The organism is Streptomyces pimonensis (genome assembly GCF_041380215.1).
Lineage (GTDB): Bacteria > Actinomycetota > Actinomycetes > Streptomycetales > Streptomycetaceae > Streptomyces > Streptomyces pimonensis.
The window spans coordinates 57,672-114,585 of sequence record NZ_JAHWZY010000004.1; the positions used below are offsets into that span (position 1 = coordinate 57,672).

General features: G+C 72.3%; 48 protein-coding genes, 2 tRNA genes and 2 pseudogenes (2 of these 52 only partly in view). 37 read left to right on the top strand and 15 right to left on the bottom strand.

Going from position 1 to position 56,914, the window contains the following annotated elements; all coding sequences use genetic code 11:
* Positions 1 to 3,188 carry the 5' portion of an ABC transporter ATP-binding protein gene (locus KYY02_RS05760; RefSeq protein ID WP_371236333.1) on the bottom strand. Its footprint begins 520 nt before the window's first position, so only the first 3,188 of its 3,708 coding nucleotides appear in the window; it begins with the start codon at positions 3,186 to 3,188; the stop codon falls past the left edge of the window.
* A gap of 77 nt (positions 3,189 to 3,265) precedes the next feature.
* Positions 3,266 to 4,231, bottom strand: coding sequence for an esterase-like activity of phytase family protein (locus KYY02_RS05765; RefSeq protein WP_371236334.1), 966 nt, complete (start codon positions 4,229 to 4,231; stop codon positions 3,266 to 3,268).
* Between the two features lie 143 nt (positions 4,232 to 4,374).
* Here KYY02_RS05765 and KYY02_RS05770 point away from each other — a divergent pair, with 143 nt between their 5' ends.
* The 3 genes from KYY02_RS05770 (at position 4,375) to KYY02_RS05780 (ending at position 6,413) form a co-directional block, all read left to right on the top strand.
* A complete protein-coding gene (locus KYY02_RS05770) occupies positions 4,375 to 5,181 on the top strand; it encodes an endonuclease I family protein (RefSeq protein ID WP_371236335.1) in 807 nt (268 codons plus the stop codon).
* A gap of 307 nt (positions 5,182 to 5,488) precedes the next feature.
* A complete protein-coding gene (locus tag KYY02_RS05775; protein WP_371236337.1) occupies positions 5,489 to 5,638 on the top strand; it encodes a hypothetical protein in 150 nt (49 codons plus the stop codon).
* A gap of 589 nt (positions 5,639 to 6,227) precedes the next feature.
* Positions 6,228 to 6,413: a hypothetical protein gene (locus KYY02_RS05780; RefSeq protein ID WP_371236339.1), complete on the top strand. Its 186-nt coding sequence runs from the start codon at positions 6,228 to 6,230 to the stop codon at positions 6,411 to 6,413.
* Between the two features lie 46 nt (positions 6,414 to 6,459).
* On the opposite strand, the gene KYY02_RS05785 is transcribed toward KYY02_RS05780, so the two are convergent.
* A complete protein-coding gene (locus KYY02_RS05785) occupies positions 6,460 to 8,145 on the bottom strand; it encodes a thiamine pyrophosphate-binding protein (protein ID WP_371236340.1) in 1,686 nt (561 codons plus the stop codon).
* Positions 8,142 to 9,110: an agmatinase gene (gene speB, locus KYY02_RS05790; protein WP_371236341.1), complete on the bottom strand. Its 969-nt coding sequence runs from the start codon at positions 9,108 to 9,110 to the stop codon at positions 8,142 to 8,144. The genes KYY02_RS05785 and speB overlap by 4 nt, the downstream gene beginning before the upstream one ends.
* A gap of 152 nt (positions 9,111 to 9,262) precedes the next feature.
* Between speB and KYY02_RS05795 the strand changes: the two genes are divergently transcribed.
* Both KYY02_RS05795 and KYY02_RS05800 read left to right on the top strand, forming a co-directional pair.
* Complete coding sequence (locus tag KYY02_RS05795) at positions 9,263 to 10,924, top strand: PucR family transcriptional regulator ligand-binding domain-containing protein (protein WP_371236343.1); 1,662 nt, start codon at positions 9,263 to 9,265, stop codon at positions 10,922 to 10,924.
* A 143-nt stretch (positions 10,925 to 11,067) separates the two neighbouring features.
* Positions 11,068 to 11,859: a phosphatase gene (locus KYY02_RS05800; protein WP_371236344.1), complete on the top strand. Its 792-nt coding sequence runs from the start codon at positions 11,068 to 11,070 to the stop codon at positions 11,857 to 11,859.
* 64 nt (positions 11,860 to 11,923) lie between these two features.
* Here the strand turns inward: KYY02_RS05800 and KYY02_RS05805 are convergent, their stop codons facing one another.
* The 4 genes from KYY02_RS05805 to KYY02_RS05820 form a co-directional block, all read right to left on the bottom strand.
* Positions 11,924 to 12,445, bottom strand: coding sequence for a DUF4232 domain-containing protein (locus tag KYY02_RS05805; protein WP_371236346.1), 522 nt, complete (start codon positions 12,443 to 12,445; stop codon positions 11,924 to 11,926).
* A 260-nt stretch (positions 12,446 to 12,705) separates the two neighbouring features.
* Entirely contained in the window at positions 12,706 to 13,575 is an 870-nt protein-coding gene (locus tag KYY02_RS05810; protein WP_371236347.1) for an acyl-CoA thioesterase, read from the bottom strand.
* A gap of 34 nt (positions 13,576 to 13,609) precedes the next feature.
* A complete protein-coding gene (locus KYY02_RS05815; RefSeq protein WP_371236348.1) occupies positions 13,610 to 14,767 on the bottom strand; it encodes an acyl-CoA dehydrogenase family protein in 1,158 nt (385 codons plus the stop codon).
* A 116-nt stretch (positions 14,768 to 14,883) separates the two neighbouring features.
* On the bottom strand, positions 14,884 to 15,483 hold the full coding sequence (locus KYY02_RS05820; RefSeq protein ID WP_371236349.1) for an SACE_7040 family transcriptional regulator: 600 nt from the start codon (positions 15,481 to 15,483) through the stop codon (positions 14,884 to 14,886).
* Between the two features lie 87 nt (positions 15,484 to 15,570).
* Between KYY02_RS05820 and KYY02_RS05825 the strand changes: the two genes are divergently transcribed.
* The 14 genes from KYY02_RS05825 (at position 15,571) to glmS (ending at position 32,623) form a co-directional block, all read left to right on the top strand.
* The gene (locus tag KYY02_RS05825; RefSeq protein ID WP_371236350.1) at positions 15,571 to 17,223 is read left to right on the top strand and encodes a carboxyl transferase domain-containing protein; all 1,653 of its coding nucleotides are present in this window, start codon (positions 15,571 to 15,573) and stop codon (positions 17,221 to 17,223) included.
* A gap of 26 nt (positions 17,224 to 17,249) precedes the next feature.
* Complete coding sequence (locus tag KYY02_RS05830) at positions 17,250 to 19,259, top strand: acetyl-CoA carboxylase biotin carboxylase subunit (protein WP_371236542.1); 2,010 nt, start codon at positions 17,250 to 17,252, stop codon at positions 19,257 to 19,259.
* The gene (locus KYY02_RS05835) at positions 19,256 to 20,203 is read left to right on the top strand and encodes a hydroxymethylglutaryl-CoA lyase (RefSeq protein WP_371236352.1); all 948 of its coding nucleotides are present in this window, start codon (positions 19,256 to 19,258) and stop codon (positions 20,201 to 20,203) included. Before KYY02_RS05830 ends, KYY02_RS05835 begins: the two co-directional genes overlap by 4 nt.
* Before the next feature lie 5 nt (positions 20,204 to 20,208).
* Complete coding sequence (locus tag KYY02_RS05840; protein ID WP_371236353.1) at positions 20,209 to 21,369, top strand: acyl-CoA dehydrogenase family protein; 1,161 nt, start codon at positions 20,209 to 20,211, stop codon at positions 21,367 to 21,369.
* Positions 21,370 to 21,498: 129 nt separating this feature from the next.
* A complete protein-coding gene (locus tag KYY02_RS05845; protein ID WP_371236354.1) occupies positions 21,499 to 22,089 on the top strand; it encodes a Uma2 family endonuclease in 591 nt (196 codons plus the stop codon).
* A gap of 162 nt (positions 22,090 to 22,251) precedes the next feature.
* A complete protein-coding gene (locus tag KYY02_RS05850; RefSeq protein WP_371236356.1) occupies positions 22,252 to 23,301 on the top strand; it encodes an ABC transporter substrate-binding protein in 1,050 nt (349 codons plus the stop codon).
* Between the two features lie 42 nt (positions 23,302 to 23,343).
* On the top strand, positions 23,344 to 24,213 hold the full coding sequence (locus tag KYY02_RS05855) for a siderophore-interacting protein (RefSeq protein ID WP_371236357.1): 870 nt from the start codon (positions 23,344 to 23,346) through the stop codon (positions 24,211 to 24,213).
* 153 nt (positions 24,214 to 24,366) lie between these two features.
* On the top strand, positions 24,367 to 25,833 hold the full coding sequence (gene desA / locus KYY02_RS05860) for a lysine decarboxylase DesA (RefSeq protein ID WP_371236358.1): 1,467 nt from the start codon (positions 24,367 to 24,369) through the stop codon (positions 25,831 to 25,833).
* Entirely contained in the window at positions 25,817 to 27,121 is a 1,305-nt protein-coding gene (locus KYY02_RS05865; RefSeq protein ID WP_371236359.1) for a lysine N(6)-hydroxylase/L-ornithine N(5)-oxygenase family protein, read from the top strand. Before desA ends, KYY02_RS05865 begins: the two co-directional genes overlap by 17 nt.
* Positions 27,118 to 27,657: a GNAT family N-acetyltransferase gene (locus tag KYY02_RS05870; RefSeq protein ID WP_371236360.1), complete on the top strand. Its 540-nt coding sequence runs from the start codon at positions 27,118 to 27,120 to the stop codon at positions 27,655 to 27,657. Before KYY02_RS05865 ends, KYY02_RS05870 begins: the two co-directional genes overlap by 4 nt.
* The gene (locus KYY02_RS05875; RefSeq protein WP_371236361.1) at positions 27,654 to 29,426 is read left to right on the top strand and encodes an IucA/IucC family protein; all 1,773 of its coding nucleotides are present in this window, start codon (positions 27,654 to 27,656) and stop codon (positions 29,424 to 29,426) included. Before KYY02_RS05870 ends, KYY02_RS05875 begins: the two co-directional genes overlap by 4 nt.
* A 138-nt stretch (positions 29,427 to 29,564) precedes the next feature.
* Positions 29,565 to 30,449, top strand: a complete 885-nt coding sequence (locus KYY02_RS05880; RefSeq protein WP_371236362.1) for a DUF4429 domain-containing protein — start codon at positions 29,565 to 29,567, stop codon at positions 30,447 to 30,449.
* A gap of 85 nt (positions 30,450 to 30,534) precedes the next feature.
* A complete protein-coding gene (locus KYY02_RS05885; RefSeq protein WP_371236364.1) occupies positions 30,535 to 30,792 on the top strand; it encodes a hypothetical protein in 258 nt (85 codons plus the stop codon).
* A gap of 13 nt (positions 30,793 to 30,805) precedes the next feature.
* Positions 30,806 to 32,623, top strand: coding sequence for a glutamine--fructose-6-phosphate transaminase (isomerizing) (gene glmS / locus KYY02_RS05890; protein WP_371236366.1), 1,818 nt, complete (start codon positions 30,806 to 30,808; stop codon positions 32,621 to 32,623).
* Positions 32,624 to 32,864: 241 nt separating this feature from the next.
* Here glmS and KYY02_RS05895 read toward each other — a convergent pair whose 3' ends face one another.
* On the bottom strand, positions 32,865 to 33,392 hold the full coding sequence (locus KYY02_RS05895) for a universal stress protein (protein ID WP_030825127.1): 528 nt from the start codon (positions 33,390 to 33,392) through the stop codon (positions 32,865 to 32,867).
* Between the two features lie 810 nt (positions 33,393 to 34,202).
* Here KYY02_RS05895 and KYY02_RS05900 point away from each other — a divergent pair.
* The 4 genes from KYY02_RS05900 (at position 34,203) to KYY02_RS05915 (ending at position 37,326) form a co-directional block, all read left to right on the top strand.
* Positions 34,203 to 35,429: a helix-turn-helix domain-containing protein gene (locus tag KYY02_RS05900; RefSeq protein ID WP_371236368.1), complete on the top strand. Its 1,227-nt coding sequence runs from the start codon at positions 34,203 to 34,205 to the stop codon at positions 35,427 to 35,429.
* A 212-nt stretch (positions 35,430 to 35,641) separates the two neighbouring features.
* Positions 35,642 to 36,244 carry an oligoribonuclease gene (orn, locus tag KYY02_RS05905; protein ID WP_371236369.1) on the top strand — a complete coding sequence of 201 codons (603 nt, stop codon included), beginning with the start codon at positions 35,642 to 35,644 and terminating at the stop codon, positions 36,242 to 36,244.
* 119 nt (positions 36,245 to 36,363) lie between these two features.
* Positions 36,364 to 36,436: transfer RNA gene (locus KYY02_RS05910), tRNA-His, on the top strand.
* A 134-nt stretch (positions 36,437 to 36,570) separates the two neighbouring features.
* Complete coding sequence (locus KYY02_RS05915) at positions 36,571 to 37,326, top strand: hypothetical protein (RefSeq protein ID WP_371236371.1); 756 nt, start codon at positions 36,571 to 36,573, stop codon at positions 37,324 to 37,326.
* A gap of 50 nt (positions 37,327 to 37,376) precedes the next feature.
* On the opposite strand, the gene KYY02_RS05920 is transcribed toward KYY02_RS05915, so the two are convergent.
* Positions 37,377 to 38,432 carry a LacI family DNA-binding transcriptional regulator gene (locus KYY02_RS05920; RefSeq protein WP_371236372.1) on the bottom strand — a complete coding sequence of 352 codons (1,056 nt, stop codon included), beginning with the start codon at positions 38,430 to 38,432 and terminating at the stop codon, positions 37,377 to 37,379.
* A gap of 341 nt (positions 38,433 to 38,773) precedes the next feature.
* Between KYY02_RS05920 and KYY02_RS05925 the strand changes: the two genes are divergently transcribed.
* The 4 genes from KYY02_RS05925 to KYY02_RS05940 all read left to right on the top strand — a co-directional run bounded on the left by KYY02_RS05925 (position 38,774) and on the right by KYY02_RS05940 (position 43,618).
* Complete coding sequence (locus tag KYY02_RS05925; protein WP_371236374.1) at positions 38,774 to 40,132, top strand: ABC transporter substrate-binding protein; 1,359 nt, start codon at positions 38,774 to 38,776, stop codon at positions 40,130 to 40,132.
* A gap of 5 nt (positions 40,133 to 40,137) precedes the next feature.
* On the top strand, positions 40,138 to 41,151 hold the full coding sequence (locus tag KYY02_RS05930) for a carbohydrate ABC transporter permease (RefSeq protein WP_371236543.1): 1,014 nt from the start codon (positions 40,138 to 40,140) through the stop codon (positions 41,149 to 41,151).
* 12 nt (positions 41,152 to 41,163) lie between these two features.
* Positions 41,164 to 42,069 (top strand): carbohydrate ABC transporter permease, encoded by a 906-nt coding sequence (locus tag KYY02_RS05935; RefSeq protein WP_371236376.1) that lies wholly within the window; start codon positions 41,164 to 41,166, stop codon positions 42,067 to 42,069.
* Between the two features lie 109 nt (positions 42,070 to 42,178).
* The gene (locus KYY02_RS05940; RefSeq protein WP_371236378.1) at positions 42,179 to 43,618 is read left to right on the top strand and encodes a GH1 family beta-glucosidase; all 1,440 of its coding nucleotides are present in this window, start codon (positions 42,179 to 42,181) and stop codon (positions 43,616 to 43,618) included.
* Positions 43,619 to 43,800: 182 nt separating this feature from the next.
* Here the strand turns inward: KYY02_RS05940 and KYY02_RS05945 are convergent.
* Positions 43,801 to 44,454 (bottom strand): annotated as a pseudogene (locus KYY02_RS05945) (ATP-binding protein); the annotation flags it as partial.
* Here KYY02_RS05945 and KYY02_RS05950 point away from each other — a divergent pair.
* Positions 44,444 to 44,631, top strand: a pseudogene (locus KYY02_RS05950) (hypothetical protein); the annotation flags it as partial. The pseudogenes KYY02_RS05945 and KYY02_RS05950 overlap by 11 nt on opposite strands.
* 132 nt (positions 44,632 to 44,763) lie before the next feature.
* Here the strand turns inward: KYY02_RS05950 and KYY02_RS05955 are convergent.
* Both KYY02_RS05955 and KYY02_RS05960 read right to left on the bottom strand, forming a co-directional pair.
* Positions 44,764 to 45,633: a spermidine synthase gene (locus KYY02_RS05955; protein WP_371236380.1), complete on the bottom strand. Its 870-nt coding sequence runs from the start codon at positions 45,631 to 45,633 to the stop codon at positions 44,764 to 44,766.
* Between the two features lie 115 nt (positions 45,634 to 45,748).
* A complete protein-coding gene (locus KYY02_RS05960; RefSeq protein ID WP_371236381.1) occupies positions 45,749 to 46,135 on the bottom strand; it encodes a hypothetical protein in 387 nt (128 codons plus the stop codon).
* Between the two features lie 256 nt (positions 46,136 to 46,391).
* Here KYY02_RS05960 and KYY02_RS05965 point away from each other — a divergent pair, with 256 nt between their 5' ends.
* Positions 46,392 to 47,840, top strand: a complete 1,449-nt coding sequence (locus tag KYY02_RS05965; RefSeq protein WP_371236382.1) for an NsdA family TPR-like regulatory protein — start codon at positions 46,392 to 46,394, stop codon at positions 47,838 to 47,840.
* A gap of 242 nt (positions 47,841 to 48,082) precedes the next feature.
* Here KYY02_RS05965 and KYY02_RS05970 read toward each other — a convergent pair whose 3' ends face one another.
* Entirely contained in the window at positions 48,083 to 48,682 is a 600-nt protein-coding gene (locus KYY02_RS05970) for a histidine phosphatase family protein (RefSeq protein ID WP_371236383.1), read from the bottom strand.
* A gap of 188 nt (positions 48,683 to 48,870) precedes the next feature.
* Here KYY02_RS05970 and KYY02_RS05975 point away from each other — a divergent pair, with 188 nt between their 5' ends.
* The 8 genes from KYY02_RS05975 to KYY02_RS06010 all read left to right on the top strand — a co-directional run bounded on the left by KYY02_RS05975 (position 48,871) and on the right by KYY02_RS06010 (position 55,840).
* Entirely contained in the window at positions 48,871 to 49,830 is a 960-nt protein-coding gene (locus KYY02_RS05975; protein ID WP_371236384.1) for a phosphatase PAP2 family protein, read from the top strand.
* Positions 49,781 to 50,920: a hypothetical protein gene (locus tag KYY02_RS05980; RefSeq protein ID WP_371236385.1), complete on the top strand. Its 1,140-nt coding sequence runs from the start codon at positions 49,781 to 49,783 to the stop codon at positions 50,918 to 50,920. The genes KYY02_RS05975 and KYY02_RS05980 overlap by 50 nt, the downstream gene beginning before the upstream one ends.
* A complete protein-coding gene (locus KYY02_RS05985) occupies positions 50,911 to 52,512 on the top strand; it encodes a hypothetical protein (protein WP_371236386.1) in 1,602 nt (533 codons plus the stop codon). Before KYY02_RS05980 ends, KYY02_RS05985 begins: the two co-directional genes overlap by 10 nt.
* Positions 52,509 to 53,858, top strand: a complete 1,350-nt coding sequence (locus KYY02_RS05990) for an AAA family ATPase (RefSeq protein WP_371236387.1) — start codon at positions 52,509 to 52,511, stop codon at positions 53,856 to 53,858. The genes KYY02_RS05985 and KYY02_RS05990 overlap by 4 nt, the downstream gene beginning before the upstream one ends.
* A gap of 142 nt (positions 53,859 to 54,000) precedes the next feature.
* On the top strand, positions 54,001 to 54,426 hold the full coding sequence (locus KYY02_RS05995) for a hypothetical protein (RefSeq protein ID WP_371236388.1): 426 nt from the start codon (positions 54,001 to 54,003) through the stop codon (positions 54,424 to 54,426).
* A 302-nt stretch (positions 54,427 to 54,728) separates the two neighbouring features.
* Positions 54,729 to 55,094: a DUF8844 domain-containing protein gene (locus KYY02_RS06000; RefSeq protein ID WP_371236389.1), complete on the top strand. Its 366-nt coding sequence runs from the start codon at positions 54,729 to 54,731 to the stop codon at positions 55,092 to 55,094.
* A gap of 106 nt (positions 55,095 to 55,200) precedes the next feature.
* Entirely contained in the window at positions 55,201 to 55,776 is a 576-nt protein-coding gene (locus KYY02_RS06005) for a bifunctional DNA primase/polymerase (RefSeq protein ID WP_371236391.1), read from the top strand.
* Positions 55,767 to 55,840 (top strand) — tRNA-Lys (locus tag KYY02_RS06010). The genes KYY02_RS06005 and KYY02_RS06010 overlap by 10 nt, the downstream gene beginning before the upstream one ends.
* A gap of 46 nt (positions 55,841 to 55,886) precedes the next feature.
* On the opposite strand, the gene KYY02_RS06015 is transcribed toward KYY02_RS06010, so the two are convergent.
* Positions 55,887 to 56,914, bottom strand: partial view of a M6 family metalloprotease domain-containing protein gene (locus tag KYY02_RS06015; protein WP_371236544.1) — the 3' portion only. 325 nt of this gene lie beyond the right edge of the window; the window shows 1,028 of its 1,353 coding nt (coding positions 326-1,353); the start codon falls outside the window, past its right edge — the gene reads right to left on this strand; it ends in the stop codon at positions 55,887 to 55,889.

The window sequence follows — 56,914 nt, forward strand, 5'->3', positions numbered from 1 at the left end:
TACGCGGTGATGTCCAGGTCCCTCAGGTCCGTGCCGTCGACCGTGACCCGTCCGCCCGTCGGGTCGTAGAACCGGGCGACCAGCTTGACCAGTGTGGACTTCCCGGCGCCGGTCTCGCCGACGAAGGCGACGGTCTGCCCGGCCGGGATGGTGAGGTCGATGCCGTCGAGAGCCTCCTCGTCGTCGCCGTACGCGAAGCGCACGTCCTCGAAGGCGATCTCCCCGCGCAGGGACGGCACGTCGAGCGGCTCGGCGGCGGCCTTCGTGGAGGCCGGCTCCCGCAGCAGCTCCTGGATCCGGCCCAGCGAGACGGACGCCTGCTGGTAGCCGTCGAAGACCTGGGAGAGCTGCTGCACCGGCGCGAAGAACAGGTCGATGTAGAGCAGGTACGCCACCAGCGAGCCGATCGCCAGCGTCCCGTCGTCGACCCTGCCCCCGCCCACGACCAGCACGGCCACGGCCGCGACCGAGGACAGCAGCTGCACGAACGGGAAGTACACCGAGATCAGCCACTGGCCCCGTATGCGGGCGCTGCGGTAGTCGGCGCTGTGCTCGGCGAACCGGCGTCCGCCGTCCCGCTCGCGGCGGAACGCCTGCACGATCCGCAGCCCCGCCACCGACTCCTGCAGATCGGCGTTGACCACCGACACCCGTTCCCGCGCCAGCTCGTACGCCTTCACGCTGGCCCGGCGGAAGAAGTAGGTGGCGACGATCAGCGGGGGCAGGGTGGCGAAGACGACCAGGGCGAGTCCGACGTCGAGGGCCAGCAGGGCGACCATGATGCCGAAGAAGGTGACCACCGAGACGAACGCCGTGACCAGGCCCGTCTGCAGGAACGTGGACAGCGCGTCGACGTCCGTCGTCATCCGGGTCATGATCCGGCCGGTCAGCTCGCGCTCGTAGTAGTCGAGGCCGAGCCGCTGGAGCTGGGCGAAGATCTTCAGCCGCAGCGCGTACAGGACGCGTTCGCCGGTGCGTCCGGTCATCCGGATCTCGCCGATCTGCGCCGCCCACTGCGCGAGCACGGTGAGCAGGCCCAGCAGGGCGGCCGCCCAGACCGCGCCGAGGGCTGCCTGCGTCACGCCCTGGTCGATGCCGTGCCGGATCAGCACCGGCAGCAGCAGGCCCATCCCGGCGTCCACGGCCACCAGGCCGAGGCTGATGAGGAGGGGGGCGCGGAAGCCGCGCAGGAGACGGCGCAGACCGTAGGAGTCCTCCGGCCGGACGGCCTGGGCCTCGTCGACGTCGGGAACGTCGTCCGCCGGGGGCAGCGCCTCGACCTGGGCGAGGAGTTCCGGGGTGGCCGGGGTGCCGGCCAGCGCGTCGTCCTTGGGTTCGCGGTCGCCGGTCCACAGCCGGGGGGTGACCCCGCGCTCGGCGTCGAACTCGGCGTCCAGCTCCGCGCGGACCGAGGTGTCCTCCTCCCGCGGCCCGGCGGGCGGGATGTGGCCCGGGGAGACGGCGCCGAGCTCGTCGGGGTCGGTGAGCAGTCTGCGGTAGAGGGCGGAGCGCCGCTGGAGCTCGTCGTGGGTGCCGATGTCGGCGAGCCGGCCGCCGTCGAGGACGGCGATGCGGTCGGCGAGGTTGAGGGTGGAGCGGCGGTGGGCGATCAGCAGCGTCGTACGGCCCCGCATGACGCCCTTCAGCGCCTCGTGGATCTCGTGTTCGACGCGGGCGTCCACGGCTGAGGTCGCGTCGTCCAGGACCAGCAGGCGCGGGTCGGTGAGGATCGCGCGGGCCAGGGCGACGCGCTGGCGCTGGCCGCCTGAGAGGGTCAGGCCGTGCTCGCCGACCGTGGTGTCGTAACCGTCGGGCAGCTCGCTGATGAACCGGTCGGCCTGGGCCGCGCGGGCGGCGGCGACGATCTGCTCCTCGGTGGCGTCCGGGCGGCCGTACGCGATGTTGTCGCGCACGGTGGTGGAGAAGAGGAAGGAGTCCTCGGGGACCAGTCCGATCGCGGCCCGCAGGGACTCGGTGGTCAGCTCGCGCACGTCGTGGCCGCCGACGAGGACGGCGCCGTGAGTGACGTCGTAGAAGCGCGGCAGGAGCAGGGAGACGGTGGACTTGCCGGAGCCGGAGGAGCCCACGACGGCGAGGGTCTCCCCGGGGCGGATCTCGAAGGAGAGGCCGTCCAGGACCGGCCGGCCGGGTTCGTAGCCGAAGGAGACGTCGTCGAACTCGACGGTCGCCGGGGCGTCGGCGGGCAGTTCCCTGGTGCCGTCGGTCAGGGACGGCTCGGTGTCGATCAGCTCCAGGACGCGTTCGGTGCCGGCGCGGGCCTGCTGGCCGACGGTGAGGACCATCGCGAGCATCCGGACCGGCCCGACGAGCTGGGCCAGGTAGGTGGAAAAGGCCACGAACGTGCCCAGCGTGATGTTTCCGCGCACCGCGAGCCAGCCGCCGAGCGCCAGCATCGCCACCTGGCCGAGGGCGGGGACGGCCTGGAGGGCCGGGGTGTACCGGGAGTTCAGCTTGACGGTGCGCAGCCGCCCGGCGTACAGCCGCCGTCCGACCTCGCGCAGCTTGCCGGTCTCCTGCTCCTCCTGTCCGAAGCCCTTCACCACGCGGACGCCGCTGACCGCGCCGTCGACCACTCCGGCGACGGCTCCCGCCTGTGCCTGCGCGTACCAGGTGGAGGGGTGCAGCCGGGTGCGGCTGTGCTTGGCGATCCACCACAGGGCGGGGGCGACGGCGAGGGCGACGGCGGTGAGCGGCAGCGACAGCCACGCCATGATCACGAGGGAGATCAGGAACAGCAGGAGGTTGCCGATGGTCATCGGCAGCATGAAGAGCAGGCTCTGGATCAGCTGGAGGTCGCTGGTGGCGCGTCCCACGACCTGCCCGGTGGACAGCTCGTCCTGGCGTCTGCCGTCGAGCCGGGTGATCGTCCCGTACATCTCGGTGCGCAGGTCGTGCTGGACGTCGAGGGCGAGCCGGCCGCCGTAGTAGCGGCGGACGTAGGTGAGGACGTAGACGGCGAGCGCGGCGCCGACGAGCAGACCGGCCCAGGTGGCCATGGACCTGGTCCCGTCGCCGATGACGTCGTCGATGATCACTTTGGTGATCAGCGGGACCAGGGCCATGACGGCCATGCCGCCGAGGGAGGAGCCCAGCGCGAGGACCACGTCCCTGGGATGCCGCCACGCATATGCGGCCAGTCGCCGTGCCCATCCCCGTTGCGGTGTCACGCGGGTGCCCTCCGATCGTCCTGATCTACCGGAAGGCACCAACGCGGCCGGCGGTGGATTTCATCCCTCCGCCGTGTTCAGAGGCGTACGCGCAGAGCGTAGAAGCGGGTGGTCTGGCTCTCGTTCTGGTTGTCGTCGCTGACCAGGAGCACCTTCAGCCGGCCGTGGCCGCGGCCCGTGACCACCATGCCCTCGATGTTGTCGAGGAGGGGGTTGGGCTGGGGCTGCTTGGCGGTGGCGCCGAGGGAGGGGCAGTCGGCGAGGTCGGCGAGCAGGGTCTTGTCGTACGCGGTGCCGTGCCGGCCGGCCAGGTAGAGCCGGACGGTGTTGCCGACGCCGGAGGTGAAACCGCGCTCCAGGACGAGCAGGCGGCCGTCGGGGGTGGCGGTGACCTCGGTGACGCCGAGGCCCCGGTCGACGCGGTAGGTGTACTGGGCGCCGGGCCGGAAGCCGCCGTGGGCGGTGCGTTGCCAGGTCTGGAGACGGACCTGGTCGGCGGGGTCGCCGGTGAGGGGGTACTCCATCGACGCGACCAGCGTGCGGCCGCCGGGGAGGAGGGTCAGCCCCTCGAAGCTGCCGTTGGCACGGGCGCGGGTGCCGAGCTCCTCGGGCACGGGGAGCCGGTCGAGGATCTTCCCGTCACGGGAGTAGCGGCGCACGGTGGGCTCGGTCTCGGAGGAGACCAGATACGTTCCGTCCCGGTCGACGACCAGTCCTTCGGAGTCGAGCGCGGCCCCCTTCTCGTCGGCGAGCGGGACCACGCCCTCGGGCCGCAGGGTCCGCGCGTCCAGCCGGAACAGGGCGGACCGGTCCGAGAGGGCGGCGATCGTGCGGTGGCGGTCCGGGGCGAGGGCGGAGAGGTTGCCGACGTAGGTGCCGTCGTACGTCGTCTTGTCGAGCGCGTCGGAGAAGCGGTCGACGGAGACGGACGAGGAGCAGGCGTGGCGCGTCCCGTCCTGCTGGGCGTGGGCCGGCCCTGCGGCGGTCAGGCAGGTCGCGGCGGTGAGGGCGGCGGCGGTGGCGAGAAGGGTTCTCAGGCGCATGCCGTCACCGTAGGACGGCCGGGTGACGGCCGGTCACCGCCCACCGACACATGACCGACACCTCCTCTTCACCCCTACGCATACATGTCCATGTCACTCTTCCGTCCGGCCGCTCAATCAACTCGCGTAGATCGGACGTCCCCATGCCCGTGGCACACATACGCCGTCGCTGGAAGAGCCTCGCCCTGGCCACCTCGGCCGTCCTGGTCGGCCTCGCCGTCCCCGCGCTGAACGCCCCCTCCGCCGGCGCCGCGACCACCGCCTACGACGACACGTACTACGCCGCCGCGATCGGCAAGTCCGGCGCGGCGCTGAAGGACTCCCTGCACACGATCATCAGCGACCAGACGAAGATCTCGTACTCGGCCGTCTGGAACGCCCTGAAGGTCACCGACCAGGACCCGCACAACAGCAACAACGTGATCCTGCTGTACTCGGGCATCTCCCGCAGCAAGTCCCTCAACGGCGGGGACATGGGCGACTGGAACCGCGAGCACGTGTGGGCCAAGTCCCACGGCGACTTCGGCACCTCCACCGGTCCCGGCACCGACCTGCACCACCTGCGCCCCGAGGACGTCCGGGTCAACTCCATCCGCGGGAACAAGGACTTCGACAACGGCGGCGGCTCGTTCACCGACGGCGGCGGCAGCCTGACCGACTCCGACTCCTTCGAACCGCGCGACGCGGTCAAGGGCGACGTGGCCCGCATGATCCTCTACATGGCCGTCCGCTACGAGGGCACCGACGGCTGGCCCGACCTGGAGCCCAACGACACCGTCACCAACGGCAGCAACCCGTACCACGGCCGCCTCTCGGTCCTGAAGCAGTGGCACCGACAGGACCCGCCGAGCGCGTTCGAGAAGCGCCGCAACGACGTCATCCACGACTCGTACCAGCACAACCGCAACCCGTTCATCGACCACCCGGAGTGGGTCGAGGCGATCTGGTAGACCGGACACCCCTTCCGGCACCGGTGCCGGCACCGGCACCGGCACCGGCCGGCAGGGTGGCCGGTGCCGGAACCGGGGCAGACTTCCTCATGGCCGACGCGACACCGACCGCCCACACCCTTTCGGGACGACTCCTCGCCGCGCTCTGGACGCTACGGCTCCTGGCCACGTCGGAGGGATCGCCTCCCGGCCCGGGGAGTTCCTCTCCAAGAGGGTCCCGGAGCGACTGCTGGACGAGGAGCTGTCCCACCTGGCGGCCCATCTCCTCCGGGCGAGAAGCCGGGGAGGCGAACACTGGAAGGCCGCGGTGACCGTCTACCGCGAACTCCCGGACCTCCTGCCGCCGTCCCGCCCGCCCCACGCCACCATGGGGCCCGGCGAGCAGGCGGCCTTCTCGACGGGCTACGCCGAGCGCCTCGCCCACGACAGGAAGGAGTTCGGCGAGTTGCTGGGGTGAGGCCATCAGGATTCCCCCGGGCGGACGCAGGCCCGCCCGGGGACGTCGAGCGTGTCGTTCCTGTCCCCCGCACACGCTTCCGGCATCGCGACGGGCTGCTCGACGAACGGCCGCTCCACCTCGTCCCGCTCGACTCGCACCGCCGTGTGCCGCGTCTTCCGACGCATCGACGGCGTCGGCCCGGACGACTGCTGACCGGCGGACCCGGTCCGGGGGCGTGCGGACTCCCGGGCCCCGAACGACCCCGTGCCGGTGTTCGCTCCCCGGCCCCGGTCCGGTGCCAGCGGTCCGGCGGCTGCACGCCGGGCGCCGTGCGCCTCCACCGGTCGGTCCCGCCGACGACGACCGCGGCCCCGTCGCCGGCCCGGGGGTGACGGTGGCGACGAGGTGCCGCGGACACCCGGGCGTCACCGTGCGGCGCGCCGGTGACGCACGAACGGCGAAATTCTTAATGATCAGTGGTTCGTGATCCTTCCCCGTGGCGGCGCTGTTGTCATGGCCACCAGAGGGTTTCCCTCGTCATCGGACACGTCGAAGGGGTAGGACCATGAGGAAACCGCGCGCCACCCGCACTGCACTCGTAGGGGCCGTGGCTCTCGCGGCAGTCGCGCTTCCGCTGGCCGGCTCGGCCACCGCCGAGACGAGGCTGCTCCCGCACTACACCGACTCCTTCCTGGAGTGCCAGACGCTCGGGAACCAGCTGGCGCAGAAGGGGTGGCTGACGGGCTTCAACTGCGTGCAGGAGGGCAACCACGTGATCATGTACCCCTGGTAGACCCTGGGGTTCGAGGCCCGCCCGGACCCCGGGCGGGCCTCGACGATCACTTCCTGTGGGTCGGGGCGAACATCCGCAGCACGGCGGGGAGGACGACCACCGACGGACCCGGGGTCGCCAGGGCGTTCGCGAGGTCCCGTTCCAGGGTTTCGGGGCCGGTCCGCAGCCCCGGCACGCCGAAGGACTCCGCCAAGGCCACGTAGTCGGGGCGGATCAGTTCCGTCGCCGTGGGTTCCCCGAAGGCGTCGGTCATGTACTCGCGCAGGATGCCGTAGCCGCCGTCGTCGACGATCAGCCAGGTGACGTCCAGGTCGTGCTGGCGGGCGGTGGCCAGTTCGGCGACGGAGTACAGGGCTCCGCCGTCGCCGGAGACCGCGAGCACCGGGCGGGTCGGATCGGCGACGGCCGCGCCGAGGGCGGCCGGGAAGCCGTAGCCGAGGCCGCCGGCGCCCTGCGCGGAGTGCAGGTGGTTGGGGCCCATGGCGTCGAAGGCGGACCAGGCCCAGTACGTCAGGATCGTCATGTCCCAGAAGGACGGCGAGCCGGTGGGCAGGGCGCGGCGGACCGCCGTCAGCACCTGCTGCTCCAGGGTGAGTTCCTGGGCGGCGATGCGCTCACGGACCCGGTCCAGGACCCCCCGTACCCGCTCGGGGGCCGTCGTGTCCTCGCGCGGCTCCACCGTCTCGAGGAGTGCCTGGAGCGCGAGGCGGGCGTCGGCGTGGATGCCGAGGCCCGGATGGTTGGACTCCAGTTTGCCGAGGTCGGCCTCGATCTGGATCACCCGGCCGCGGGGCCTGAAGGTGTGGTAATTGGAGGAGAGCTCGCCGAGGCCGGAGCCGACGACCAGCAGGACGTCCGCGTCCTGAAGGAAGTCGGTGGTGTGGCGGTCCTCCAGCCAGGACTGCAGCGACAGCGGGTGCGTCCAGGGGAAGGCGCCCTTGCCGCCGGGGGTGGTGACGACCGGGGCCTGGATGCGCTCGGCGAGCTGCCGCAGCTTGCCGGAGGCGTCCGAGCGGACCACTCCCCCGCCGGCGATGATCGCGGGACGGGCGGCGTTCGCCAGCAGGTGGGCGGCGAGCGCGGTGAGTTCGGGGCGTGGGGGCAGTTCGTCCGGAGTGGCGTCCATCGCCGTCACCACGGGCAGGACCGTCTGGGCGAGCAGGACGTCCTGCGGGATCTCCACCCACACGGGGCCGTGCGGGACGGTCAGCGCCGACTTCCACGCCTCCGCGATCGCGGACGGGATCTGGGACTGCGTACGGACCGTGTGCACGGACTTGACCACGCCCCGGAACGAGGCCGACTGGTCGGGGAGTTCGTGCAGGTAGCCGTGGCGCCCGCCGCCGAGCCCGGCCGTCGGGACCTGGCTGCCGATCGCCAGCACGGGGGCGGAGGCCGCCGCCGCCTCCTGGAGCGCGGCCAGGGAGGTGAGGGCTCCCGGACCGGTCGACAGCAGCAGCGGGGCGGCCTCGCCGGTGATCCGGCCGTAGGCGTCCGCCGCGAAACCGGCGTTGTTCTCCACGCGCAGACCGATGTAACGCAGGTCGGAGCGGCGCAGGGCGTCGAACACGCCGAGGGCGTGCTGGCCGGGCAGGCCGAAGACGGTGGTCGCGCCGAGCCCGGCCAGGGTCTCCACGACCAGGTCCCCGCCGTTGCGGCCGGAGGGGGGGTTCAGCGCGGCCTCCGTCTGCGCGGCGGTCGGGCGGAGCACCAGGTCGTGGTCGTGAGTCACTGCGTGCGGGCCTCTGCAATCCGACGGGACATGATCGTGGTCAGCTCGTACGCCGTGTGGGACGCGGCGACCGAGGTGATCTCGGCGTGATCGTACGCGGGGGCCACCTCGACGACGTCCGCGGAGACCAGGTTGCAGGAGGCGAGTCCGCGCAGGATCTCCAGCAGCTCGCGGGAGGTCATGCCGCCGGCCTCGGGGGTGCCGGTGCCGGGGGCGTGCGCCGGGTCCAGGCAGTCGATGTCGACGGAGATGTACAGCGGGCGGTCGCCGATGCGCTGGCGGAGCTGGTCGGCGACCTCGTCGGCGCCCCGGCGGTAGACGTCGGCGGAGGTGACGATGCCGAAGCCCATCTTCTCGTCGTCGGTGAGGTCCTGCTTGCCGTAGAGCGGCCCGCGGGTGCCGACGTGGGAGAGGGCGGAGGTGTCGAGGACGCCCTCCTCCACCGCGCGGCGGAACGGGGTGCCGTGGGTGTACTCGGCGCCGAAGTAGGTGTCCCAGGTGTCGAGGTGGGCGTCGAAGTGGAGCAGGGCGACGGGGCCGTGCTTCCTCGCGACCGAGCGGAGCAGCGGCAGGGCGATGGTGTGGTCGCCGCCCAGGGTCATCAGGCGGGCGCCGGTGCCGAGGAGGTCGTCGGCGGCGGCCTCGACCGTCTCCACGGCCTCGTTGATGTCGAACGGGTTCACGGCGATGTCGCCGCCGTCCGCCACCTGGGCGAGGGCGAAGGGGGAGGCGTCCTGCGCGGGGTTGTAGGGGCGCAGCAGCCGGGACGCCTCACGGATGGCGTTGCCGCCGAAGCGGGCGCCCGGCCGGTAGGAGACGCCCGAGTCGAACGGCACGCCCACCACGGCGACGTCGGCGCGGCCGACCTCGTCGAGCCGGGGCAGCCGGGCGAAGGTCGCGGGCCCGGCGTACCGCGGGACGCGGGAGGAGTCGACGGGGCCGCGGGGCGTCTCGGTGCTGCTCATGGGACTGCCTTCTTTCCTGCTCTTCGCCTTGGCTCATGCATGCGCCCGTACCCGCGGGCTGCCGGTCTGTCCCGACCATAAGGGGGCGGAAAGCATCTGCGAAGTGTACGTTTCCTCCATTCCCACCGCATGGAATGGAGGAAGTGTCCAACATGTCGGACCCCATGGTTCCGCCCACGCCTCCCGTGCCCCTGGAGGCCCTGCTGGCCCGCGCGGACCTCGGCCTGCGCCGGATCGCGGGGCCCGACGACCCCGGCACCGTGGTGCACTGGGCGCACGCCTCGGAGATGGCGGACCCGTACCCGTACCTGCTGGGCGGGGAGCTGCTGCTCTCGGCGGGGGTGCACGTCCCGGAGGGGGCGGGCGCGGGGTACTTCGACGCGTATGTCTCGCGGATCGTGGCGGCCGGCGGGGCGGCGCTCGGTTTCGGTCTGGCGCCGGTCCACAAGGCGGTGCCGGAAGCACTGGTGGAAGCGTGCGAGATGCACGGGCTGCCGTTGCTCGAGGTACCGCCGCGGACCACCTTCTCGGGGGTGGCGCGGGCGGTCTGGCAGTTGATGGCGCAGGCCCGCACGGCGGAGCTGCGCCGGGTCGCGGAGGCCCAGCAGAGCCTCGCCACCGCCGCCGCCCGCCCGGACCCGCTGCGGCCGGTGCTCCACCAGCTGGCCCAGCGGATCGGCGGCTGGGCCGTCCTGTTCGCCCCGGACACCACCGAGTTCGCCACCTCGGGAACCACCCCGCCCCCCGGGGCAGGACAGGCCCTGACCGACCTGGCCGGGGTGGTGCGCCCCGGCACGACCGACGTGGCTGCGGGCCGTCACACCTCCCCCGGAGCCCGGAAGGCCGGGGAGGCGCCCCCGGGGACGACGGGGGTCCCGACGGGGGGCGTCCCCCCGCTCGAGCGGGGCCGGGGGCGGGGGAGGGCGGGCGACGGGGGTCCCCCCGCCCGAGCCGAGTCGGGAGCGGGGGAGGCGCCCGGCGCACGCCGGCCGGTGGCCCCCGGCCCGGCCCCCGCCTCCGCCAGCGACACGGTCGACGGCACCCACCTCGCCGCCTACGCCCTCGGCACCGGCTTCGTGCTCGGCGTGGCCTCACCGCACCGCACCCCCGGCGACCACACCATCGCCTCCGTCGCGGCCGCCCTGCTCTCCCTCCTCACCGGCCGGCGACAGAGCGCCACCGCCACGGCCCACTCCTCCGCGCTCGTACGGCTGCTGCTGGGCAGCCCGCCCCGGGACGTGGCCCCCCTGCTCGGCGGGGAGCGGTGGCACGTCGTACACGCCCGGCCGGACGGCCCCACGGCACCGGACCCCCTGGCCGCCTCCGCGCTGGGCACCGCACTCGGGTCGGCACTGGTCGACCCGGCGGGCGGGACCGTACGCGTGCTGGTGCCGGCCGACCGGCCCGTGGAACCGCTGCCGGGCTGGACCCTCGGCGTCAGCACGACCGCCGCCCCGCCCGACTGGCCGGACGCCGACACCCGGGCCGCCCGCGCCCTGGCCCGGGCCCGCGCCACCCGCGTCCCGCTGCTCCGGCACGGTGACCGCCCCGCCCTCGCCGACCTCGTCCCGCCGCACGACGCGGACGCCCACGCCCGGGCGCTGCTCGCGCCGATAGCGGCCGCTCCCGCCCTCACGGACACCCTGCGCACCTGGCTCTCCCTGCACGGCAGTTGGGACCGTACGGCGGTGGCGCTGTCGGTGCACCGCAACACCGTGCGGCAGCGCGTCGCGCGGTGCGCGGCGCTGCTGGAGGCGGACCTGGACGACCCGGACGTGCGGATGGAGCTGTGGTTCGCGCTGCGCCGGACGTGAGGGACCCCCGTAGCCGTACGGAGTCGCGCTGTATCGGACGTGAGGGACCCCCGTAGCCGTACGGAGTCGACTGAGTACGTGACGCACGTCCCAGCGTGCGATATCCCAGGGACGCCCCCGGGGCGCTGCCCCACAATGGGGGCATGCCGATACCCGGGACACCCAGCCGCGCCCAACTCGTCGAACACCTGGTCGCCACGCGTATCGCGGGCGATGTCGCCACGCCGCGCGAGAACAACCTCTCGCACTACCGCAAACTGTCGAACGGCGACCGCCACTTCTGGCTCGGCCTGGAGCTCGGCGACCGCTGGACCGACGAGCAGGACGTGCTGGCGGTGATGGCGGAGCGGGTCGGCGTCAACGACGACCCCGAGTACCGGCACGGGCAGGACACCATCGACCCGGAGCTGACCGTGGCCGGGCTCGAGCGCATGGCCGGGCGGCTGCGCAAGGCGGCGGACGGGCGGCAGCGGGTGCTGTTCGCGACCGGTCACCCGGGCGGGCTGCTGGACGTGCACCGGGCGACGGCCGCCGCGCTGCGGGCCGCCGGCTGCGAGATCGTGGTCGTCCCGGACGGACTGACCACGGACGAGGGCTACGTGATGCAGTTCGCGGACGTGGCGGTGCTGGAGCACGGCGCCACGTTGTGGCACACCCACTCCGGTGAGCCGATGAAGGCCGTCCTGACCGCCCTGGAGCGCGAGGGCCGCCCGCTGCCCGACCTGGTCGTCGCCGACCACGGCTGGGCGGGTGCGGCGGGGCAGTACGGCGTGGACAGCGTCGGCTACGCCGACTGCAACGACCCGGCCCTCTTCGTCGCCGAGTCCGAGGGCACCGTCCAGGTCACGGTCCCCCTCGACGACCACGTCACCAGCCCCCGCCACTACGACCCGATGACGGCGTACCTGCTGGCGGAGGCCGGTCTGGCGCAGTGAGACGCCCCGTCGGCCGGGCGCGGGGGACGCGCCCGGCCGACGGGGCGGCCGGTGGAGGCGGGGGTCAGCCGGCGAACGGGACGGCGTCGGCGCGGTCGGCGTGCCAGTTGGTGGCGATCGGCCGGTCGACCGTGGCGGTGTCGGGGAGGCGGAGCGTGACGGAGTTCTCCTCGTCGCCGGCGACCGAGAGGTGGAGCCGGTCGAACTGCACGCCGTTGTCGTTGCCGGTGGACTTGGGGTTGATGCCGGCGTAGGCGACGGCGGAGCCGGCGAGGACGACGTCCTCGCTGACGCTGTGCTCGGCGGGCGAGACCTCGGTGTCGGGGTGGGACCCGAAGGAGGCGGAGGGGAACACGCCCTCCAGGTGGCAGATGATGCCGGGCCTGGCCTTGGCGGTGATCAGGTAGTAGCCGCCCGCCTGCGTCTCGGGCGTGACCTTGAAGGTCAGGTCGCTGGTCGCGCAGGGCCGGGTGGTGAAGCCGTCGCTGTCGGCGGCGGCCGTGGCGGTGGCGGCGCCGCCGAGGGCGAGCGCGGCGACGGCGGCCAGGGCGAGGCGGGAGGAGCGGGTGGCGAAGCGTGAACGCATGGTGGTCTCCGTGGTGTGACGTGGTGGATCGGCCGGCGGGCTGCCGGGATGACCGCAGCTTGTGCCGTGATCCGTCCCGCCCGCCACATCGAACGCCCATCGCGGGACGCCGGAACGCTGGGACGGCCTCTGACCAGCGCGGATACCGACCGCCTGGAACGGTCGACTGGGACGCGGACAGCCGTGCGGCCCCCGCGCGGGACATGTGCGGGGGCCGCTTGCGCGCGTCATGCGGAAGGGAGGGGGCGTCCGGAGCCGGCTCAGGGGCGCGGGACCCGGACCACGCCCTCCTGGATGACCGAGACCGCCAGGCGGCCGTCCTGGGTGTAGATGCGGGCCTGACCGAGGCCGCGGCCGCCGTGGGCCGACGGGGACTGCTGGTCGTACAGGAGCCACTCGTCGGCGCGGAACGGGCGGTGGAACCACATCGCGTGGTCCAGGGAGGCGCCGACGACGTCGCCGACGGCCCAGCCGCCGCGGCCGTGGGCGAGGAGGACGGAGTCCAGCAGCGTCATGTCGGAGACGTACGTGGCGAGGACGACGTGCAGCAGAGGGTCGTCCGCGAGCTTGCCGTCGGTGCGGAACCACACCTGGGAGTGGGGTTCGCGGGGTTCACCGAAGCGGCCGTAGGGCGGCTCGTCGACGTAGCGCAGGTCGACGGCGGCGCGGGCCTCCAGGAAGCGCTCCACGACCTCGGGCGCGAGGTGGGCGTACCCGCGCAGGCGCTCCTGCGACGTGGGCAGCGTGGCCGGGTCGGGGGAGGGCGGCATCGGGTCCTGGTGGTCCAGGCCCTCCTCGTACGTCTGGAAGGACGCCGAGAGGTGGAAGACCGGCTTTCCGTGCTGGACCGCGACCACCCGCCGGGTGGTGAAGGAGCGGCCGTCGCGGATCCGGTCGACGGTGTAGACGATCGGGGCGCCGGGGTCGCCGGGGCGCAGGAAGTACGCGTGCAGGGAGTGGGCGGGCCGGTCCTCGGGGACGGTCCGCCCGGCGGCGACCAGCGCCTGCGCCGCGACCTGCCCGCCGAAGACGCGGGGGACGACGGCGCTGCGGGAGTGACCGCGGAAGATGTTCTCCTCGATCTGCTCGAGGTCGAGCAGATCGAGGAGGTCCTGTAGTGCCTGACTCATGGGTCAGTTGTATACGGCAGGGATTTCCGGGACCTTACAGCCCCATGTCCTTGGCGATGATCGACTTCATGATCTCGCTGGTGCCGCCGTAGATGCGGTTGACGCGGTTGTCCGCGTACAGGCGGGCGATCGGGTACTCGTTCATGTAGCCGTAGCCGCCGTGCAGCTGGAGGCAGCGGTCGATGACGCGGTGGGCGACCTCGGTGCAGAACAGCTTGGCGCTGGCGGCCTCGGCGGGGGTGAGCTCGCCGGCGTCCAGGGCCTCGGTGGCACGGTCGGCGACGGCCTCGGCGGCGTCCACCTCGGCCTGGCAGGCGGCCAGCTCGAACTTGGTGTTCTGGAAGTGGGCGACCGGCTTGCCGAAGACGGTGCGCTCCTGCACGTACTGCTTGGCGAACCGGACGGCGGCCTTGGCCTGCGCGTAGGCGCCGAAGGCGATGCCCCAGCGCTCGGAGGCCAGGTTGTGGCCGAGGTAGTGGAAGCCCTTGTTCTCCTCGCCGAGCAGGTCCTCGACGGGCACCTTGACGTCGACGAACGCCAGCTCGGCGGTGTCGGAGGTCTTCAGGCCGAGCTTGTCGAGCTTGCGGCCCACGGAGTAGCCCTCGGACTTGGTGTCCACGGCGAACAGGGAGATGCCGTGGCGGCGGTCCTCGGCCGTCGGGGCGGCGGTGCGGGCGCAGACGATCACCTTGTCGGCGTGGACGCCGCCGGTGATGAAGGTCTTGGCGCCGTTGAGGACGTAGTGCGTGCCGTCCTCGCTGAGCTTGGCGGTGGTCTTCATGCCCGCGAGGTCGGAGCCGGTGCCCGGCTCGGTCATCGCGATGGCCCACATCTCCTCGCCGGTGACGAACTTCGGCAGGAAGCGCTTCTTCTGCTCGTCGGTGGCCAGCATCTTGATGTACGGGAGGGCGAGCAGCACGTGCACGCCGGAGCCGCCGAACTGGACGCCCGCGCGGGCGGTCTCCTCGTAGAGGACGGCCTCGAACTTGTGGGTGTCCATGCCCGCGCCGCCGAACTCCTCGGGCACGCTGATGCCGAAGACGCCCAGCTCACCGAGCTTGTAGTAGAAGTCGCGGGGTGCCTGGCCCGCCGCGAACCACTCGTCGTAGACGGGGACGACCTCGGCCTCGATGAAGGCGCGGATGGTCTCCCGGAACGCCTCGTGATCCTCGTTGAAAACCGTACGGCGCACTGTCCGCCACCTCCAGAACCTGGGCATGTCTAAGCGCTTGCTCAGATCAAAGGTACCGGCGAGTATCCACAGCCGTCCAGAGCGGGGTCCCCGTAACGCTCGTCACTCCGCCGGGGTCACGGCGAGACCGCCGCCTCGAACGCGCCCCGGGCCATCCGGTGCAGCAGCTCGGCGGTGCCCGCACGACCGGGCAGGGAGCCGGGGCGGGTCAGGTGCGGGGTGGAGTTGAGCAGGCCGAACACCGAGTGGACCGCCGAGCGGGCCACCGGTTCGGCCAGCTGCGGGTACAGCTCGCGGACCACCTCCACCCACAGCTCGACGTACTGCCGCTGCAGCTGGCGGACCAGCTTGCGGTCGGTGTCCCGGAGGCGGTCCAGCTCCCGGTCGTGCAGGGTGATGAGGGGGCGGTCGTCGAGCGCGAAGTCGATGTGCCCCTCGATCAGCGAGTCGAGGACCACCTCGGGGGCCGACACCCCCCGGGCCTCCTCCAGGCGCCGCTTCGCGCCGGTCAGCAGCCGCCCGCTGATCCCCACCAGCAGCTCCGCGAGCATCGCGTCCTTGCCCGCGAAGTGCCGGTAGAGCCCGGGCCCGCTGATACCGACCGCGGCGCCTATCTCGTCGACCCCGACGCCGTGGAAGCCGCGTTCGGCGAAGAGCCGCGCGGCCTCCTTGAGGATCTGCTCGCGGCGGGTGGGGGCGTCGGTTCTGGCGGTCATGAGGACGATTCTAGACAGGGAGGTTAGCGGTCGTTAACCTGGGGAAAATGCGTTAACGCTCATTAACAAGGTGAGGGGACCCGCAGGATGCATGAGGCACCGGAGCTTCACAGCGACGGGGGTGCCCCCGCGCGAGTTCTTTCGAGCGTGGGGGACGGTCCCGCGTCGGAGGCCTTTCGGGCCAACGAGGAGGCGCACCGCGCCCTCGTCGAGGAGCTGCGCGGCAAGCTGGCCGCGGCGGCGCTCGGCGGCGGCGAGCGGGCGCGGGCACGGCACACCGCGCGCGGGAAGCTGCTCCCGCGCGAGCGCGTGGACACGCTCCTCGACCCCGGATCGCCCTTCCTGGAGCTGGCCCCGCTGGCGGCCGACGGGATGTACGAGGGGCAGGCCCCGGCGGCCGGCGTGATCGCCGGGATCGGGCGGGTCGCCGGCCGGGAGTGCGTGGTCGTGGCCAACGACGCCACCGTCAAGGGCGGCACGTACTACCCGATGACGGTGAAGAAGCACCTGCGCGCCCAGGAGGTGGCCCTCGACAACCGGCTCCCCTGCGTCTACCTGGTGGACTCCGGCGGCGCGTTCCTGCCGATGCAGGACGAGGTGTTCCCGGACCGGGACCACTTCGGACGGATCTTCTACAACCAGGCCCGGATGTCCGGCGCCGGCATCCCGCAGATCGCGGCGGTGCTCGGCTCGTGCACGGCGGGCGGCGCGTACGTCCCGGCGATGAGCGACGAGGCGGTGATCGTCCGGAACCAGGGCACGATCTTCCTGGGCGGCCCGCCGCTGGTGAAGGCGGCCACCGGCGAGGTGGTCACGGCGGAGGAGCTGGGCGGCGGCGAGGTCCACGCACGGGTCTCGGGCGTCACCGACCACCTCGCGGAGGACGACGCGCACGCACTGCGGATCGTGCGGGACATCGTCTCCACGCTTCCCGCGCGGGGGCCGCTCCCCTGGCGGGTGGAGCAGGCCGTCGAGCCCGAGGTGGACCCGGCGGGGCTGTACGGGGCGGTGCCGGTCGACTCCCGCACGCCCTACGACGTACGCGAGATCATCGCGCGGATCACCGACGGCTCCCGTTTCGCGGAGTTCAAGTCGGAGTTCGGGCAGACCCTGGTCACCGGCTTCGCCCGGATCCACGGCCACCCGGTGGGCATCGTCGCCAACAACGGCATCCTCTTCTCCGAGTCCGCGCAGAAGGGCGCCCACTTCATCGAGCTGTGCGACCAGCGCGGCATCCCGCTGGTGTTCCTGCAGAACATCTCGGGCTTCATGGTGGGCCGGGACTACGAGGCGGGCGGCATCGCCAAGCACGGCGCCAAGATGGTCACGGCGGTCGCCTGCACGCGCGTACCGAAGCTGACGGTGGTGGTCGGCGGGTCGTACGGGGCGGGCAACTACTCGATGTGCGGGCGGGCGTACTCGCCCAGGTTCCTGTGGATGTGGCCCAACGCCAAGATCTCGGTGATGGGCGGCGAGCAGGCGGCCTCCGTCCTCGCGACCGTCAAGCGGGACCAGCTCCGGGCGCGCGGCGAGGAGTGGCCGGCCGAGGAGGAGGACGCCTTCAAGGCCCCGATCCGCGCCCAGTACGAGCGCCAGGGGAACGCCTACTACGCGACGGCCCGCCTCTGGGACGACGGCGTGATCGACCCGCTGGAGACCCGGCGGGTGCTGGGCCTGGCCCTGACCGCGTGCGCCAACGCGCCCCTGGGTGAGCCCCAGTTCGGCGTCTTCCGGATGTGAGGGGACCCCTGACGATGACTGAGCAGATGTTCGAGACGGTACTGGTGGCCAACCGGGGCGAGATCGCGGTCCGCGTCATCCGCACCCTGCGGTCGATGGGCGTGCGCTCGGTGGCCGTGCACTCCGACGCGGACGCCGGCGCCCGGCACGTCCGGGAGGCCGACACGGCGGTGCGGATCGGGCCGGCGCCGGCCTCGGAGAGCTATCTGTCGGTGGAGCGGCTGCTGCGGGCCGCCGCCCGCACCGGCGCGCAGGCGGTCCACCCCGGGTACGGCTTCCTCGCCGAGAACGCCGCCTTCGCGCGGGCGTGCGAGGAGGCGGGGCTGGTGTTCATCGGGCCCCCGGCGGACGCGATCGCCCTGATGGGCGACAAGATCCGCGCGAAGGAGACGGTGAAGGCGGCCGGGGTGCCGGTGGTGCCCGGCTCCAGCGGCAGCGGGCTGACGGACGAGCAGCTCGCCGGGGCCGCCCGCGAGATCGGGATGCCGGTGCTGCTGAAGCCGTCCGCGGGCGGTGGCGGCAAGGGCATGCGCCTGGTGCGGGACGCCTCGGCGCTGGCCGACGAGATCGCCGCCGCCCGCCGTGAGGCCCGCGCCTCCTTCGGCGACGACACGCTGCTGGTCGAGCGGTGGATCGACCGCCCCCGGCACATCGAGATCCAGGTACTGGCCGACGGCCACGGGGGCGTCGTCCACCTGGGTGAGCGGGAGTGCTCCCTCCAGCGCCGCCACCAGAAGATCATCGAGGAGGCGCCCAGCGTGCTCCTCGACGAGGGGACCCGGGCCGCGATGGGCGAGGCGGCGGTCCAGGCGGCCCGCTCCTGCGGCTACCGGGGCGCGGGCACGGTGGAGTTCATCGTCCCGGGCGACGACCCCTCGTCGTACTACTTCATGGAGATGAACACCCGCCTCCAGGTGGAGCACCCGGTCACCGAGCTGGTCACGGGGCTGGACCTGGTGGAGTGGCAGCTCCGGGTGGCGGCGGGCGAGCCGCTCGGCTTCGGGCAGGACGACATCCGGCTCACCGGCCACGCGGTCGAGGCCCGTGTCTGCGCGGAGGACCCGGCGCGCGGCTTCCTCCCCTCCGGCGGCACGGTGCTGAGGCTGCGCGAACCGCAGGGCGACGGGGTGCGCACCGACTCCGGGCTGAGCGAGGGCACGGAGGTCGGCAGCCTCTACGACCCGATGCTCTCCAAGGTGATCGCGTACGGCCCCGACCGCGCGACCGCACTGCGCAGGCTCCGCGCGGCGCTGGCGGAGACGGTGACGCTGGGCGTGCGGACCAACGCCGGGTTCCTGCGGCGGCTGCTGGCGCATCCGGCGGTGGTCGGCGGCGACCTGGACACCGGGCTGGTCGAGCGCGAGGTGGACGGGCTCGTGGCGGACGGGGTGCCGGCGGAGGCGTACGCGGCGGCGGCGCTGCTGCGCCAGGCTTCCCTCCGGCAGCCCGCCGACGGATCCGGCTGGGCCGACCCGTTCGCCGCCGCCGACGGCTGGCGGATGGGCGGCGAGCGGGCGTGGACGGTGCACCACCTGCGGGTGGCGGGCCACGACCCGGTGACCGTGCGCGTGCGCCGCACGGCGGACGGCGGGACGGAACTGCTGCTGCCGGGCGCCGGCGCCCCGGTGCGGGCGTCCGCGGGCCCGGTGGGCGAGCACCGGTTCGCCTGCACGCTCGACGGTGTCACCCACACCTTCGCCGCCCTGCCGGACGGCACCTGGCTGGGCCGGGACGGCGACGCCTGGCACGTACGCGACCACGATCCGGTCGTCGCGTCCCTCAGCCGCGCCGGCCGGGCGGGCGCCGACTCGCTGACCGCGCCGATGCCCGGCACGGTGACGGTGGTGAAGGTCGCCGTCGGCGACGAGGTGAGCGCGGGCCAGAGCCTGCTGGTGGTGGAGGCGATGAAGATGGAGCACGTCGTCTCCGCCCCGCACGCCGGCACGGTCACCGAACTGGACGTGGCCCCGGGCACCACGGTCGCGATGGACCAGGTGCTGGCGGTCGTCGCCCCCGTGGAGGAGGAGACGGCATGAACGCCCCGGAACCGGCCCTGCCCATGGTCGTACCGGCCGAGGGCCTGCCCGCGCGGGTGCGCATCCACGAGGTCGGCGCGCGCGACGGGCTGCAGAACGAGAAGGCGACCGTGCCGACGGCCGTCAAGGCGGAGTTCGTCCGCCGCCTGGCCGGCACGGGCCTGACCACCATCGAGGCGACGAGCTTCGTGCACCCTGAGTGGGTGCCCCAGCTGGCGGACGCCGAGGAGCTGTACCCGGCGGTGTCCGACCTGCCCGTGTCGCTGCCCGTCCTGGTGCCGAACGAGCGCGGCCTCGCCCGCGCGCTGGCACTGGGCGCCCGGCGGGTGGCGGTCTTCGCCAGCGCCACGGAGTCCTTCGCCAGGGCCAACCTCAACCGCACGGTGGACGAGGCGCTGGCGATGTTCGAGCCGGTGGTGCGGCGGGCGAAGGCGCAGGACGTCCACGTCCGCGGCTACCTGTCGATGTGCTTCGGCGACCCGTGGGAGGGCGCGGTCCCCCTCCCGCAGGTGGTGAGGGTGTGCCGGGCCCTGCTGGACATGGGCTGCGACGAGCTGAGCCTGGGCGACACCGTCGGCGTGGCGACCCCGGGCCACGTCACGTCCCTGCTCACCGCGCTCACCGGGGCGGGCGTGCCCGTGTCCGCGCTGGGCGTGCACTTCCACGACACCTACGGCCAGGCCCTGTCCAACACGCTGGCCGCGCTCCAGCAGGGCGTCAGCACGGTCGACGCCTCCGCAGGCGGCCTCGGCGGCTGCCCGTACGCGAAGTCCGCCACCGGCAACCTCGCCACCGAGGACCTCGTGTGGATGCTGCGGGGCCTCGGCATCGACACCGGGGTCGACCTCGGCCGCCTGGTCGCCACGAGCGTCTGGATGGCCGCCCACCTGGGCCGGCCCAGCCCGTCCCGCACCGTACGAGCCCTCTCCCACCAGGAGCAGTGAACGACATGGACCACAAGCTCTCCCCCGAACTGGAAGACCTCCGCCGCACGGTCGAGGAGTTCGCGCACGACGTGGTGGCGCCGAAGATCGGTGACTTCTACGAGCGGCACGAGTTCCCGTACGAGATCGTGCGGGAGATGGGCCGGATGGGCCTGTTCGGGCTGCCGTTCCCGGAGGAGTACGGCGGCATGGGCGGCGACTACTTCGCGCTCGGCGTGGCCCTGGAGGAGCTGGCGCGGGTCGACTCCTCGGTGGCCATCACCCTGGAGGCGGGCGTCTCCCTGGGCGCGATGCCACTCCACCTCTTCGGCACCGAGGCGCAGAAGCGCGAGTGGCTCCCCCGTCTGTGCTCGGGCGAGGTCCTCGGCGCGTTCGGCCTGACCGAGCCCGACGGCGGCAGCGACGCGGGCGCGACCCGTACGACGGCCCGGCTGGACGAGTCGACCGACGAGTGGGTCATCAACGGCACCAAGTGCTTCATCACCAACTCGGGCACCGACATCACGGGCCTGGTCACGGTCACCGCGGTCACCGGCCGCAAGCCGGACGGCGGGCCGCTGATCTCGGCGATCATCGTCCCGTCGGGCACGCCGGGCTTCACGGTGGCGGCCCCCTACTCGAAGGTCGGCTGGAACGCCTCGGACACGCGGGAGCTGTCCTTCGCCGACGTCCGGGTCCCGGCCGCCAACCTCCTCGGTGCGGAGGGCCGCGGCTACGCCCAGTTCCTGCGCATCCTGGACGAGGGCCGCATCGCCATCGCCGCGCTGGGCACGGGTCTGGCGCAGGGCTGTGTGGACGAGTCGGTGAAGTACGCCAGGGAGCGGCACGCGTTCGGGCGGCCGATCGGCGCCAACCAGGCGATCCAGTTCAAGATCGCAGACATGGAGATGAAGGCCCACACGGCCCGCCTCGCCTGGCGCGACGCGGCCAGTCGGCTGGTGGCCGGCGAGCCCTTCAAGAAGGAGGCGGCGCTGGCCAAGCTGTACTCGTCCACGGTCGCCGTGGACAACGCCCGCGACGCCACCCAGATCCACGGCGGTTACGGCTTCATGAACGAGTACCCGGTGGCCCGTATGTGGCGCGACTCCAAGATCCTGGAGATCGGCGAGGGCACGAGCGAGGTCCAGCGGATGCTGATCGCACGGGAGTTGGGGCTGACGGGCTGAACCTCGGGTTCCGGCCCGCGTCCGTCGGGGTGCTTCGCCGGCCGGCCCGTCGGCGAAGCACCCGGCACCGGTTCGATCACGTGACGAGCACGTGCGGTCACCGTGCGGAGCCGTCAGTACTCTGGATCCATGGACTACGCGAAGATGCGCGCGATCGCCGAGCGGCTCGGAGCCCATGCCGAACAGCTCGAGGGTTCCTGGAGCGTGGAGGTCGGCCCGTCAGGTCCGATACTGGCCATGATGTGCCCCTCGAAGCGTCACGAGGGCACCGTCCGGCGCATCTGCAAGCAGTTGGACGAGCAACTCCTCACCACCCATCGCGGCTACATCTGCGCGAACGGCCCGGAGATCGAACACCCCGCGATCGGCCGCATGCGACGCCCCGACGCCGTCGTCATTCCCGAGGCCGTGCTCGACGAGGAGGGCCTCGCCGTCGACGCCACGCAGGTCCTGGCGGTCGTCGAGATCGTCCCTCCCTCCAACCCGAACAACGACTACGGCGAAAAACTCGCCGAGTACCCCGCCATGGGCATTCCGCACTACATGATCGTCGATCCCCGGACCGGCACGATCGAGGTGCATTCCTCCCCGTGCGGGAACCACTACAGCGACAAGGACCCGTACATCTTCGGAGACACGGTCCCGTTCGGCCCCTGGACGGTGGACACGTCCGCGTTCCGCCGCTACGGCAAGGACCGGGACGAGACCTCCCCGGTATAGGGCTGTCCCTTCGCGCGGCCCGATCCGCGGTTCGGCACGGGCACGCCGGCCGGCCGCGGGGTAATGCGCACCCGGCGCCCCCTGGACAGATTCTGAGGTTAGGCTAACCTAATCCTGTTTCCAGCCCAGGACGGCTCCGTACGCACGAAAGCAGAACCTCCCATGTCGAACGCCAGAACCGCCCGCTTCTCCCGTCGGGGACTGCTCGCCGCCGGTGGCGCCCTCGGACTCGGCGCCGTGCTCACCGCCTGCGGGGACGACGACGCGAAGGGCGGCGGCTCGGACGCGGCGGGGTCCGGCGGGGCGAAGTCCGGTCCGTGGTCCTTCAAGGACGACCGCGGCACCACCGTGAAGCTCGACGAGGTGCCGACGAACATCGTCGCGTTCACCGGCGTCGCCGCCGCGCTGTACGACTACGGCGTCGAGGTGAAGGGCGTCTTCGGGCCGACCACGACGACGGACGGCAAGGCCGACGTCCAGGCCGGCGACATGGACGTCAGCAAGCTGACGATCTTCGGCAACAAGTTCGACAGCTTCAACGTCGAGCAGTACGCGGCCTTCCGGCCCGAGGTGCTCATCTCCACGACGTTCGACGACGCCGGGACGCTCTGGTACGTCCCGGAGGCCTCCAAGGACAAGATCGCCAAGCTCGCCCCGAGCGTCGCGATCTCCGTCTACGACCTCCAGATGCCCGAGCCGCTGCAGCGCATGGCCGAGCTGGCCGAATCGCTGGGCGCCGACATGAAGGCCACGAAGGCCGTCGAGGCGAAGAAGAAGTTCGAGGCCGCCGCCGAGCGGCTGCGCAAGGCCGCGAAGTCCCGCCCGGAGATCAGGGTGCTGGCCGGTTCCGCCGCGCAGGAGGTCTTCTACGTCTCCGGCTCCAACTTCTCCATCGACCTGGAGTACTTCAAGGCCCTCGGTGTGAACCTGGTGGAGCCCCCGGAGGAGGCCAAGAAGGCGACCGGCGGCTGGTTCGAGACGCTGAGCTGGGAGAACGTCGACAAGTACCCGGCCGACGTCATCATCATGGACGACCGCGCCTCGACCGTCCAGCCCGCCGACATCACCGAGGCGACCTGGAAGAAGCTCCCCGCGGTCAAGGCCGGCCAGGTCATCTCCCGCTCCCCCGAGCCGATCCTGTCCTACGACAAGTGCACGCCGCTGCTCGACAACCTCGCCGAGGCCATCGAGAAGGCCGAGAAGGTCGGCTGACCGCACCCGCCGGAACCCCTCTCCCCCCCCCCGGAGCCACACGTGACCACCGCCGTAGCCGCCCCGTTCCGTTTCTTCGCCCTCCAGGTCGTGACGGTGAGGCGGCTCGGTCCGTCCCTGGTCCGGGTCACCTTCGCGGGTCCCGATCTGCGGGACTTCCGCTCCGACGGGCGCGACCAGTCCCTGTCGCTGTTCCTGCCGCATCCGGGGCAGAGCGAGCCGGTCGTGCCGCTCGAACTGGGCGACGACTGGTGGCAGGGGTGGCGCGAACTCCCCGACGACGTGCGGGCCGTGATGCGCTCGTACACGCTGCGGGGGCTGCGCACGGACGCCGGGGGGCACACCACCGAGGTCGACGTCGACTTCGTGCTGCACGGCGTCACCGAGGGGGCCGGCGCGTCCGCCGAGGCGGGCCCCGCCTCCCGCTGGGCCGCCCGCGCCGCCGCCGGCGACCGGGTGCTGCTGCTCGGCCCCGCGATCGCCGACAACCGCGCGATCCGCTTCCGCCCGCCCGAGGACACCGACCTGGTGCTGCTCTGGGCCGACGAGACCGCCCTGCCGGCCGCCGCCGCCGTCCTGGAGGCCCTCCCGGCCGGCACCCGCGTCCGGGTGTGGCTGGAGGTGCCGCACGCCGGGGACGTCCAGGACCTGGCGACCGAGGCCGACGCCGAGATCACGTGGTTCGTCAGGGCTGCGCACGGTCAGGGCTCCCCCGTGGCCCTGGACGGCATCCGCACCGCCGGACTCCCGCCCGCCGAGCGGCCGTACGTCTGGATCGCCGGGGAGGCGGACTGCGTCAAGCGGCTGCGGCGGCACTTCGTGGGCGAGCGGGGGATCGACCGCAGGCGGGTGACGTTCGTGGGCTACTGGCGTCGCGGGCTGACGGAGGAACAGCTGCGCGCACAGGGATAGTCCGGCGCCCGGCCGGCCCCGGTCACTCCCGGCACAGGAGTGATCACCGTCACGGCGGAAGGGGTTTCATGGCACACTGCTTAGGTTAGGCTTGCCTAAGTAATACGCCGTCGGCTCTCCCGCACCGGATCGTCCCCACCGGAGGACCCCCACATGCGCTCGCACCTGCTCAACGACACCACCGCGGAGCACTACCGCCGCTCCGTGACCGAAGGAGTCGAGCGGGTGGCGGCCAAACTCGCCACCACCGACCGGCCGTTCACCGGCGTCACCGTCGACGCGCTCTCCCCCCGCATCGACGGCATCGACCTCGACCAGCCGCTCCACGACACCACCGCCGTGCTGGACGAACTGGAGGACGTCTACCTCCGGGACGCCGTCTACTTCCACCACCCCCGCTACCTCGCCCACCTCAACTGCCCGGTCGCCATCCCGGCCGTGCTCGGCGAGGCCGTGCTCTCCGCCGTCAACTCCTCCCTGGACACCTGGGACCAGTCGGCCGGCGGCACCCTCATCGAGCGGAAACTCATCGACTGGACGGCGGGCCGCATCGGCCTCGGACCGGCCGCCGACGGCGTGTTCACCTCCGGCGGCACCCAGTCCAACCTCCAGGCACTGCTGCTGGCCCGCGAGGAGGCCAAGCCGGGGCGGGACGGGCGGGAAGGGGAGGTCGACCTGGCGAAACTGCGCATCTTCGCCTCCGAGGTCAGCCACTTCAGCGTGAAGAAGTCCGCGAAGCTGCTCGGCCTCGGCCAGGACGCCGTGGTGGCGGTACCCGTCGACCACGACAAGCGCCTGCAGACCGTCGCCCTCGCCCACGAGCTGGAGCGCTGCGTCGAGGCCGGCCTGATCCCCATGGCCGTCGTCGCCACCGCCGGCACCACCGACTTCGGCTCCATCGACCCGCTGCCCGAGATCGCCGAACTGTGCGGACGGTACGGCGCCTGGATGCACGTGGACGCCGCCTACGGCTGCGGCCTGCTCGTCTCACTGAAGCACCGCGGCCGCATCGACGGCATCGAGCGCGCCGACTCCGTCACCGTCGACTACCACAAGTCCTTCTTCCAGCCGGTCAGTTCGTCGGCCGTACTGGTCCGCGACGCGGCCACGCTGCGGCACGCCACCTACCACGCCGAGTACCTCAACCCGCGCCGCATGGTGCAGGAACGCATCCCCAACCAGGTGGACAAGTCCCTGCAGACCACCCGCCGCTTCGACGCGCTCAAACTGTGGATGACGCTGCGCGTGATGGGCGCCGACGGCATCGGGCAGCTCTTCGACGAGGTGTGCGACCTGGCCGCCGAGGGCTGGAACCTGCTGGCCGCCGACCCCCGCTTCGACGTCGTGGTCGAGCCGAGCCTGTCCACCCTGGTCTTCCGCTACGTCCCGGCCGCCGTCACCGACCCCGCCGAGATCGACCGGGCCAACCTCTACGCCCGCAAGGCCCTGTTCGCCTCCGGTGACGCGGTGGTCGCGGGCACCAAGGTGGCGGGACGCCACTACCTGAAGTTCACCCTGCTGAACCCCGAGACCACGACGTCCGACATCGCCGCCGTCCTCGATCTGATCGCCGGCCACGCCGAGCAGTACCTGGGAGAGTCCCTTGACCGCGCTTCCTGACCCGACGACGGGCACCACGCACACGACCTACGACTTCGTGGGAATCGGACTGGGCCCCTTCAACCTCGGCCTCGCCTGCCTCACCGAGCCCATCGCCGAACTGAACGGCGTCTTCCTGGAGTCCAAGCCGGACTTCGAGTGGCACGCCGGGATGTTCCTCGACGGCGCCCACCTCCAGACCCCGTTCATGTCGGACCTGGTCACCCTGGCCGACCCGACGTCCCCGTACTCCTTCCTCAACTACCTGAAGGAGAAGGGGCGGCTGTACTCGTTCTACATACGCGAGAACTTCTACCCGCTGCGGGTCGAGTACGACGACTACTGCCGCTGGGCCGCCGCCAAGCTGAGCAGCATCCGCTTCGGCACCACGGTCACCGAGGTGACGTACGACGAGGGCGACGGTCTGTACACCGTGGCGACGGCGGCCGGTGAGTCGTACCGCGCCCGGCACCTGGTGCTCGGCACCGGGACCGTGCCGTTCGTCCCGGAGCCCTGCCGCGGCCTCGACGGCGACCTCTTCCACAACGCGCACTACATGCACCGCAAGGCGGAGCTGCTGGAGAAGGAGTCGGTCACGATCGTCGGCAGCGGGCAGAGCGCCGCCGAGATCTACTACGAGCTGCTCTCCGAGATCGACCTCCACGGCTACCAGCTCAACTGGGTCACCCGCTCCCCGCGGTTCTTCCCGCTGGAGTACACCAAGCTGACCCTGGAGATGACCTCCCCGGACTACATCGACTACTTCCGCGCGCTGCCCGAGGAGACCCGCTACCGGCTGGAGAAGCAGCAGAAGGGCCTGTTCAAGGGCATCAACTCGGAACTGATCGACGCCATCTTCGACCTGCTGTACCAGAAGAACGTCGAGAGCGGCGACCGGCCGGTGGCCACCCGGCTGCTCACCAACTCCTCGCTCACCACCGCCCGGTACGAGGACGGCGGCTACACGCTCGGCTTCCACCAGGACGAACAGGGCAAGGACTTCGAGATCCGCACCGAGGGCCTGGTACTGGCCACCGGCTACCACTACGAGCCGCCGGCCTTCCTCGACCCGGTGCGCGACCGGCTCCGCTTCGACGGCCACGGCCGCTTCGACGTGAGCCGCGACTACGCCATCGACGTCACCGGCCGCGGCGTCTTCCTGCAGAACGCCGGCGTCCACACGCACAGCGTCACCAGCCCCGACCTGGGCATGGGCCCGTACCGGAACGCGACCATCATCCGCGAGCTGCTGGGCGCCGAGTACTACCCGGTCGAGAAGACCATCGCGTTCCAGGAGTTCGCCGTATGAGCATCGGTACGTTCACCGTCCGCCCCCTGGACCCGCTGAAGGACGCCGGGCTGCTGCACCGCTGGGTCACCGACCCCAAGGCGGCCTTCTGGATGATGCAGGACGCGACGCTCCAGGACGTCGAACGCGAGTACACGCGCATCGCCGCCCACCGGCACCACCACGCCTACCTGGGCCTGCACGACGGCGAACCGGCCTTCCTCATGGAGAAGTACGACCCCCGGTACGTCGAACTCGTCGGCCTGTACGACCCCGAGCCCGGCGACGTCGGCATGCACTTCCTGGTCGCCCCCACCGACCGGCCCGTCCACGGCTTCACCCGGGCCGTCATCACCGCCGTGATGGAGGAACTGTTCGCCGACCCGGGCACCCGGCGGGTCGTGGTCGAGCCGGACGTGTCCAACAAGGCCGTGCACGCCCTGAACGAGGCCGTGGGCTTCGTCCCCGAGCGTGAGATCGACAAGCCGGAGAAGCGCGCGCTGCTGAGCTTCTGCACGCGCGAACAGTTCGAGGCCGCCCGAGGAGCATCCGTATGACCCCGTCCGACGCCGTGGCGCACCTGTCCCCCCGCCTCTGGGCGCGGGCCAACCGCCTCCTGGTCCGCAAGGCGCTCGCCGAGTTCGCGCACGAGCGGCTCATCACGCCGGAGGCCACCGGCGACGGCGGGTACGTCGTCCGCAGCGACGACGGCCTGACCCGGTACGCCTTCACGGCGACGCTCCGCGCCCTGGACCACTGGGTGATCGACGCCGACTCGATCACCCGCCACCGCGGCGACGCCGAACTCGACCTCGCGGCCCTGGACTTCTTCATCGAGCTGCAGAAGTCCCTGGGCCTGAGCGAGGAGATCCTGCCGGTGTACCTGGAGGAGATCTCCTCCACCCTCTCCGGCACCTGCTACAAACTCACCAAGCCGCAGGTCCCGGCCGCCGAGCTGATCGACGCCGGCTTCCAGGCCATCGAGACCGGGATGACCGAGGGCCACCCCTGCTTCGTCGCCAACAACGGGCGGCTCGGCTTCGGCGTCCACGAGTACCTGTCGTACGCGCCGGAGGCCGCGAACCCGGTGAAGCTGGTGTGGCTGGCCGCGCACCGCTCGCGGGCCGCGTTCACGGCGGGGGCCGGGATCACGTACGAGTCGTTCATCCGGCAGGAGCTGGGCGAGGAGACCGTCGAGGGCTTCCACGGCGTCCTGCGCGAGCAGGACCGCGACCCCGACGACTACCTCCTCGTCCCCGTCCACCCCTGGCAGTGGTGGAACAAGCTGTCCGTCACCTTCGCCGCCGAGGTGGCGCGCGGACACCTGGTCTGCCTGGGCGAAGGCGACGACGAGTACCTGGCCCAGCAGTCCATCCGCACCTTCTTCAACACCTCGCACCCCGAGAAGCACTACGTGAAGACGGCCCTGTCCGTCCTCAACATGGGGTTCATGCGCGGGCTGTCCGCCGCCTACATGGAGGCGACCCCGGCGATCAACGACTGGCTGGCCCGGCTCGTCGACAACGACCCGGTGCTGCGGGCCACGGGGCTTTCGATCATCCGCGAGCGGGCCGCCGTGGGCTACCGGCACCTGGAGTACGAGCAGGCCACCGACCGCTACTCGCCGTACCGGAAGATGCTGGCCGCGCTGTGGCGGGAGAGCCCGGTGCCGTCGCTGGAGGACGGCGAGTCGCTCGCCACGATGGCGTCACTGGTCCACGTCGACCACGAGGGGAGGTCCTTCGCGGGCGCGCTGATCGAGCGCTCGGGGCTCGCTCCGGCCGAGTGGCTGCGGCACTACCTGCGGGCGTACTACGTCCCGCTGCTGCACAGCTTCTACGCCTACGACCTGGTGTACATGCCGCACGGCGAGAACGTGATCCTCGTGCTGGAGGACGGGGTGGTGCGGCGGGCGGTCTACAAGGACATCGCCGAGGAGATCGCGGTGATGGACCCGACCGCGGTGCTGCCGCCGGAGGTCTCCCGCATCCGGGTGGAGGTCCCGGACGACACGAAGCTGCTGTCGATCTTCACGGACGTCTTCGACTGCTTCTTCCGCTTCCTCGCGGCGAACCTCGCCGAGGAGGGCGTCCTGGACGAGGACGGCTTCTGGGGCACGGTCGCGGAGGTCACCCGCGAGTACCAGGCGTCGGTGCCCGAACTGGCCGACAGGTTCGCCCGGTACGACATGTTCGCCCCCGAGTTCGCCCTGTCCTGCCTCAACCGCCTCCAGCTGCGCAACAACAAGCAGATGGTGGACCTCACCGACCCGTCCGGCGCGCTCCAGCTGGTGGGCACCCTGAAGAACCCGATCGCGGGGTTCTGACCCACGAACGGGCGGGCGCCCCGGAGTACGGTCCTCCGGGGCGCCCGTCGGCACGGGAACCGTGCGGACCCGGCCGCCCCGCAAGGGACGCCGGACCGGTCCGGGCCGCCCCCGCAGATCCGGTGGAACAATCCCCCCATGGCGGAAATCATCCAGAAGGACGGCACCTGGACCTTCGACGGGGAAGCCCTGCGGCTGACCCCCGGACGGGACAGGAGCGTCGGGCTGCTCCGCAGGACCCTGGGCGAACTGGTGGTGCCCCTGCGGGCGTTGGCGGGCATATCGCTGGAGCAGGGCAAGAGGAACGGACGGCTCAGACTGCGGCTGCGCGACGGCGCCGACCCCCTGCTGCACGCGACCGGCGGCCGGCTCGCCGAGCCGCACGACCCCTACCGGCTGATCGTCGACTCCGACCGCTACGGCGTCGCCGAGTACTTCACGGAGGAGGTCCGCACCGCCCTGCTGCTGGACCGGGTTCCCGCCGGCCCGGTCACCGAGTACCTGCTGCCCGGTCCGTCCGTGCCGCTGTCCGTCTCCGCCGGGGACGGCACGGTCGGCTTCGACGGCGAGCGCGTCCGGCTGGAGTGGAACTGGAAGACGGAGGACGCCAAGGCCGCCGCCGGCGCCCGCACCCTCGCGCTGGCCGATCTGACCGGCGTGGAGTGGCAGCCGGCCACCGGCCTGGAGAACGGCCACCTGCGCTTCCTCGTACGGCACTCCCCCACCGAGGCGCCCGCCAAGTACAACCCCCACGCCGTGGAGCTGTGGGGCTTCAAGAAGGACCCGCTGATGGCGCTCGCCGCCGCCGCCGTCCAGGCCCGTCTGCCGCACCCGGCCGCTCCCGCCGACGACCGCCCCCGGGAGCCGGGGACCGCACCGCCGCAGACGGCCCCCGCCGCGGCCGAGGACGACCACGACACCCTGCTGCGCCGACTGCGGCAGCTGGGCGAGCTGCACCGGTCCGGGGTGCTGACGGACGAGGAGTTCACCCTCGCCAAGCAGGCGATCCTCAAGCGGATGTAAGCCGATCCCGGGCCCCACCGGTGAGTCCTGCCCGAAACCGGGCACGTTTCTTGCGAAAAGACGGCCGGTACCTCAGGATCATCGGGTGCACGACGAACTTGTTGATCATCTGACGCGGTCCACGCCCCTCAGCCGGGGCGAGGCGCTGCGCGTGGTCCAGGACGTGCTCGCCTATTTCGACGAGACGACCGAGGAGTACGTCCGTCGCCGCCACCGCGAACTCCAGGCCCGGGGTCTGGTGAACGCGACGATCTTCGAACGGATCGAGGCGGACCTCAGATACCGAGCGGTGGCGCCGCCCGAGCTCTCGCTCCGGCAGCTACGCCGCATCGTCTACGGCTAGGAACAATACGCATATGTGCGGAATCGTCGGATACATCGGCAGGCGCGAGGTCGCTCCCCTGCTGCTCGAGGGCCTGCAGCGCCTGGAGTACCGCGGCTACGACTCGGCGGGGATTGCCGTCACGTCCCCGAAGGCGTCCGGCCTGAAGACGGTCAAGGCCAAGGGCCGGGTGCGCGACCTCGAGGCCAAGGTCCCGGCGCGCTTCAAGGGCACCACCGGCATCGCCCACACCCGCTGGGCCACCCACGGCGCCCCCTCCGACGTGAACGCCCACCCGCACCTGGACGCCGAGGGCAAGGTCGCCGTCGTCCACAACGGCATCATCGACAACGCCTCCGACCTGCGCCGCAAGCTGGAGGCGGACGGCGTCGAGTTCCTCTCCGAGACGGACACCGAGGTCCTCGTCCACCTCATCGCCCGCTCGACGGCCGAGAAGCTGGAGGACAAGGTCCGCGAGACCGTGCGCCTCATCGAGGGCACCTACGGCATCGCCGTGCTGCACGCCGACTTCCCGGACCGCATCGTGGTGGCCCGCAACGGCTCGCCGGTCGTGCTCGGCATCGGCGAGAAGGAGATGTTCGTCGCCTCCGACATCGCCGCGCTGGTCGCCCACACCCGCCAGATCGTGACGCTGGACGACGGCGAGATGGCGACGCTGAAGGCCGACGACTTCCGCACCTACACCACCGAGGGCACCCGTACGACCGCCGAGCCGACCACCGTGGAGTGGGAGGCGGCCTCGTACGACATGGGCGGCCACGACACCTACATGCACAAGGAGATCCACGAGCAGGCCGAGGCCGTGGACCGCGTGCTGCGCGGCCGGATCGACGACCGCTTCTCCACCGTGCACCTGGGCGGCCTCAACCTGGACGCCCGCGAGGCGCGCCGGATCCGCCGCGTGAAGATCCTCGGCTGCGGCACCTCGTACCACGCCGGCATGATCGGCGCGCAGATGATCGAGGAGCTGGCCCGGATCCCCGCCGACGCCGAGCCCGCCTCCGAGTTCCGCTACCGCAACGCGGTCGTGGACCCCGACACCCTGTACGTCGCGGTCTCCCAGTCCGGTGAGACGTACGACGTGCTGGCGGCCGTGCAGGAGCTGAAGCGCAAGGGCGCGCGGGTGCTGGGCGTGGTCAACGTCGTCGGCTCCGCGATCGCCCGCGAGGCGGACGGCGGCATCTACGTCCACGCCGGGCCCGAGGTCTGCGTGGTGTCCACGAAGTGCTTCACCAACACCACGGTCGCCTTCGCCCTGCTCGCCCTGCACCTGGGCCGCACCCGTGACCTGTCGGTGCGCGACGGCAAGCGGATCATCGAGGGCCTGCGTCGGCTCCCGGGCCAGATCTCCGAGATCATGAAGCAGGAGGAGGAGATCAGGAAGCTGGCCCTGGAGTACGCCGAGGCCCGCTCGATGCTCTTCATCGGCCGCGTCCGGGGCTACCCGGTGGCCCGCGAGGCCTCCCTGAAGCTCAAGGAGGTCTCCTACATCCACGCCGAGGCGTACCCGGCCTCCGAGCTGAAGCACGGTCCGCTGGCCCTGATCGAGCCGGCCCTCCCCACGGTCGCGATCGTCCCGGACGACGACCTGCTGGAGAAGAACCGCGCGGCCATGGAGGAGATCAAGGCCCGCAGCGGCCGGATCGTGGCGGTCGCCCACCAGGACCAGGAGAAGGCCGACCACACGATCCTCGTCCCCAAGAACGAGGACGAACTCGACCCCATCCTCATGGGCATCCCCCTCCAGCTCCTCGCCTACCACACCGCCCTGGCCCTCGGCCGGGACATCGACAAGCCGCGCAACCTCGCCAAGTCGGTGACGGTCGAGTAGCACCCCGCTTCCAGGGCGCGGGGCGGAATCGGCGTACGACTCCGCCCCGCGGACACGACCAGCCCAAAAACCCCGCCAGGCCGGTCACGACGCAACAGCACCCCACCCCCAAGGGCACGGAGCGGAGGATCGGCGTACGACTCCGCCCCGCGGACACGACCAGCCCCAGGGGCCCGCACGGGCCGAACCACAGGACGGGCCCCCGCGTGTTGCCGGCCGACACGCACGGGCCGTCCCCCTCTTACGGGATAACGACGACCGGCCGCTGCGCCCGCTTCGCCAGCCGCCCGGCGACGGACCCGAAAAGCCGCCCCACGAGACCGTGGGTGGAACCCACGACGATCGCATCGGCGGCATACTCCCGCCCCACCTCCTCGAGTTCGTGGCAGATGTCCCCACCGCGTTCGACGAGGATCCACGGCACCTCGGCCAGGTAGTCCGCACAGGCGAGCTCGAGTCCGAGCACCTCCGTGCGGTGGTCGGGGACGTCCACGAAGACCGGCGGTTCGCAGCCCGCCCAGACCGTGGTGGGCAGCCGGTTGGCGACGTGGACGATGATCAGGCCCGAACCGGAGCGCCGCGCCATGCCGATGGCGTACGCGAGGGCCCGTTCACTGGAGGTGGAGCCGTCGAAGCCGACGACCACACCGTGCCGGAACGCGGGGTCGCAGGGGTGGCGCGACTCCTCCGCCGCCAGGGGTTCGGCCGCCGTGGGATCGGCGACCGACCGCTTGCGGTCCGCGGGTTCGAAGAATTCGTGACCGGCCATGGCTGTCTCGGGGGTGTGATCCTTTGCGGGGACGACAGTGTGCGGCGGAGCTGTGTCCGGGAATTACCTTCCCGATCCCATACCCTCAAGGGTACGGCGGCACGCCTCCTGAGCCCAGGTCCCGCGCGTGTCCGCAGGCGGGTTCACCGGAGCATGCACGAGGGTCCGCCCGTCACGCAATGGTTGCTGTCCCGTACAAGTGGTTTGCCCGGGGTTCACCTGCCGGTGGGAGCGAGCCGCCGCGAGGGGTCCGCCGCGCCCCGCGGCGACCGTCGGCCCGGCCGTGCGCCGGCCCTCGTGGGCGGTACCGCGTGGCACTTCGCGCCCGCTGCCGTCCGGGGGACCGGAGCCCTTGCGGGGCCGGCGCGGGCGGGCCGGAACCGGGAGACGGCGGCACCGGTGGCACGATGGCGGGGGGACACCGGTCAACTGACCGGTTTCCGCGCCCTCGCCCGCATCTTTTCAGCCAACTTCTGGCTTGTGCACGTACCCTGCCGCAGTCACCCCCCACCCCCCGTTCGACCTGCACGAAAAGGGTCCGGCGGACCCTGCGCACCCTACGTGGATTGGCCACTGCGACAAGGCGCACTTCCCTGCACGGCCCACGAGTGCAACGCTTCGTGATCGAATGCTTCACGCCAAGTTGCCAAGTCGACAATGCGCTGGGTGGTGAACCGGCCACCGGCGCGCGACGGGACGCAGTAGATTCGATCTTGATGTCTTACGGCGGGGGACTCGTGCAGGACCGAGGGGAAACGTGCAGGAGCGACACAACCGAGGAGCCGCGACCACCGAGGGGGGCTTAGCAGTATGAGCCACGACTCCACTGCCGCGCCGGAGACGACGGCCCGGAAACTCTCCGGGCGCCGCCGCAAGGAGATCGTCGCGGTGCTGCTGTTCAGCGGCGGCCCCATCTTCGAGAGTTCCATACCGCTGTCGGTGTTCGGGGTTGACCGCCAGGACGCCGGCGTACCGCGCTACCGCTTGCTCGTCTGCGGGGGCGAGGAGGGCCCGCTGCGGACGACGGGGGGCCTGGAACTCACCGCACCGCATGGCCTGGAGGCGATATCCCGGGCGGGCACCGTCGTGGTGCCGGCCTGGCGTTCGATCACCTCCCCGCCACCGGAGGAGGCCCTGGACGCACTGCGCCGGGCCCATGAGGAGGGTGCCCGCATCGTCGGGCTGTGCACCGGTGCCTTCGTCCTCGCGGCGGCGGGCCTGCTGGACGGCCGTCCCGCGACCACGCACTGGATGTACGCGCCGACACTGGCGAAACGCTATCCGTCGGTACACGTCGATCCACGGGAGCTCTTCGTGGACGACGGCGACGTGCTGACCTCCGCGGGCACGGCGGCCGGAATCGATCTGTGCCTGCACATCGTGCGCACGGACCACGGCAACGAGGCGGCCGGCGCGCTGGCCCGCCGCCTGGTGGTGCCGCCGCGCCGCAGCGGGGGCCAGGAACGCTACCTGGACAGGTCTTTACCGGAGGAGATCGGCGCCGACCCGCTCGCCGAGGTCGTCGCCTGGGCGCTGGAGCACCTCCACGAACAGTTCGACGTGGAGACGCTGGCGGCACGCGCGTACATGAGCCGTCGTACCTTCGACCGCCGCTTCCGCTCGCTGACCGGCAGTGCGCCGCTGCAGTGGCTGATCACGCAGCGGGTGCTCCAGGCGCAGCGCCTGCTGGAGACGTCGGACTACTCGGTGGACGAGGTCGCCGGCCGCTGCGGCTTCCGCTCCCCGGTCGCGCTGCGCGGCCACTTCCGGCGCCAGCTGGGTTCGTCCCCGGCCGCCTACCGGGCCGCGTACCGCGCGCGGCGCCCACAGGCCGACCGGAACCAGGACGCCGAGGGCGTTCCGGGCACCGCGGGATCACTCCCGCCGGGCCAGCCGGGCCACGCGGGACCCCAGGCACCGCCCGCCCTGCACCCGGACAGCCCGCTCCCGCACCAGTCCCGCCGCACGGCGGCGGTCGGCTCCCTGGGCCCGTCCGTGACGGCCGCGGCCTTCCCGGGCCAGCGCAGCGCGCCGTGAACCGACAACGACGGGCCGGAGGCCGTGGCCTCCGGCCCGTCGGCGTACCGACGGGACCGCATCGGCCACTTCCAGCCCGTCCGGCGTGTGCGGACGGGGCCCGTCCAGGGCCGGAGCGGGGGCGGGGGCGGCGGCCCCTGTGCCGTCCGCCCCGGCACGGCGACGCGTCCGCGCCGGTCCCGCACAGCGCAGCGCCCCGTAAGGTTAGACACATGAACGATCGCATGGTGTGGATCGACTGCGAGATGACCGGCCTCTCGCTGTCGAACGACGCGCTCATCGAGGTGGCCGCCCTCGTCACCGACTCCGAACTGAACGTGCTCGGCGAGGGCGTGGACATCGTCATCCGCCCGCCGAAGCGGGCCCTGGAGACGATGCCGGAGGTGGTGCGGGAGATGCACACCGCGTCCGGACTGCTCGCCGAACTGGCGGGCGGCACGACGCTCGAGGACGCCGAGCGGCAGGTCCTCGACTACGTGAGGGAACACGTCAAGGAGCCGGGCAGGGCGCCCCTGTGCGGCAACTCCGTCGGCACCGACCGCGGTTTCCTGCTGCGGGACATGCCGGCCCTGGAGGACTACCTCCACTACCGCATCGTGGACGTGTCCAGCATCAAGGAGCTGGCCCGCCGCTGGTACCCGAGGGCGTACTACAACAGCCCCGAGAAGAACGGCAACCACCGCGCCCTCGCCGACATCCGCGAGTCCATCGCGGAGCTGCGCTACTACCGCGAGGCCGTCTTCGTACCGCAGCCCGGGCCCGACTCGGACACCGCGAGGAAGATCGCTGCGAAGCACGTCCTGCCTGCTCAGTAGGCGGATCGAGGGGCGCCAGGGGGGTGTCCCGGAAAGCCGTGCGCGAGCACCCCTTCGGACCCTGTACACTTTTCCTCGGCCGGTCGGAGAAGTCACTGACCTCAACCGACAAGGCCATGGTGGGTGTAGCTCAGCTGGTAGAGCACCTGGTTGTGGTCCAGGATGCCGCGGGTTCGAGTCCCGTCACTCACCCTCACCAGTCAGCCGGTGACCTTGTGCCAAGGTCACCGGCTGTACTCGTTTCCGCCGCCGTAATGTCAGTGGGCCGACCTATGGTCGTCGGCGGGCAGGCGTAGGTCCTGTCCGCCGACGCGAGGGGAGGGCACGTGAGCGACGGTGTGCAGTGGATGGTCGGCACGGTGACGAGTTCCGGATGGATGCTCGACGTGCACTTCGCCCGCGGCATCGACGCCGAGGAGCTGGCGGTGCGGATGGGGGCGCGGCGCGGCGCGGCGGCCGGGCCGATGACCGACGCCGAGACCGAGGACCTCGGGGTCGGCTCCTACGACGGGCCGAACAGCGCCGTGGTCCGCGTCGGCGAGCACGCGGGCTGGGCGTTCGCCGTCCTCCACGGCTCCTACCTCGACCGGCTGGAGGAGGTCTCCCGCGAGGGCGTGGAGGCCGTTCACTACCACCACAACTCGGAGCACCCGCCCACCACCGTCCTGTACGCGCGCGACGGCCGCACCGTCTGCGGATACGGGCTGGGCGAGGAGCGCATCCGCTGGGGGCGGGAACGCGACCTGTTCCTGCCGGACCTGGTGGCCGCCGGAATCCTGAACCCCGACGGAGACACCTACGGCGGCCTCGACGACTACTCCGAACGCAAGCGTCTCGGTCTGGCCGTCTTCGAGAAGCGCCTCGGCCTCTCCCTCCCCCGCACCGCGCTCACCGAGGACCGCCTCCCCGTGTACGCGGTCATGGGTTCGCCCGCGGACGACTTCGAGGAGATCAGCGCGTGGGCCGAGGCCAGCGGCAGACCACTGCCGGACCGGCGCCTGGGCCTGGTCCCGGCCGGCCTGCGCAGGGACTACGAGTGGGCCACCGACCCCCGGTGGGGAAGGACGGGGCGCACCGCGTAGCCGCCGGCACGGTCCCGAAGGACCCGGCCCCGGCACGGAGCACCGAGACGTCACGACGAGGCGCGGGCCACCAGCTCCGTGGCCAGCACCATCTGACGCCGCTCCAGCTCCCGGGAGACCGACGGACGGCGGTCGGCGACCTCCGCGAGGAGGAGGTCGGTCATCGCGCGGCCCATCTCCTCTATCGGCTGGCGCACGCTGGTCAGCGGCGGGTCCATGTGGCGGGCGATGGCGGAGTCGTCGTAGCCGACCAGGGCCACGTCGTCGGGGATGCGGCGGCCCGCGTCGCGCAGGGCGTGCCGGGCGCCGGCCGCGGTGACGTCCGAGGCTGCGAAGACGGCGTCCAGGTCGGGGCGGCGCTCCAGCAGGGCCGCCATCGCGCGCCGGCCGCCGTCCTCGGAGAAGTCGCCCGGTTCGACCAGCAGGTCGTCCACCTCGTGGCCGGCGTCGCGCAGGGCGTCGCGGTAGCCGTCGATGCGCCGCTGGGCGCCGTAGACGTCGAGGCGTCCGGTGATGTGGGCGACGGTGCGCCGGCCCCGGCCGATGAGGTGCTCGACGGCCTGGCGGGCGCCGCCGTAGTTGTCCGAGTCCACGGAGGCGAGCGTCTCGGCGGCCGAGCGGGGGCCGCTGATCACGGCCGGGATCTCCAGCTGGGACAGCATGTCGGGCAGCGGGTCGTCGGCGTGCACCGAGACCAGCAGCACCCCGTCCACCCGGTGGGCGGCGAGGTACTCGGCGAGCCGCTGCCGTTCGCGGTCGCTGCCCGCGAAGATCAGCAGCAGCTGCATCCGGGTGTCGGAGAGCGCCGCGCCGACGCCCCGGAGCATGTCGGAGAAGTACGGCTCGGCGAAGAACCGGGTCTCCGGCTCGGGCACGACGAGGGCGATGGCGTCGGTGCGGTTGGCGGCCAGCGCGCGGGCGGCCGTGTTCGGGACGTAACCGAGCTCGGCGACCGCGGCCTCCACGGCGGCGCGGGTGGCGTCGCTCACCCGGGGCGAGCCGTTGATCACCCGGGAGACCGTGCCGCGGCCGACACCGGCGCGCGCGGCCACCTCTTCGAGGGTGGGCCGCCCGCCGCTCCGGCCCCGCGCTCCGTGGCCTGCCATCGGCTCCGCCTTCCGTCGTGTGTCACGCCGGCCTGGAATGTAACAGCCCCGCCGGTGACGGCGGCCACCGCGGGAGGGGGCGTGCGGACTGCGGGCTTCCGGGGGCGGGTCCTCGGCGTCAAGTTAACAGGCGGATAACTGAAGGCGCTTCGCCTCGTCTGTTCCCTTGACACCCCCGCCCGGACCCGCGACTCTTCAACACATCACTTGTGGGAGCGCTCCCACGGTACCTGACACATACACAACCCGCACGTTCCCCGCCCGAGCCGCAACGCGCAAGATACGGGTCCAACAGAGCCGTTGGCCGGGGGGTCGGCACGTCAGGGCAACAGGAGGACGCAATGCGAGCACGTACCCTCCCCCTCTCCCGTCAGCGGTCGGGCGGGGGGAAGCCCATCGTCCGTAAGGCGCTGGCCGTCGCGGCCGTGGTGTCGCTGGGCACCGGGCTGCTGGCCGGCTGTGCCGACGACGGCGGTGACGACGGCTCCGGATCCTCGTCCGACAGCGAGGGCAAGACCAAGATCACGCTGGGTCTGTTCGGCGCCTTCGGCTTCCAGGAGGCCGGTCTCTACGCCGAGTACGAGAAGCTGAACCCGGACATCAAGATCGAGCAGAACGTCATCGAGCGGAACGAGAACTACTACCCCCCGCTGCTCAATCACCTCACCACCAACAGCGGCCTGATGGACATCCAGGCCATCGAGATCGCCAACATCGCCGAGATCGTCGACACCCAGGCGGACAAGTTCGCGGACATGTCCAAGGCCGAGGGCGTGGACAAGAACAACTGGCTCGAGTGGAAGTGGCAGCAGGCCACCACCAAGGACGGCCGGACCGTCGCTCTCGGCACCGACATCGGCCCGATGGCCATCTGCTACCGCAAGGACCTCTTCGAGAAGGCCGGCCTGCCGACCGACCGCGAGGAGGTCGGCAGGCTGTGGGCCGGCGACTGGAACAAGTTCATCGAGACCGGTGAGAAGTACAAGAAGGCGGCCGGTGAGGACACCTTCTTCATGGACTCCCCCGGTGGCCTGCTCAACGCCGTCCTCAGCAGTGAGAAGGAGAAGTTCTACGACGCCTCCGGCGAGGTCGTCTACAAGACCAACCCGGCCGTCAAGGACGCCTTCGACCTGACCGCCGATGCCGCCGAGAAGGGCCTGGTCCAGTCGCAGACGCAGTTCCAGCCGGCCTGGGACACGACGATCGCCAACAGCAAGTTCGCCACCGTCGCCTGCCCGCCGTGGATGCTCGGCTACATCAAGGGCAAGTCGCAGCCGGACGCCGCCGGCAAGTGGGACGTGGCCGCGGCACCCAAGCCCGGCAACTGGGGCGGCTCCTTCCTGGGCGTGCCGAAGAGCGGCAAGAACGTCGAGGAGGCGCAGAAGCTGGTGGCCTGGCTGACCGCGCCCGAGCAGCAGACGAAGCTGTTCAAGGTGCAGGGCAGCTTCCCGAGCACCCCGGGCGCCTACGACAGCCCCGAAGTGACCGGTGCGAAGAACGAGATGACCGGTGACGCCCCGATCGGCGAGGTCTTCTCCGAGGCCGCCAAGCAGATCCCGGACCAGGTCATCGGCCCGAAGGACCAGATCATCCAGCAGGGTCTGACGGACAACGGCGTCATCCTGGTGACCAAGGGCAAGTCGGCCGAGGAGGCCTGGGAGACGGCCACCAAGACCATCGACAACAGCCTGGACAAGTGACCGAGATGGCCACCCGCCACGACACCGCCGCGCTCCCCGTCAAGGGGGGCGCGGCCCCGGGCCGTCCGCCCGGGAACCCCGCGCCCGCGGACAAGGAACAGCGACGCCGGGCCAAGCTGTCCCGGCGCTGGCAGCGCGACATGCGCTGGAGCCCGTACGCGTTCGTCTCGCCGTTCTTCCTGCTCTTCATCGCCTTCGGCCTGTTCCCGCTGATCTACACCGGCTGGGCCTCGCTGCACCAGGTGGAACTGACCGCCCCGACCGACATGAGCTGGGTCGGGTTGAAGAACTACACCCGGATCTTCGACGACGAGTTCTTCTGGAACGCCGCGCAAAACACCCTGACCATCGGCGTCATCTCGACCGTTCCGCAGCTGCTGATGGCGATGGGCATCGCCCACATCCTCAACTACAAGCTGCGTGCCTCGACCTTCTACCGGGTCGCGATGCTCGCCCCGTACGCCACCTCGATCGCCGCCGCCTCCCTGGTGTTCGTGCTGCTGTTCGGCCGTGACTACGGCATGATCAACTGGACGCTGGACCTCGTCGGGATCGACCCGGTCGACTGGCAGGGCGAGAAGTGGCCCTCCCAGTTCGCCGTCTCGTCGATCATCATCTGGCGCTGGACCGGCTACAACGCGCTGATCTACCTGGCCGCGATGCAGGCGATCCCGCAGGACCTGTACGAGTCGGCGGCGCTGGACGGCGCCAGCCGCTGGCAGCAGTTCCTCCACGTGACCCTGCCGGCGCTGCGTCCGACCATCCTGTTCACGGTGGTGGTCTCCACCATCGGCGCCAGCCAGGTCTTCGGCGAGCCGCTGCTGTTCGACGCCAACAAGGGCGCGTCCGGCGGCGCGGAGCACCAGTTCCAGACGCTCGGCCTGTACCTGTACGAGCAGGGCTGGGTGAACCAGCACCTGGGCCGCGCCTCGGCGATCGCCTGGGCGATGTTCGCGATCCTGATCGTCATCGGCCTCATCAACCAGCTCATCTCACGCCGGCTGCGCGCCAGTAGTTAAGGAGTTGTGGCCGTGACGAAGACTGTGACGCCCCCCGAGACCACCCCCGCCAAGGCGCCGAAGCGTCCGCGCCTGCCGAAGTCGGCGCGGGCCGGCGGAACGCTGCACGGCGGTCCGATCGCGTACGCGATCCTGATCGTGTTCACGATCGTGTCGCTGTTCCCGCTGGTGTGGACCGCGATCGCCGCCTCCCGGGACAACCAGCGGCTGGCGCAGAACCCGCCGCCGTTCTGGTTCGGTTCCAACCTGTTCAAGAACCTGGAGATCGCCTGGAAGGACGCCAACCTCGGTGAGGCCTTCCTCAACACCACGATCGTGGCGGGCACCTCGGCGGTGACCATCGTCGTGCTGTCGACGATCGCCGGGTTCGCCTTCGCCAAGCTGCGCTTCAAGGGCCGCAACGCGCTGATGCTGATCGTGATCGGCACGATGATGGTGCCGCCGCAACTCAGCATCATCCCGCTGTACATGATGGTCGCCAAGCTCGACTGGTCCGACCAGCTGCAGGCGGTCATCCTCCCGTCGCTGGTGAGCGCGTTCGGTGTGTTCTTCATGCGGCAGTACCTGCTCCAGGCGCTGCCGGACGAGGTCATCGAGGCCGCCCGGGTGGACGGCGCGAGCAGCTGGCGCGTGATCTGGCACGTGGTGTTCCCGGCCGCGCGGCCGGCGATGGCCGTGCTGGGCATGCTGATGTTCGTGCAGGCCTGGAACGACTTCCTCTGGCCGTTCCTGGTGCTGACCCAGACCGGCAGCCCGACCGTACAGGTGGCGGTCGCGGGCCTCGGCCGCGGGTACACCCCGGACCAGTCCCTGATCATGGCGGGTGCGCTGCTGGGTACGCTGCCCCTGCTGCTGGTCTTCACGATCTTCGGCAAGCAGATCGTGGGCGGCATCATGCAGGGCGCCGTCAAGGGCTGACGCCCGCCTCACGTTCGTACCCCTGGGGGCCGGGTCACCGCCGCCTCGGCCCCTCCCCCCTCCTCTTCGTACTCGTCGGTCCTCCACGACCTTCTATGGGAGCGCTTCCATGTCTGATTCCGCAACGCCGGCGACCCCGGTGACCTTTCCTCCCGCCTTCCTCTGGGGCGCCGCGACCTCCGCGTACCAGATCGAGGGGGCGGTGCGGGAGGACGGGCGTACGCCTTCCATCTGGGACACCTTCAGCCACACGCCGGGCAAGACGATCGGCGGCGACACCGGTGACATCGCTGTCGACCACTACCACCGCTACCGCGACGACGTGGCGCTGATGGCGGACCTGAACCTCAACGCCTACCGCTTCTCCGTCTCCTGGTCGCGGGTGCAGCCGACCGGCCGCGGCCCCGCCGTGCAGCGCGGTCTGGACTTCTACCGCAAGCTGGTCGACGAGCTGCTGGCGAAGGGCATCAAGCCGGCCGTCACCCTCTACCACTGGGACCTGCCGCAGGAGCTGGAGGACGCGGGCGGCTGGCCGGAGCGCGACACCGCGTACCGCTTCGCGGAGTACGCGCAGATCGTCGGCGAGGCACTCGGCGACCGGGTGGAGCAGTGGATCACGCTCAACGAGCCCTGGTGCAGCGCCTTCCTGGGGTACGCCTCCGGGGTGCACGCCCCCGGCCGCACCGACCCGGTGGCCGCGCTGAGGGCCGCCCACCACCTGAACCTGGCGCACGGCCTGGGCGCCAAGGCGCTGCGCTCGGTGATGCCGGCCCGCAACTCGGTCGCGATCAGCCTCAACTCCTCGGTGGTCCGGCCGCTCTCGCCGAGCGACCCGGCGGACGTGGCGGCGGCACGCAAGATCGACGACCTGTCCAGCGGCATCTTCCACGGCCCGGTCATGCACGGCGCCTACCCGGAGACGCTGCTGGAGGCGACCTCGTCGCTCACCGACTGGTCGTACGTCCTCGACGGCGACCTGGACCTGATCCACCAGCCGCTGGACGCGCTCGGCCTCAACTACTACACGCCCACCCTGGTGTCGGCGGCGGACCCGGACGCGAAGGGCCCGCGGGCCGACGGCCACGGGGCGAGCGAGCACTCGCCGTGGCCCGCCGCGGAGGACGTCGCCTTCCACCAGTCCCCGGGCGAGCAGACCGAGATGGGCTGGTCCGTCGACCCTACGGGCCTGCACGAGCTGATCATGCGCTACCACCGCGAGGCGCCCGGACTGCCGATCTACATCACCGAGAACGGTGCGGCCTACGACGACAAGCCGGACGCCGACGGCACGGTGCACGACCCGGAGCGCGTCGCCTACCTGCACGGGCACCTCTCGGCGGTGCGGCGGGCCATCGCCGACGGCGCGGACGTGCGCGGCTACTTCCTGTGGTCCCTGCTGGACAACTTCGAGTGGGCGTACGGCTACGACAAGCGCTTCGGCGCGGTCTACGTCGACTACGTGACCCAGCAGCGGACCCCGAAGTCCAGCGCCCTGTGGTACGCGCGGGCCGCGAAGTCGGGGACGCTTCCGGAGCCGGAGCACATCTGACCGACTCCGGCTCCGGAGGACGGGGGACGGGGCGCGGCGCCCAGGGGAGTGCCGCGCCCCGTCCTCCACGAGCGCCTCGCTCGCAGGCGGCGAACGCCTTCGTGGAGGCGAACTCGTCCTGGAGGATCGAGCTGCGGAATCCCCTGATCCGGGAGGCCGTCGAGGATCCCGGGGTGCGCTCGAGGAAGGGACCGGGGCCGGTTGAGGAAGGCGGCCGGCCGGCCCGGTCCACGACGCCGGCGCACGGTCCCCCGGTGTCCCCGCCGCCGGGGCGCCCGTCCGCGTCCGTCGAGCTGGATCCAGATCCGCACCTCGGTCCCGCCGAGCACGGACGAGCCGATCCGCACGTCCCCGCCGGTCGACTCGGCGAGCCGGCGCACGATGTCCAGGCCGAGCACGGACGAGCCGATCCGCACGTCCCCGCCGGTCGACTCGGCGAGCCGGCGCACGATGTCCAGGCCGAGCCCGGTGGAGCCGTCACTGCCGGAACCCCGGCCACGGGCCATCGCCGCCTCGGAATCGGGTATGCCGGGGCCCGCGTCGGAGACCAGCACGATCACCGCGTCCTCGCCGTTGTGCACGTCGACCGCGAACGCGGTGCCCTCGGCGGTGTGCCGCAAGACGTTGCCGAGCAGCGCGTCGAGGGCGGCGGCCAGGTCGGTGCGGGCCACGGGTATGCACACCGGCCGGCCGGCGCCGGCCACCCGCCACTTGCGGCCCTCGTCCTCGGCGAGCGCCGACCGGAACGCCATCCGTTCCCGCACCGCTTCGGCCGCGTCGCAGCCGGCGCCGGGTCCGGCGGCGGCCGTCCGCGGCTTGGCGTCGCGGGCGGTGTTCGACCTCGGCGAGACGTCCGCGTCGCTGGTCTCGGCGACGCCGGGGCGGGCTGGTCGATGCAGGTGTGGAAGACGGGGACGTGGATCCGGGTGGAGTTCTCCTCGGGCGCGGACCGGGTGTCGGTCTTCTGCACCTGGCACGACGGACCGCCGCGGGTGGAGATCGGAACGTACTGAGGGGATCCGCCGCGAGTGCCGCGGACGGTCCCCGGTGCGTACCGCGCACCTGCCCCGTCACCGGATTCGCCGGTGCGGGAGGCACCGGTCACGCGGCCGTCCCGGGATCCGTGCGCGCCGGCCGGCCGCCGGTCAGTGGAAGACGGACGCGGGCGGCGCCGGCGAGGCGACCGCCGACCGGTCCGTCACGGGGGCGGCCCCGCCGGTGAAGTCGAGGAGTTCCCTGCCGTGCTGGACGCGGCCCGGGTGCGGGTCGGAGGCGGCCCGGCGGGTCAGCTCGGCGATCGGCAGGGGCGCGTCGGAGGCGACCAGGACGGCGTTGCCGAAGCGTTTGCCGCGCAGCACCGCGGGGTCGGCGATCAGCGCGAGTTCATCGAACCGGGCGGCGGCGGTGGCGATCTGGCCCCGCAGATGCGCGAGGGGCGGCCCGTCGGCGAGGTTGGCGGCGTAGACCCCGCCGGGGGCGAGGGCCCTGCGGACATCGTCGAGGAACTCGGCCGAGGTGAGGTGGGCAGGGGTGCGGGCCCCGCTGAAGACGTCGGCGACGACGAGTCCGGCCCAGCCGTCCGGCACCTTGGCGAGCCCTTCACGGGCGTCCGCCGAACGCACCCGGATGCGGGTCCTGGCGTCCCACGGCAGCTCCCGCCGGACCAGCCGCACCAGCGCCGCGTCCCGTTCGACGACCTGCTGGGTGGAGCGGGGGCGGGTGGCGGCGACGTACCGGGCGAGGGTGAAGGCGCCGCCGCCGAGGTGCACGGCCTGCAGGGGCTTGCCGGGCGGGGCGACGAGGTCGACGACATGGCCGAACCGGCGCTGGTACTCGAAGGAGAGGTGCGCCGGGTCGTCGAGGTCGACGTGCGACTGCGGCGCGTCGTCGATCAGCAGCGTCCAGCCCCGCGCCCGCTCCCGGTCCGGAACGAGCCGGGCGAGCCCTCCGTCGACCGGCTCGACGACGGCCCCGACGGATGCCTGGTGACGCCCACTGTTCCTGGTCCTTCCCATGACCCCATGGTTTCAGCCCCTCCGGCGCTCGAGGAGCGGGGGTCCGGGGCAGAGTCCCCGAGCGACGGGGACGGATGGGGGCGGCGGGAGTGGGCCCCGTCCCGGTACCCGGATCTCACGCACACCCGTCCGCGGCCTCGATCACCCGCTGGGCCTCGTCCAGCGCCTTCCGCAGCACCGCGGGATCCGTCGCCGGCTCCGCCTCCTCCGGCGGCAGCAACCAGTCCGCCCCCTCCCCGGAAAGCTCCGGCACCGGTCCCAGCCCGCAGCCGTCCGTCTCCGTGCAGACGCTGCCCGGCACGTCCCAGGCCGCGGCCGTCCCCGGCGGGACCAGGAAGCCGAGGGTGTCGCACCCGTCGTCGTGCAGCACCGGCCCCACCGCGTCCGCGCCCCCGCGCCGCAGGATGTCGACCGCCTCCAGACCCTGCCGCACCGGAACCGTGACGACCTCGCACCCCGTGTCCGGCAGTTCCAACGGATCCCTGCTCCGCCTGGTCATCATCCCGGCCTCCAACGCGCACATCGGGCCCCCGGTCCACAGGGCCCAACGAGCCGGAGCGTCAACGGCTACGACGAAAGTCCGCCGCAAAGGATGGCAGTTCATGGCAGATCGCAGATGACATATCCGAATTGTTGCCAAACTCCGCGTAGTGACTCCGTCACAACAGGTACGTTCTAGCCCGCCGGAGACGGGGCGCCACACGGACGAACGTCCTTGACTCCGGCAGGGTTCGACGGTTCGCAGAGAGGACCCGGCCATGGCGTCGTCAACGGTGCCCTCGTCACAGCCACCCCGGCCCCCGCGGCCGAACCTCGTCTTCCGGCACCTGCGCGGACCGCGCTCGCCGGCCGAGTTCGCCGCGGCGGTCCGGCGGGCCGCCCGCGAGATCGGCGAGCGGGTCAGCTGCGACGCACGGTATGTGCACCGGGTGGAGGCCGGCGAGATCCGCTGCCCTAACTACGCCTACGAACGGGTCTTCCTGCACATGTTCCCCGGCCGCACGCTGACCGACCTGGGCTTCGCGCCCCGCTCGGCGGTGCGCGGGCGCGGGGCCCGGACCGCCGGGGGTGCTCCCCCGGCCCCCGCCGGGAACCCGGCGAACGCCACGACTGAGAACAGCGGGATGTACGAGCCGTATGAGACGCAGGACCGGTACGACACGTACGACACGCACGACCACGAGGAGAGCGACGTGCTGCGTCGCGCATTCATGACCGGCGGGGGCGCCACGGTGGCCACCGCCTCGCTGAGCCCGTACGGGTTCGCCCCGGAGGCGTCGGCGGCGCAGCGCGCCGTGCGCCGCGCGGGGGCGAGCGACGCGGGCGCCCTGGAGGAGGCCGTCCGCCGCATCCGGCTGCTGGACGACCGGCACGGGGCGGACGGGCTGTACCGCCGCGCGGCGGCTCCCCTGCGCGCCGCCTACGCGCTGCTGGACGCTGGAACGATCCGGCAGCGGACGGCGGACCGGTTGTACTCGGGCGCCGGTGAGCTGGCCATCTCGGTGGGCTGGCTGGCCCACGACTCGGGCCGCTTCGACGACGCGCGCTCGCACTACGCGGAGGCGCTGGCGACCGCGCGGATGGCCGGGGACCCGGGGGTGGAGGCGCACGCCTTCTGCAACACCGCGTTCCTCGCGCGGGACGCGGGCCGGCCCCGGGAGGCGGTGCGGGCGGCACAGGCCGCCCAGCGGGCCGCGCGGCCGCTCGGCTCCGCGCGGTTGGTGTCGCTGCTGGCGCTGCGGGAGGCGGGCGGCTGGGCGGGGCTCGCCGACCGCACGGGCTGCGAGCAGGCGCTGGCCCGGGCGGGGGCCTACTTCGAGCGCGGTGCCTCGGAGGCGGATCCGGAGTGGATGAGCTTCTACGGGGAGGCCGAGCTGGAGGGCCTGAAGGCGCAGTGCTGGTCGACGCTGGGCGACTGGCAGCGGGCGGCGCGGCACGCACGGCGGGCGGCGGAGCTGCAGAACCCGCACTTCACGCGGAACATCGCCTTGTACACGGCGGAGCTGGCGGACGACCTGGCCCGGGGGGGCCTGCCCGACGAGGCGGCCGAGGCCGGAATGCGGGTACTGGACCTGCTGAACGAGGTCCAGTCGTCCCGGGTCCGGACGATGCTGGCGGGCACCTCCCGTGTCCTCCTCCCCCACCGGCGCGCAGCGGGCGTATCGGCCTTCCTGGACCGCCACGGCTCCCCGTCCCGCACGGCGTAGACCGCCGGAGGCGTCACCGCGGGCAGTCCGCGCCGCGCAGCCGCGGGCAAAGCGTGCCTCCCCCAGCGCCTCAAGGGCCCGGGAGGCCCCCCAGGGCGGCGCGGGTGGGCACTGGGGGTGTCCCGCACTGGGGTGCCCTCCTCGGGGAGGCATCCCGCAGGCGCCGGGCCGCGCGGCCCACCCCGACCCGCACCGGTGCCGGGCGCCCCCGGGCGCCGGGCCGCGCGACCGGCACCCGGACGTCAGACAGCCGCCAGGTGCCCCGTCTCGTTCCACGACTCCACGGCCGGCTCGCCGTACGCCCACCCCAGCACCGACAGGGACGTCGGGTTCAGCCGGATACGGGCGGCGAAAGCGATCGGCAGCCCCAGCCACCGCGCGCCGATCGAGCGCAGCACATGCCCGTGCGCGAAGACCAGTACGTCACGGTCGGCGGACCGGGCCCAGGACACCACCTCGTCCGCACGGGCCGTCACCTCGGCCAGGGACTCCCCCTCGGGGACCCCGTCCCGCCAGATCAGCCACCCGGGCCGGACCGCCTGTATCTCGGCCGGCGTCATGCCCTCGTACGCCCCGTAGTCCCACTCCATGAGCGTGTCCCAGGTCTGCGCGCGGTCGCCGAAACCGGCCAGCTCGCAGGTCTCCCGCGCACGCGCCAGCGGGCTGGTGCGCACCTCGACGCCGGGCAGCCCGTCGTACGGCGCCCGGTGCAGGCGCTCGCCGAGCAGCTCGGCGCCCCTGCGGCCCTCCTCCAGGAGCGGCACATCGGTCCTGCCGGTGTGCTTGCCGGACAACGACCACTCGGTCTGTCCGTGCCGGGCCAGCAGGATGCGCGGTGCCATGGGAGACCTTCCGGGTGAGAATTCGCAGGCGGGACTCCCCCATCATCGCGCACCCTGGTCACAGGCAACCCGGCGGGCGATCCCGACGTCTCCCAGGGTCGAGGACATGTCACGGGGGACGCGCGCACACCGTAGAGTGGCTGGCCGCTGAACGGAGCACCGCGCGGGAACGAAGGGGGAGCGATCGGATGCCGCACACCGAGACACCGGGCACCGGGGCTGCCCCGGCGACCCGGCTGCGCTGGTGGACGGAGCTGCCGCTCATCCTCCTGGTGTACGCCTGCTACTCGGCGGGACGACTGCTCGTCCGGGGCGACGTCTCCGACGCCGTCGACCACGGCCTGGCGATCCTGCGCGTCGAGAAGGCGCTGCACCTCAACGCCGAGCACCCGCTGAACCGCCTCTTCACCCGTGAGCCGTGGCTCGGCGTCCCCGCCGACTTCTGGTACGCGTCGCTGCACTACCTGGTGACCCCGGCGATCCTGGTCTGGCTGTTCCGCTCCCGCGCGGTGCGCTACCGCGCCGCCCGCACCTGGCTGATGACGTCCACCTTCATCGGCCTGATCGGCTTCACCCTGCTGCCCACCTGCCCGCCCCGGCTGCTCGACGCGAGCCACGGCTTCGTGGACACGATGGCCCACTACAGCGCGTACGGCTGGTGGGGCGGCGAGGCGAGCGCCCCGCGCGGGCTCGGCGGGATGACCAACCAGTACGCGGCGATGCCGAGCCTGCACGTGGGCTGGGCGCTGTGGTGCGGAGTGATCCTCTGGCGGTACGGACGCACGCGCCTGACGAGGACGGCCGCCGTCGTCTACCCGCTGGTGACCACGATCGTGGTGATGGGCACCGCGAACCACTACTTCCTCGACGCGGCGGCGGGCGCCGCCGTCATGGGCGCCGGCCTGCTGCTGGCCCCCGCCGTGATGCGGGCGGCGGACCGGGCGAAGGCCCTTTTCCCGACCCGCCCTTCGGCCGTCCCGGCGGACTCCTGCGCCACCGGTTCCCCGATTGTCAGTGCCGGATGCCAGACTTCCGCGGGTGAGCGAATTCCACGGCAGCGGCACCCCGAGCCGGGGTACGGACCAGGGACCGAACCGGGTGCCTCCCCCTCGGACGCGGGAGAAGGCGCTCCGGCACCGGCTCGCTGAGTTGCGCGGTCCGGAGGTCCCGCCCAAGGCGCTGGACGCGCGCGCCCTGGCAGCCCTCGCCGCCAACCCGGGCTGCAGACGGCGCGCGATCCTCGACGGCGCCGGGGTGGACAAGGCGGCGCTGGCCGACGCGTTGGGCTCGCCGTCGGCCTTCGGCCAGTCCCAGTTCGCGTTCGTGCGGGGCAACGCGTTCGAGGCGAAGGTCAAGGCGGGCGGCGGCGCGGAACTGCTGCGCCTCGCCCACGAGAAGCTGGACCGCGGAGCCGAACCGCCCGCCGGCGCACGCGTGCCCGACCTCACCGCCCAGGGTCCGCAGGGCCGCACGGCCCGTACGGAGCTGGCGCTGCGCGAGGCCGCCGAGGCGCCCGGCACCTGGACGCTGCTCGACCACCCCATGCTCGCGCTCGACGTCGCGGGCTCCTCCGCCTTCCTGGAGCCGGACGCGGTGGTGGTGCACCCGGACGGCAGCTGGACGGTCGTGGAGATCAAGTCCTTCCCGATGCTGGACGGCGCCGCGGACCCGGCGAAGGTCGGCGCGGCGGCACGTCAGTCGGCGGTGTACGTGCTGGCCCTGGAACAGGTCGCCGCGCGGCTGGACCCGGCCCCGCGCGTGCGCCACCGGATCCTGCTGGTGTGCCCGAAGGACTTCTCCAACCTGCCCACCGCGTCCGCCGTGGACGTGCGCAGGCAGCGCGCGGTGACCGCCCGTCAGCTGGACCGGCTCACCCGCATCGAGGAGATCGCCGGCACGCTCCCCGAGGGCACGTGCTTCTCGCCGGAGCTGCCCGCCGAGCGGCTGACCGAGGCCGTGGAGTCGGTCCCGGCGACCTACGCGCCGGAGTGCCTGTCCGCGTGCGAACTGGCCTTCCACTGCCGGGAACGTGCTCGCGCGCAGGACATCGTGACCCGCCTGGGCCGTCCGGTGCGGGCGGAGTTGGGCGGTCTGACGACGATCGGGGAGGTGCTGGCGGCGGCCCGCGGCGAGGCCGGTGACCCCGACGACCCGACGGTGGCGGCGCTGCGCAGGGCGGCGGCCCTGCGCGCGGAGGCGCTGGGAACGGCCGCCCCGGAGGTGGCCCCTTGTCGCTGATCGCCACCCTCGCCCGCCTCGAGGCCGTCAGCACCGGTCGCGCCCAGCCGGCCGCCACCGTCCGGCACCGGCACCTCTCCGAACGCCCCCTGGTTCTCGTCCCGCTCATCACCGCCGGTGAGGCGGGCGCCCCGCTCGGCGCGCTGGTGGGCACCGACCGGGACGCGCCGCGGCTGCTGGCGGTGCCGCAGCCGCGCGACCGCGATCTGCGGTTCGTGTTCCTGGCCGAGCTGGCCGACGTGGTGCTGCCGTACGTCGACGGTTTCGCGGACGTCGTGGAGGCCGCCGAGCGCTCCGAGACCGACCCGGAGACCGGCAAGCGGGTCAAGGTCGAGGTCGAACTGTGCGCGGACGCTCCCCAGCTGATCGTGCCGTCCCGGGCCGGCGTCGACCTCGTACGGCTGCTCGGGCGGTCCATGCGGTTCCGGCGCACGGCGGAGCAGGACCCGCAGGCCCCGTTCCCGGCGCCGCCCCGGGTGCCGCTGCTGGGACGGTGGCTGACGCACTTCGGGGAGCGGGCCCGGGTGCCCGGCTCCTCGCTGCTGCTGGCCATGACCGACGTACTGGCCCGGCACTGGGCGACCGGGCAGTCCACGCTGGAGGACCAGCACCTGGGGGCGCTGCTCGCCTGGATCGACCCGCCCGAGGGGCGCTCGGGGGCACAGGCCGCGCAGGAGGCCGAGCTGGCACGGGACGCCGACGGCCAGTTGGTGTGCCCGCCCGCGGGCCCGGCGACCGACCCGGCGTTCGACAACAAGCTGCTCGCCCCGGCGATCGAGCGCTACGACCGGGCCCGCAGCGCGCTCGCGGCGGCGGAGGACGGCCTGGAGGCCGACGACCGCCTCGGCGCGCTGACGGAGGCCGAACGGGAGATCCGGAAGCTGGTGGAGAGCCGTACGCGACCCACCTGGGACGCGGTGTGGCGGGGGATCGACCTGCTGCGGGGGCTCCCGGAGGGCGCACGCGTCGAGGAGCGGTGGACGCGCGACCGCTGGTCGTTCACCGGTCACCGGGACCGCGTCCTGGCCGGTGAACCGCCGCAGCCGCGCCGCGACGACGCGGTGACCGCGGCCAACAAGCTCGCCGTGCGGGAGCGGGAGCAGGCCCGGCTGGAGGCGCAGGAGGCGCTCGACGACCCGCTGGTGATGGCGGCCCGGCGACTGTCCGGGGAGGCGTTCGCGGGCGAGGTGGTCGACGTGGTGATGGCGTACAGCGAGAGCAGGCGCCCGAGTCCGCGCCCGCTGGTCACCGTCCGCACGGACGACCGCCCGCACCTCGGCGAACGGGTACGGGCCTACCGCTCGCTGGGCGGGAAGCCGCAGACCGTGGAGTTCGTGGGCTACGAGGAGGGCCCGGAGGGCGGTCTCCTCGTCCTGCGCGTCATGGACAGGATGGGCCGCGGCAAGGAGCCGGAGGAAGGTTCCGTGCCGGAGAAGGGCGACCGCGTGTGCTTCACACTGTTCGAGCACGAACCGCGCGGCGGCGCGAAGCTGCCCGACCCGGAGGAGACCCCGTGGACCCACGGCGGTCCGCCCGGTGAGGAGGCCGTACCGGAGCCCGCCGACCCGGTGACCGAGGAGGACGTCCTGTGACCGCCCCTGCCCGGCAGGCCGTGTTCGACCCCGGCGCGGCGGCCGCCCGCGCCACCGACGCGATCCTCCGCGACACGCTGCGCGGCGCCGCGCGCGGTGTCGTCGTCGACTCCCCGCCCGGCGCCGGCAAGTCCACGCTGGTGGTGCGGGCGGCGCTGGAGCTGGCGGAGGCGGGCCGCCCGCTGATGGTCGTGGCACAGACCAACGCACAGGTCGACGACCTGGTCCTCCGCCTCGCCGAGAAGAGCCCCGACCTGCCGGTGGGCCGGCTGCACAGCAGCGACACCGACCCGTACGACAAGGCGCTGGACTCGCTGGACAACGTCCGCACGTCGGCGAAGGCCGCCGATCTCGCCGGGCTGGCCGCGGTGGTCTCCACGGCGGCGAAGTGGGCGCACGTCAAGGGCGTCGAGCCGTGGGAGCACGCGATCGTCGACGAGGCGTACCAGATGCGCTCGGACGCGCTGCTCGCGGTGGCCAACCTGTTCGAGCGGGCGTTGTTCGTGGGCGACCCGGGCCAGTTGGACCCGTTCTCCATCGTGGGCGGCGATCAGTGGGCGGGCCTGTCGTACGACCCGTCGGCGTCGGCGGTGACCACCCTGCTCGCCCACAACCCCGAACTGCCGCAGCACCGCCTGCCGGTGTCCTGGCGACTCCCGGCGTCGGCGGCGCCCCTGGTCTCCGACGCCTTCTACCCGTACACCCCGTTCCGCAGCGGCACGGACCACGGCGACCGCGCGCTCTCCTTCGCCGTCCCGTCGGACGGTTCGGCCCCGGACCGGGTGATCGACGAGGCGGCGGAGTCCGGCTGGGGCCTGCTGGAGCTCCCCGCCCGCCACACCCCGCGCACGGACCCGGAGGCGGTGCACGCGGTCGCGCTGGTGGTCCGCCGCCTGCTGGACCGGGGCGGCGCGGCGACCTCCGAACGCTCACCGGACCCCGCCCCCCTCACCGCCGGCCGCATCGCGGTGGGCACCGCCCACCGCGACCAGGCGGCGGCGGTACGCGCGGCGCTCACGGAACTCGGCGTGCCGGACGTCACCGTGGACACGGCCAACCGCCTCCAGGGCCGCGAGTACGACGTCACGGTCGTCCTCCACCCCCTCTCCGGCCGCCCCGACGCCACCGCCTTCCACCTGGAGACGGGCCGCCTGTGCGTCCTCGCCTCCCGCCACCGCCACGCCTGCATCGTGGTCTGCCGCGAGGGGGTGACCGGCCTGTTGGACGACTACCCGTCCACGGAACCGGTCCAGTTGGGCACGCTGGTGAAGTTCCCGGACGGCTGGGAGGCGAACCACGCGGTGCTGGCGCACCTGGCGGAGCACCGGGTGGGGTGGCGGACCTGACCCGGGGGCGAGCGGGTCTCCGTCCCCGGGACACGCGTACGGCCTTCGGAGGACGCCTCCGCCGGGCTGAACGTCGTCCCCGTCGGGCAGTACGCCGCACGCGGTCCCGCGGACCGGGAGGCGGAGGAGAGGCAGGTCTCGCGTGTTCCTGATGGGCGCGTTGCTGGCGGCGAGTCTGGTCACCGCAGTGGTGGGCGTCGTGGTGATCCTCATCCTGCTGAGCCTCCCGCCGCTGCCCGTGCCCGGGATCTACGCGCTCGTCGCCCTGGTCCTGGCCTCCTCGGCGGTGGCGGTGTACTGCTACGGCTGGTTCTCCGTCACCTGGGGAGGGCCTTTCCCCGAACTGTGCACGGGCCGGAACGACGCCGGAGCCGGCCTGGCGGCCATCGAGCAACAGTACTGGCCTCTCCGAAACGCCTGCGTGTACTCCGACGGGTCGACCGTGGAGTACGTCCCGACGTCGGTCACCGTGTTCGTGTGCCTGCCGGCGGGTGCGGCCCTCGTCTCGGCCGGCGCCTCCGGGTACCTGCGCAGGCGAGCCGGGAGAACCCCTGGAGTGATCCCATGAACACCGGTTTCTCGCGCCGCACCCCGCTCAGGGGACTCACCCACGCCGCCGCCGGAGCCACCGTCCTCGTGGTCGGCGGCGAGGGAGCGGCCGCGCCGGTGGGTCCCCGCGTTCACCGCCCGCCTCGGCGCCCCCGAGGTCCCCTGCGGGGAAAGCGGCCCGTGCATACGGCCCGGACGGCTGGGAAGCCATTCACGCGGCGCCCGAGGGCGTAGCCCTCAGGCCCTCTTGCGGGGGCGCGGGACAATGGACGGTGGCCCGCTCGACGGAGGGGGTCGACCGCGACGTACGAAGGAGAAGTCATGGCGGAGCACACTCCGCGCCGGGACCAGCCGCGGCTACGCCCCGCGCCCCTGCTGTTCGAGCCCGCGGAGGCGGCCTCGGATCCCGAGCACTTCTTCGACCTGGAGTCGATCGACGATCCGCGCGCGCTGCTGGAGCGGGCGACCGAGCTGACGCTCGCGTTCCGTGCGGCGGCGGACCGGGCGACGGAGTTCCAGGCGGTGGCGGCGGCCCAGCTGGCCGACCCCCGGCGCTTCGACCGGCTGACGCCGGCGGACATCGCCGAGCGCGCCGAGTGGACCGAGGACTACGCGAAGAAGATGGTCGAGTTCGGCCGGAACCTGATGCGGGGCGGAGAAGGACCGGCGCACGTCGGCCCCGCATGAGTCGGGCATATGCCGGGCGGGCAAGATACCCCGTTCTCCGTCCCTGCGCCCCCGGTTTCCACAACTCTGCGGAACCGCTTCCTCACGGCGGGTAGACCTGTCCGTCATGAGCAGCACACGTAATGCCTCCGACGTCAGCGGCGTCACGCCGGACGGTGCCACCTGGCTCGCCTCGGCGGGTGCGCATCCGCGCAGCACGCTCTCGCACTGGGGGGAGCGGCCGGACGCGCCGGCCGTGCTGCCCTGCGGGGTGGTCTTCGACGTGGTGAGCGTGCCCGCGCTCTTCGGGCGCCGGATGCTGGACCGGATGTGGGAGGAGGGGCCGGGCTCGGGTCCGGTCGCGGAGTTCCGGGGGCGGATGCTGCTGTTCGCCGCGCCCGGTACGGCGCAGCGGCTCCCGGCGCTCCTGGAGTGGGAGGAGTGGGGCACCCACGGCTCGCGCACGGACGGTGTCCCTCCGCTGCTGTGCCACGGCGCCGGCGACGCGGTGACCGTCCCCTCGCCCACCGCCCGCTCCGGTTCCCGCTGGCTCGTCGCCCCCGACACCCGCCGTCCCTGGCTGCCGGGCCCGGAGGTGCTGCTGTGGGCGGCCGTACGGGCGGCCCGCGCGGCCGTGCGGATTTCGATTTCTCCTCCCGCCGATCAGGGTGCTAATGTCTACGACGTCAGCAGGCGCCGCTAGCTCAGTTGGTTAGAGCAGCTGACTCTTAATCAGCGGGTCCGGGGTTCGAGTCCCTGGCGGCGCACGACACGACTGAGGCCCCTCGCGCAAGCGGGGGGCCTCAGTCGTGTCTACTCCGTACTGATCCGCACCGTCCACGCCCCCGACGCCGTACGCCCCTCCACCTCCACCCGCACGGACTCCCCGGGCACCGTGAAGCTCTCGCCGAGGGCGACCGGGGCGTCGGCGAGCGGCGGGTAGACCGAGTCCGCCCAGCACGCCTCGGTGTGCGGGTGGGCGTCGACGACCTCGATGGGGCCGCGTCCCGACGGGGTGCCGCTGCGCACCTTGTACACCAGCACCCCCTGTCGGCAGGACCTCGTGTCGTTGCCGACCGGCCCGCGGGCCTCGAAGGCGAGCACGCCGTCGGGCCCGGTGCGCACCACCGCGAGCTTGGCGCCCCGGCCGAGACCGAAGGACGGCGCCCCGGCGGCACCCGTCGCCGGTGTGCCCGGCCCCGCCCCGAGCGGCTCCAGCGTCAGCCGTACCGGCCCCGCCTCCTGCACGCACCGCACCTGCCGGGGCTCCAGCCAGCCCAGCTTCCACTTGTGCCAGCCGAAGAGGTCGGGTGCGAGGGCGAACTGGCTGCCCATCAGGTCCCAGTCGCCGACGTGGGTGTCCCAGTCGCCCTTGCCGTCCACGGGCCGGTGGTAGAGGTCGGGCAGGTCGAAGACGTGCCCGGTCTCGTGGGCGAGGACGAGCCGGTCCGGGGGGTGGTTCTCGAACACGGTGACGACCCGGTGGATGTCGGCGCCGTCGGCGCGCAGCGGACGGTCCAGGTTGACGACCTTGGTGGCGTCGGAGTCCACGCCCGGCGCGTCCGGGTCGGCGACGAAGTACACGATGTCGTAGCGCGAGAAGTCGACGTGCCGGTCGGTCACGGAGAGCGCGTCCTGCAGGTAGGCGGACCGGTGGGCGACGGTCCAGTCGCGCCGTATGCCGTACGCCGTGGAGGGGCGCGGCATCCGGAACCACTGTCGCAGGGCGTGCGGGCGGAGGGTGAACCTGCCGTAGGAGGCCTGCTCGAAGAAGCGACTGGTGGCGGGGAAGTGGTCGGCGGTGAGTTCGGCGGGCGTGGTCAGGGGGTGGGAGTCGGGAA

What these genes read in the sequence shown, in the direction of transcription:
- KYY02_RS05765 (WP_371236334.1), bottom strand. Translation starts at nt 4,231, where the DNA reads ATGCGCCTGAGAACCCTTCTCGCCACCGCCGCCGCCCTCACCGCCGCG.
- KYY02_RS05770 (WP_371236335.1), top strand. Translation starts at nt 4,375, where the DNA reads ATGCCCGTGGCACACATACGCCGTCGCTGGAAGAGCCTCGCCCTGGCC.
- speB (WP_371236341.1), bottom strand. Translation starts at nt 9,110, where the DNA reads ATGAGCAGCACCGAGACGCCCCGCGGCCCCGTCGACTCCTCCCGCGTC.
- KYY02_RS05795 (WP_371236343.1), top strand. Translation starts at nt 9,263, where the DNA reads ATGTCGGACCCCATGGTTCCGCCCACGCCTCCCGTGCCCCTGGAGGCC.
- KYY02_RS05800 (WP_371236344.1), top strand. Translation starts at nt 11,068, where the DNA reads ATGCCGATACCCGGGACACCCAGCCGCGCCCAACTCGTCGAACACCTG.
- KYY02_RS05805 (WP_371236346.1), bottom strand. Translation starts at nt 12,445, where the DNA reads ATGCGTTCACGCTTCGCCACCCGCTCCTCCCGCCTCGCCCTGGCCGCC.
- KYY02_RS05810 (WP_371236347.1), bottom strand. Translation starts at nt 13,575, where the DNA reads ATGAGTCAGGCACTACAGGACCTCCTCGATCTGCTCGACCTCGAGCAG.
- KYY02_RS05820 (WP_371236349.1), bottom strand. Translation starts at nt 15,483, where the DNA reads ATGACCGCCAGAACCGACGCCCCCACCCGCCGCGAGCAGATCCTCAAG.
- KYY02_RS05825 (WP_371236350.1), top strand. Translation starts at nt 15,571, where the DNA reads ATGCATGAGGCACCGGAGCTTCACAGCGACGGGGGTGCCCCCGCGCGA.
- KYY02_RS05830 (WP_371236542.1), top strand. Translation starts at nt 17,250, where the DNA reads ATGTTCGAGACGGTACTGGTGGCCAACCGGGGCGAGATCGCGGTCCGC.
- KYY02_RS05835 (WP_371236352.1), top strand. Translation starts at nt 19,256, where the DNA reads ATGAACGCCCCGGAACCGGCCCTGCCCATGGTCGTACCGGCCGAGGGC.
- KYY02_RS05840 (WP_371236353.1), top strand. Translation starts at nt 20,209, where the DNA reads ATGGACCACAAGCTCTCCCCCGAACTGGAAGACCTCCGCCGCACGGTC.
- KYY02_RS05845 (WP_371236354.1), top strand. Translation starts at nt 21,499, where the DNA reads ATGGACTACGCGAAGATGCGCGCGATCGCCGAGCGGCTCGGAGCCCAT.
- KYY02_RS05850 (WP_371236356.1), top strand. Translation starts at nt 22,252, where the DNA reads ATGTCGAACGCCAGAACCGCCCGCTTCTCCCGTCGGGGACTGCTCGCC.
- desA (WP_371236358.1), top strand. Translation starts at nt 24,367, where the DNA reads ATGCGCTCGCACCTGCTCAACGACACCACCGCGGAGCACTACCGCCGC.
- KYY02_RS05870 (WP_371236360.1), top strand. Translation starts at nt 27,118, where the DNA reads ATGAGCATCGGTACGTTCACCGTCCGCCCCCTGGACCCGCTGAAGGAC.
- KYY02_RS05875 (WP_371236361.1), top strand. Translation starts at nt 27,654, where the DNA reads ATGACCCCGTCCGACGCCGTGGCGCACCTGTCCCCCCGCCTCTGGGCG.
- KYY02_RS05880 (WP_371236362.1), top strand. Translation starts at nt 29,565, where the DNA reads ATGGCGGAAATCATCCAGAAGGACGGCACCTGGACCTTCGACGGGGAA.
- glmS (WP_371236366.1), top strand. Translation starts at nt 30,806, where the DNA reads ATGTGCGGAATCGTCGGATACATCGGCAGGCGCGAGGTCGCTCCCCTG.
- KYY02_RS05895 (WP_030825127.1), bottom strand. Translation starts at nt 33,392, where the DNA reads ATGGCCGGTCACGAATTCTTCGAACCCGCGGACCGCAAGCGGTCGGTC.
- KYY02_RS05900 (WP_371236368.1), top strand. Translation starts at nt 34,203, where the DNA reads ATGAGCCACGACTCCACTGCCGCGCCGGAGACGACGGCCCGGAAACTC.
- orn (WP_371236369.1), top strand. Translation starts at nt 35,642, where the DNA reads ATGAACGATCGCATGGTGTGGATCGACTGCGAGATGACCGGCCTCTCG.
- KYY02_RS05920 (WP_371236372.1), bottom strand. Translation starts at nt 38,432, where the DNA reads ATGGCAGGCCACGGAGCGCGGGGCCGGAGCGGCGGGCGGCCCACCCTC.
- KYY02_RS05925 (WP_371236374.1), top strand. Translation starts at nt 38,774, where the DNA reads ATGCGAGCACGTACCCTCCCCCTCTCCCGTCAGCGGTCGGGCGGGGGG.
- KYY02_RS05930 (WP_371236543.1), top strand. Translation starts at nt 40,138, where the DNA reads ATGGCCACCCGCCACGACACCGCCGCGCTCCCCGTCAAGGGGGGCGCG.
- KYY02_RS05940 (WP_371236378.1), top strand. Translation starts at nt 42,179, where the DNA reads ATGTCTGATTCCGCAACGCCGGCGACCCCGGTGACCTTTCCTCCCGCC.
- KYY02_RS05955 (WP_371236380.1), bottom strand. Translation starts at nt 45,633, where the DNA reads ATGGGAAGGACCAGGAACAGTGGGCGTCACCAGGCATCCGTCGGGGCC.
- KYY02_RS05960 (WP_371236381.1), bottom strand. Translation starts at nt 46,135, where the DNA reads ATGATGACCAGGCGGAGCAGGGATCCGTTGGAACTGCCGGACACGGGG.
- KYY02_RS05965 (WP_371236382.1), top strand. Translation starts at nt 46,392, where the DNA reads ATGGCGTCGTCAACGGTGCCCTCGTCACAGCCACCCCGGCCCCCGCGG.
- KYY02_RS05970 (WP_371236383.1), bottom strand. Translation starts at nt 48,682, where the DNA reads ATGGCACCGCGCATCCTGCTGGCCCGGCACGGACAGACCGAGTGGTCG.
- KYY02_RS05975 (WP_371236384.1), top strand. Translation starts at nt 48,871, where the DNA reads ATGCCGCACACCGAGACACCGGGCACCGGGGCTGCCCCGGCGACCCGG.
- KYY02_RS06000 (WP_371236389.1), top strand. Translation starts at nt 54,729, where the DNA reads ATGGCGGAGCACACTCCGCGCCGGGACCAGCCGCGGCTACGCCCCGCG.
- KYY02_RS06005 (WP_371236391.1), top strand. Translation starts at nt 55,201, where the DNA reads ATGAGCAGCACACGTAATGCCTCCGACGTCAGCGGCGTCACGCCGGAC.